The organism is Actinomycetota bacterium (assembly GCA_035540895.1).
Taxonomy (GTDB): Bacteria; Actinomycetota; JAICYB01; order JAICYB01; family JAICYB01; genus DATLFR01.
The window spans coordinates 1-55,620 of record DATLFR010000075.1 but is presented as its reverse complement, the minus strand read 5'-3'; the positions used below and the strand labels follow the sequence as shown (position 1 = coordinate 55,620).

Sequence of the window (55,620 nt, the reverse complement as noted above, 5' to 3'; positions counted from 1 at the left end):
GACATCCACCGCAAGTACATGCTCCAGGCCTCCGAGGAGCAGATCGTCGCCCAGGCGGTGGAGGGGGTGAGGAGGGCGAAGCGCTACACGCCCAACGTCGAGTTCTCGCCCCAGGACGCCACGCGCACCGACGCCGACTTCCTCTGCGAGGTCGTCCAGGCCACGATCGAGGCCGGCGCGACGACGATCAACATCCCCGACACGGTGGGGTACACCCTCCCGCACGAGTTCGAGGAGCTGATCGGCTACCTGTACGAGAGGGTCCCCGCGCTCACAGAGGTCGTGCTGTCCGTTCACTGCCACAACGACCTGGGGCTCGCCGTCGCGAACTCGCTGGCCGCCGTCCGGGCCGGGGCGCGACAGATCGAGGTCGCGGTGAACGGGATCGGCGAACGAGCCGGGAACTGCTCGCTCGAGGAGGTCGTGATGGCCATCCGCACACGCCGCGAGCTGATGTGGGTCGATGTCGAGGTGAACACGCGCGAGATCGCCCGGACCTCCCGGATGGTCTCCCTGCTCACCGGGTACCCGATCCAGCCGAACAAGGCGATCGTGGGCGCCAACGCCTTCGCGCACGAGTCGGGCATCCATCAGCACGGCGTGCTCCAGGACCGCATGACGTACGAGATCATGGACGCCGCCGAGATCGGCCTCGAGGGGGGCCGGATCGTCCTGGGCAAGCACTCCGGACGACACGCCTTCACCGCCCAGCTCGAGGCGATGGGCTACCAGCTCGCGCCGGAGGAGCTGAAGCGGGCCTTCGAGCGTTTCAAGGAGCTGGCGGACCGCAAGATCCAGATCACCGACACCGATATCGAGGCCATCGTGGCCGACGAGATGCGGACGGCGGACGACCACTGGGAGTTCGACAGCCTCGAGGTCGTGGGCGGCTCCCAGATCTCCGCCAAGGCGACCGTCACCCTACGGAGCGCCGATGGACAGACTGTCTCCGAGACCGCGGCGGGAGACGGGATGATCGACGCGGCGTGCGGCGCGGTCCGGAGGGCCACGGGGGCAGAGGCACGGCTGGTCTCGTTCAACGTCGGGGCCGTGACGGCCGGGACGGACGCGCTGGGGGACGTCTCCGTCCAGGTTGAGGTGGAGGGAGACCGGTGGACGGGCCGGGGCGTTTCCACGGACGTGGTCGAGGCTTCCGCGCGGGCGTTCCTGGACGCGATAAACCGGGCCATCCGCGTTGGCCCGCGCGAGCGGGCAGCGGACGCGCCCGGACCGTGAACCGCTGTCCCTAGTTCGACTCCACGAACCGGTCGATCCAGCTCTGCACGACCGCGCTCAGAGCCTGCGGTGTGCCCGCCATCTCCACCGCCTCTTGTGTCTCGGCTATGTCCAGGGTCTGCGTCACGCGGGCCCGGAACCCATCCTCGGCGTTGCCCTCGATCCACAGACGTACGATGAGCAAACCGGTGCGATCGGCTGACTGGGTCTTCATGGATGGAGCGTCGCAGGCGCGCGTCACCGCACCGTCACCGCTCCCGGATCAGTTCAGCTTCAGGCCTTCGACCAGCGCGCGGATCTCGCTCGACGGCTCGCGTCCCAGCTCGTCGTAGAGGAGGGCGCGGAACGCGTCGAACTCCCGCAGCGCGGCCGCCACGTTGCCCGCCGCGATGTGAGCCTCGATCAGCGCCCGCCAGGCGCTCTCACGCAGCGGCTCCCCCGCCACGGCCGCCATCCCAGCCTGGACGGCCTGCCCGAAGCTCCGGGCAGCAGTGAGCCGGCGGCACAGGGCCTCGAGAGCCCGCAGGCGGAGCTGGTGGTAGGCCTCCCGCTCGACCAGGACCCAGTCCTCGGTCCAGTCCGGGAGGAGATCGGCGCTCAGCACCTCGTCGTCCAGCTCCGCCGGGTCGTCGAGCTCCTGAGATGGGTCGAGCACACGCCGGGCGAGAGCCTCTCCCTCCCGGAGATCGACCGTGACCAGCGGAGAGAGCTCGATGTGATCGCTCGTCACCTCGACGAGGGAGTACCTGGGATGACGGAGGCGGGTGAGGGCCGAGCGGAGGCTGCTGCCCGCGCGCTGCTCGTTCGCCTCCGACCACAGGGACCCGCTCACGTAGCTCCGGAGCAGGGGACGCGCCTGCAGGGCGAGGAAGCAGACCAGGCGCTGACAGTTCGTCGGCAGGGGGAAGACCTCTGACTCGATGCTCAACCGGAACCCGCCGAGCAGACCCAGACGCACCGGGGACGGGTCAGACCCCCCCCTCGCCCCGGGCCTCGTATCCATCGTGGTCCTCGGCCCGTCCTGTGGCCGCACACCTCCCAGGCTCACGATACCCGCCCCCCGGGACGGTGACGCTCGGGTGACGGGGGGGTGCGAAGGTGCGCACGAGGAGTCGCTCGTTCGAGCGGCCCGGGAAGGGAAGTCATGGGCATGTCGGGAGCTGAGCAGGGCACGGGAACGGTGTTCCGCCTGGGTCTGAGCGCGGTCCGGACCACGTTCGCGCACTTCACCGTCGAGGTGAGGGCCGTCCCGGGTGAGACCGTGTTGACCCTGCGCGGAGAGCTCGACATGGCGACCGAGCAGACGTTCGAGAACGCGCTCGCAGGGATCGACGGGGGGTCCCCCGCATCGTGCTCGATCTCTCGGGGCTCACCTTCATCGATTGCTCCAACATCGGGCTCATCCACCGGGCGGGCACCGCGGCCGCCCGTCGAGGCGCGCGCCTCGAGGTCAGGGGCGCCTCTCCGCACTTGCGCCGGGTCTTCGATCTGGCGGGGTTCGTCAGCTCCAACGGCAGCGGGCTCGTCCCCGCGTCCTGAGCCGGACCGTCCAGCGCGCTCGAGCCCGAGGAGCTGAAGCGGGCTCTTCGAGCGTTGCGACGGCACGGGCCGCCAGATCCAGATCGCCCGCACCGACCCGAGGCCATCCGTCGCGACGTTGCGGCGGACGACCACTGGGCCTCGAGGTCGTTGGGGGTGCCAGAGTTCGAAGGCCACCGTCGCCCTACGGGGAGCGCGTGCGCCTCGGCCGCCCGCCCGCGACGTAGGGGTCGCTGGCCGCTGAGCGGGAGGAGCAGGAGGGAGGCACGGCTCGCTGGCCGTACCCCCCTCGTACCTCCTATCGACCCGTACCGATCCTGCCCGCGGATCGTGAGATCAGCGTCAGAAGGGCGCCGAGCATGAGTGCCGACACGGCCAGTAGCAGGATCGTCGCCGTATCGGCCCCCGTGGCGGGCAGGGTCGAGCGTTCGTGCGCGCGCGAGAGGGTGAGGTCGGTGCTCGCGGCGCTCAACCGACTGCCCCCGGCCTGCGCCGTCGTCACCTCTGCGGGGGTGACGAACGCGACGGGCGAGCCCGACACCTCTGCGCCGGAGCCGAGACCGTCTGCCGGATCCTGTCCAGGGCGGTTGCCCGGACCGGTTCCCGGACCCGTTCCCGGACCCGTTCCCGGACCGGTACCCGGACCCGTTCCCGGACCGGTACCCGGACCCGTACCCGGACCCGTTCCCGGACCGGTACCCGGACCGGTACCCGGACCCGTTCCCGGACCCGTTCCCGGACCGCCGTATCGGTTCACGACGGTCACAGAGCAGTTGACGGTGCCGCCCCCATCGTTGGCCGAGCCGTTGCACTGGTCGATGTCCAGCGGCACGGCAGACACGTCACCCTCGACCGAGCAGTTCACGCGTCCGGGGGCCCCGCCCCCGTTCGCCGAACCGTTGCACTGGTTCACGGATGCATCCGTCGTGTCTTGCTCGGCCGGCCCCGAGCACGCCAGAGGATCGCCAGCGGGATCGACCCCGCCCTCTCCGGAGCCGTTGCACTGGTTCACGGTTACCGGCACGGTCGGCGTCCCGGCCGGGACATCGTTGATGACCGTGACGTGGCACGTCACGTTGCTGCCGCCCCCGGTGGCCACCCCGTTGCACTGGTCGACCTTGGTCGTCAGTTCGTCCGATTCGGTGACGGAGGTCGTGCAGCCGAACGGAGGTGTCACGCCCGCCGCTGCGAGGCAGCTCCGCGTTGTCACCTTTGAAGATGTCTCCCCCTCGGCCGTCACCGTGTTCTCGATCGTGACCTCGCAGGTGATCTCCCACCCGGCAGTAGCTCCGGGGAACTCGGGAGGGTTGCACTGGTTCACGTCGTGAGACGAAGCAGGAGCCACGTCGGCCGTGCCGATGGGAGCATCTCGGCTCGGCGCCGAACCCGATCCAGAGGTACCGGAGGCGTCCGACGTGGTGCTCGTGGCCGTGGCCGTCGTCCCCTGCGGCGTCGATACGGAGGCCTCCTCGATCGCCGCCGCGATGTCGGAGCGGAACGCCGCCCGCTCCGGCATGGGCCGGGAGGCGGCACGGCTGGTGCCAGAACGGACCGCGGCCACCGCCTCCAGTGCCGACGAACGGGCCTCGGCGACCGACGGTGCACGACCTGCGGGCGAGGAACGGATGGCCCCCGCGGTTTCGGCCGCGTCCGTGGGCCAGGTTCGCTGAGGCATGGTGGTGTCCGCGACCGCGGACCCACCCGTGGCTCCGAGGATCACCGCAACGCAAGCTGACGCCAGCGCGCCGGTGAGTAGTATCCGCGCCGTGGAGCGACTGCTCCTACCCGGCGGCCCTGGGTCAGTGGGTTTCAGGCGTTCGGGTCCCGGGCTCCGGGCGCTTGCAGGCGCATGGTCCATGTGTCTCCCCTCCGTGTTGGACCTCGGCCCCTCGGCTGACGCGGGGGAGACGGGATCTTCGGTGCGGCCCGGTCGGACCGCGTCCCCCACCATACTCTGGAATTCAAGAACCAGCAATTTTTTTCCAATAATGCGTTAGAGTGAACCCATGGGCGAATGGCGGTTCTTCACGAACCACGCGAGGGTGCTCTTCTTCATCGCGGAGCGGCCGGACGCCCGCCTCAAGGACCTGGCGGCCGAACTACACGTCACGGAGCGGACCGCCTACGGGATCGTGGTCGATCTGACCGATGCGGGTTACGTGGTGAAGGAGAAGGATCCGGTGGACGGCCGCCGCAACCGGTATCGGATCCAGGGGCAGTTGCCCTTGCGGGAGTCGTTCGGTCGGGTCAGGACCATCGGCGAGGTGCTCGCCCTGCTCGCTCACCCCCCGCCGCACCGGCGATCCGGCTCTACGGCTGGTTGAGCGGACGAAAGAAGGGGGCCGCTCCGGAGAGCGGCCCCCTATCGGATCTGTGGTAACCCCCGAGCCGTGGTTCCCGGTCGACCAGGCGGGAAGCTCAGGAGCCGGCGGTCTGCTTGGATTCTGCCGACGCCATCTCACCGGCAGAGGTGGTGAGCCGGAGGTGGTCCTCCGGGCCCGGGTGGATCTGCGTCAGCAGACAGCCACCTCACGGGTCGAGTGCGGTTTATGCAACTCTGGACCACCTCCTTTCTCGTGTACGGACAGGATAGCGTCGGTGTCGAGCGTTCGCCGCGGATCTGGAGGACTGGATATGGCCGAAGGGGACCAGGTTCTGGTGGACCACCTCGAGGAGGTCTGGGGCTCGATCTCCGAGCTCTGCGAGGGGCTGTCCGAGCAGGAGTGGAAGACGATGACCGACCTCCCGGGGTGGTCGGTCCAGGACAACGTCTCCCACATCGTCGACATCGAGCAGCGACTGGACGGGCGCCCGGGTCCGGAGCACACCCCGGCCGACCTGTCCCATACGCGCAGCGAGTTCGGCGCGCTCAACGAGGTGGGCGTGGACTGGCGCCGCTCACGCACGGGAGCCGAGGTCCTCGAGGAGTTCCGGACGACCACCTCGGAGCGCCTGGCCAGGTTCCGGGCCTACGGGCCCGACGATTTCGAGGCGGACTCCTGGACCCCGCTCGGCCCGGGGAAGGTCCGGGACCTCCTCCCGATCAGGACGCTCGACTGCTGGGTCCACGAGCAGGACATCCGCCGCGCCCTCGGACGTCCGGGCCACACGTCCGGACCGGCCGCCGAGACGGCGCTGGACAGGCTGTTCGGCGCGTTCGGGTACGTGGTGGGCAAGAAGGCGGGGGTCCCGGAAGGGACGGTCGTGCGGCTGAGCGTGGAGGGCTCCCGAACCGTCACCGTCGGGATGACCGATGGACGGGCGGGTCCGGCCCCCGACGACGCCGAACCCGACGCGGAGATCGTCTGCGACCTCCCCACCTACATCGCCCTGGCCACCGGACGGTGGGACCGCTCGACCGCGCTCCAACGCGGGGTCCTGAAGCTCGGGGGGGACGAGGACATGGCCGGGCGCGTGGCGGACGCGCTCAACGTCATGCCGTGAGGCCGGTCGCCCTCCTCCTCGCGCTGCTGGCGCTGGCCGGCGGGTGCCGGACGAGTCGGCAGTCGGCCTTCGAGGCCTGGCAGGTGCCGACGACGGGGATCCCTCCCTACGACCTGCAGGTCGGGACCGACGAGCGGGAGGACCTGTTCAGCGCGCAGGTCGTCGCGCAGGGGTGGACCGAGGAACAGGCCAAGCAGGTCGCAGCCGACGTGATCGAGCAGCGGCGCGAGAGCTACGCCGCGATCGCGGTGCGGTTCGTATCCGACGCCGGGGAGATGGTGGCCGGGTACGCGCGGGAGCAGAGCGGTGCCAACCACCTCCGGACGTTCGGGTTCGACCCCGGCGAGGTCGAGGCGCACGGTTACCCGTTCCTCGGGTTCCTGCGCGCCGGTCCGCCGCAGCCGGCTCCCGAGGGCTAGGCGCGCCCGGGGATCAGGATGGCGAGCTGCCTGGACTGGGCGAGGAGGAGTCCATCCCGCGTCCACAGCTCCCCGTCCTCCTCGATGAAGCCGTCGTGGGCGGTCCGGGTGCGGAACACGCCGAGCAGGTAGTCGTCCGGGGTCGCCCCCGGGACCGGGAGCGACCGCCGGAAGTGGATCGTGAGGTCGATGGTCGGCACGCCCGCCGGCGGCATGACCTTGCTGAAGACGGCCGGCGCCCAGGCGTCCATCAGCTGGGCGACGAGCAGCGCGTCGGCGACCCGCGGCTCGCTCGGGCGGATCCAGGCTCCCGAGACGGCTTCGCCTCCCTCGCCGAGCGGCGCCACGCCGACCGCCCACCGGAAATCGAAGCGGTCCAGGAACGGGAGGTCGCCCTCGCGCTCCGGACGGAGCGGGAGCGACTCCGGTGGCGGCGCGTCCGGCATCTCGATCTCCGAGAACTCCACGGACCCCCCGAACGGACCCGAGAACGCTCCCAGCGCCAGGGCCACGAGCTTGCCGTCCTGCTCCATCCGGGCGGAGACCGTGGACAGGGTGCGCCCGGTGCGCTCGGCCACCGTCCGGACCGTCACCGGACCCTCCACGGGTGGGCGCACGTAGTGGACGGTCATCGACCGCGGGTGGCGCGTCGGGTCCGCCACGGTCATGGTCATCGCGCGCAGGACGATCGAGGCGATGTAGCCGCCGTTGGGGCCCCGGACGATCCACCAGCCCCCGTCGATGCGTCCCTCGAAGAGGTCCTGGTCGGTGCGCTTCAGCGCCGTGTCGCGGTCGAATCTGTTGTCCACGGCGCGGGAGCCTAACAGACGGCCGATCTAGTCTGTACGCGATGGACCCCGCGATCCTCTTCGTCCTGTTCGCGATAGTCGCCGTAGCCTTCGGGATCTGGTCGTGGATGCGCGAGCAGCAGCGTCGGGAGGCCTGGTTCCTCGCCGCGAACCAGCTCGGCTTCGAGTACTCACGCGAGGACCCGTTCTCCATCGTGCGGATGCCCTTCTCCCTGTTCCGGAAGGGGGACGGCCGTGGCGCCGAGAACGTCGCCTGGGGCCGCTGGAAGGACCTGGACGTCCGGGTCTTCGACTACTGGTACTACACCGAGAGCACCGACTCGAAGGGCAACACGTCGCGAAGCTACTCCAGGTTCACGTGTGCGATGACGCCCGTCCCCGATGCCTGGCCGCACCTCAGCGTGACGCGGGAGACGGTCCTGTCGCGGCTCGGCGACTTCGTCGGGTTCCGCGACATCCAGTTCGAGTCCGACGAGTTCAACCGGTGCTTCCAGGTGAAGTCGTCCGATCCCCGTTTCGCGAGCTACCTGATCGACCCGCGCATGATGCAGTGGCTGCTGGACGGCAACACCCGGTGGTCGTTCGAGATGAACGCCGGCTGGCTGCTCGTCTGGAGCGGCCGCCTGCGGGAGCCGAAGCTGCATGGACACCTGTACGCGCTGGCGGGCTTCCTGCGCCAGGTGCCGAAGGTCGTCCACGAGGTGTTCGGCTCCCGGTAGCGTTGTGCGATGGAGGCGTTCTACGGCGGGCTGGGCGCGCTGCTCGTGCTCGGCGTGGCCGTCCTGATCTCATACAACCGCTTCGTCGAGCAGCGGAACCTGATCCGCAACTCCTGGTCGAACGTGGAGACGGAGCTCCAGCGCCGCTACGACCTGATCCCCAACCTCGTGGAGAGCGTGAAGGGGTACGCGGCCCACGAGCGCCACGTGCTCGAGCGGGTTACGGAGGCGCGGGCGGCCGCCTCCCGAGACCACGGGTCGCCCGGCCACCAGGCCGCCACAGAACGCCGACTGGTGGCCGCGATGCGCCAGCTCCTCGCCGTCGTCGAGAGCTACCCGGCGCTGAAGGCGAGCCATCACTTCCTGCGACTGCAGGACGAGCTCGTGAACACCGAGGACCGGCTCGCCGCGGCCAGGCGCTTCTACAACGCCAACGTCCGCGACCTCAACCGGCGTGTCCAGTCGATACCGTCGAACCTGGTCGCGTCCGCGTTCGGGTTCACCGAGCAGGAGTACTTCGAGGTGGACGAGGTCGTGCGCCGGTCCGGGCCCCCCCGGGTGGACGTGACATCGTGACGGCCGAGATGACCCAGGCCGCCGTCCGGGTGCTCGGCTCCCTGGACGACGCGCAGCGCGCCAAGGCGGTCCGGACCTTCCCCGACGACGAGGACCGACGCGCCTGGTACTACACCCCCGGCCCCCGGACGGGGCTGGCGCTCGGGGAGATGACGCCTGCCCAGGCGACGGACGTCCACCGCCTCCTGGCGACGGCGCTCAGCATGTCCGGGTACGCCAAGGCGACCGCGATCTGCGCGCTCGAGCGGGTCCTCGACCGCGTGGAGGGCTGGGACCGCAACCGCGATCCCTCCCTCTACCACCTGACCGTCTTCGGCTCCCCCGGCGAGCACGCGTGGGGGTGGCGGTTCGAGGGCCATCACGTGTCCGTCAACGTCGCGCTCGTGGGAGACGAGGTGGCGTCGACGCCGCTGTTCCTGGGCGCCAACCCGGCCGTCGTGCCGGGCGCGACCCGTCCCCTGGGGGACGAGGAGGACGCGGCCCGCGACCTCCTGGACACGCTGGGGCCGACGCAGCTCGAGCTGGCGGTCGTGGCCGAGGAGGCTCCCCCGGACATCCTCACGTCCAACCATCCCGCGGTCGACCCCGCGGTCATGACCGGCGGCATCCCGGGCGGCGTGCTGCGTCCGGACCAGCAGTCGCTCCTCGCCCGCCTCGTCCGCGTCTACCTCGACCGGCTCCCCCGCGCGTTGGCCGACGCTCGGTACGAGCGGATGGAGGTCGAGCGGCTCTCGTTCGCGTGGGCCGGGCCGGCCGCGCCTGGGCGCCGTCACTACTACCGCGTCTGGGGGCCCGGTTTCCTCGCCGAGTACGACAACACCCAGGACGACGCCAACCACATCCATGCCGTCATGCGCGACCCCGAAGGGGACTTCGGCGAGGATCTCCTACGCGCGCACCTGCGCGAGGAGCATTAGGTCGCGACCGGTCCGGTCGCGTACCGGATGGGGTTCGCCCCGAGCGCGACGGCGTCGGCCATCCGCTGTATCCCCTCCGGCCCCGCGTGACGCAGGTTGGGCGCCATAGCCCACCGCCGGCGGAGGTCCTGCGGGTACATCAGTCCCGGCGTGACGACCACGCCGCGGCCGGCGCCCGAGGACTGGAACCGGAGGAACGCGTTGTTGAGCTCCTCGTCGGAGACGACGCGCCCCAGCTCCGACTGGACGACGACGATCGCTTCCCGTCCCACCTTGTAGACGTCGTTGGTGACGGTGAAGTCGAGCCCTGCCGCCTCGAGCAGGGCTCGCACCAGGTCTCGGACGTCGTCTGGGCTGCGCAGCCTCGACCGGACGGACTCGGGCAGGTCGAAGCGCTCGGCGAGGGTCCTGGCGCCGGGCTCGTCCCCCGGCTGCAGGTCCGCGGGTCCGCCGCCGGGGGTGCCGCCGGTGGGCTCCGTCCGCCGTGTGCCCACACGCGGATCGGCGATGCCGGCGGGCATCGACGTCTCGGGGCTGTCCATCACCGTCCGGGAGACGGTGCCCAGGGTGGTCCCGGACGCCCCCTGGACCTCGACGTCCTGTACGTCGGCGTGGGCGGTGAACACCTGGACCGCCGCGTCGTGGACCAGCCGCTGGACGACGGGACTGTCGGGGTCGCCGGCGGTGACGTCGAGGCGGACGGTCGCCCTGCCGTCGCGGATCCGGACGTCGGTCTCCTCCGTCTCGGGAGCCTCCGGACGCGGTCCCGGCTTGTTGCGCGAGACGACCACGGCCACGACGGCGAGGACCACGAGCAGCAGCACGATGCCGATGACGATCTCCATGTCCAATACATAACGCACCGCGCCATGCCCGTGTTTGATGGGGGGGTGCGTGTCCTGCATACTTGTCTCCCATGAGCAGCTTCCAGGTAGCCATCGGGTAGGCGGGCGCCGCTCCACGGCGTCCGCAGCGGCCTCTCGCCATCCGGCGGGAGGTCTTCTCTTTAGGAGACGGTTTGGACGAACGCAGTTACCGCATCGCGGTCATCCCGGGGGACGGGACGGCGCCCGAGGTCGTGCGCGAGGGGCTGAAGGTGCTGGACGCCGCGGAGTCGGCCTTCGGGTTCCGCACGGAGCGGGTCTCCTACGACCTGGGAGCCCAGCGCTACATGGACACCGGGGAGACCCTGCCCGACCCCGTCCTCGACGAGCTGCGTCAGATGGACGCCATCTACTTCGGCGCGGTCGGGCTCCCGGGGGCCGTGAAGCCGGGGGTCCTGGAGCGCGGCATCATCCTCCGGCTGCGCTTCGAGCTCGACCTGTACGTCAACCTCCGGCCCGTGAAGCTCTACCGCGGCGTGCCGTGCCCGATCGTCGGCAAGGGACCCGAGGACATCGACTTCGTCGTCGTCCGGGAGAACACGGAGGGCCTGTACGCCGACGCGGGTGGGTTCCATTACAGACACACACCCGACGAGGTGGCGTTGCAGACGAGCGTGAACACGCGCCGGGGGGTCGAGCGGGTGATCCGGTACGCCTACGAGTACACGCGCCGCCGCGACAAGGACCGCAGGCTGCACTTCGCCGGTAAGACGAACGTGCTCACGTACGCCCACGACCTGTGGGACAGGGTGTTCAACGAGGTGGGCGAGGAGTACCCGGACATAGATCGCGAGTACGGACACGTCGACGCCATCTGCTTCTGGTTCGTCCAGAACCCCGAGTGGTTCGACGTGATCGTGACGGACAACCAGCTCGGCGACATCATCACCGACCTGGGGGCGGCGATCCAAGGGGGCATGGGGGTCGCCGCGTCCGCCAACCTCAACCCGGACGGCGTCTCGATGTTCGAGCCGATCGGCGGGACGGCGCCGAGCTTCACGGGACAGGACGTCATCAACCCCATGGCCGCGATCGGGGCGCTGCAGATGATGCTCGACCACCTGGGCGAGCGCGACGCCGCCCAGGGGGTGGAGCGGGCCATGGAGCAGGTCTTCCCGCGTCTGGAGGGGATGGGAGCGGGGCAGATGGGATACTCGACCACGGAGGTCGGCGACATGGTCGCATCCTCCGTCGACCGATAGGGGGCGTCAGATGCCGATCACGAAGACCGAGAAGATCTGGATGGACGGGGAGCTCGTCGCGTGGGACGAGGCGAACATCCACATCCTCACCCACACGCTGCACTACGGGCTGGGCGTGTTCGAGGGCATCCGGGCGTACAAGACCGCGCGCGGACCGGCCGTCTTCCGGCTGACCGACCACATCGTCCGTCTCCACAACAGCGCCAAGATGTTCATGATCGACCTCGAGTACTCCGTGGAGGAGCTGGTCGAGGCGACGAAGGAGACCGTCCGGGTCAACGGGATGAGCGAGGGGTGCTACATCCGCCCCATCGTGTACCTGGGGTACGGCGAGATGGGGCTCAACCCGCTCCCGGCTCCCGTGAACGTGTCCATCGCCGTCTGGCCGTGGGGCGCGTACCTCGGCGACGAGGGGATCACCCACGGCGTGCGGATGAAGATCTCCTCGTGGCGCCGCCACGACCCCAACATCATGCCGCCAGCCGCGAAGGGGACCGGCATGTACATCAACTCGCAGCTCGCCAAGGTCGAGGCACTGAAGGCGGGCTACGACGAGGCGATCATGCTCTCCCCACAGGGCTACGTGAGCGAGTGCACCGGGGAGAACCTGTTCATCGTGCGGGGCGGGAAGCTCCTCACCCCCCCGATCTCCGCAGGGGCTCTCGAGGGCATCACCCAGGACTCGATCGTCCGGATCGCCACCGATCTCGGGTACGAGGTGGAGGCCCGCAACATCCTCCGCAGCGACCTGTACACGTGCGAGGAGGCCTTCTGCACGGGGACGGCCGCCGAGGTGGTTCCGATCCGCTCGGTCGACGACCGGGAGATCGGCGATCCCGGGCCGATCACCAAGAAGATCCAGGAGACCTTCTTCGCCGCCGTCCGGGGTGAGGTCGAGACCTACGGCGATTGGAACGAGTATGTCTGAGCGTCGTGTCGACCTGTTCGACACGACGCTGCGCGACGGCGCGCAGATGGAGGGGCTGACGCTCACCGTCGACGACAAGCTCCGCCTGGCTGCCAAGATCGACGAGCTGGGGGTCCAGTACATCGAGGGCGGCTGGCCGGGCTCCAACCCGAAGGACGAGGAGTTCTTCCGCCGGGCTCCCGACGAGCTGCGGCTGAAGCACGCACGGCTCGTCGCGTTCTCGTCGACCCGCCGGGCGAACGTCACCCCCGGGAAGGACACGAACCTGCGCGCGCTGGTCGCAGCCGGCACCCCGGTCGCGTGCATCGTCGGCAAGTCGTGGGACCTGCAGGTGCGCGAGGCCCTGCGGACGACGCTCGACGAGAACCTGAAGATGGTGTCGGACTCGGTCCGCTACCTCAAGCGACACTTCGACGAGGTCCTGTTCGACGCCGAGCACTTCTTCGATGGGTACAAGCGCAACGAGCGATACGCCCTGCAGGTCCTCGAAGCTGCGGCGGGGTCGGGCGCCGACGTCCTCGTCCTGTGCGACACGAACGGGGGCTGCCTGCCCGACGAGGTGGGACGCATCACGGCGGAGGTCGTGGCACGGTTCGACATGGCGATCGGCATCCATTGCCACAACGACTGCGAGGTCGGAGTGGCGAACTCGCTGGCGGCGGTCGACGCCGGCGCTGTGCACGTGCAGGGCACGATGAACGGGTACGGCGAGCGCTGCGGGAACGCGAACCTGCTCTCGATCGCGGCCAACCTCGCCCTCAAGAAGGGCGTCGAGTGCCTCCCGGACGGCCACGTGGGCAAGCTGACCGAGGTCGCACACTTCGTGGCCGAGGTGTGCAACCGGTCGCTCAGCCCGAACCAGCCGTTCGTGGGGTCCAGCGCGTTCGCGCACAAGGCCGGCCTCCACGCCTCCGCGGTCGCCCGTCGCCGCGACCTCTACGAGCACATCGAGCCCGAGCTCGTCGGCAACGTCCGCCACCTCGTCGTGAGCGAGCTCGCCGGACGTTCGACGATCGTGATCAAGGCGCAGGAGCTGGGGGTCGATATCGGCGGGGAGAGGACGGTCACCGGCGTCCTGCGCCACATAAAGGAGCTCGAGCACGTCGGGTACCACTTCGAGGCGGCCGACGGATCCTTCGAGCTGCTGCTCCGGCGGGCGACCGGCTGGGAGCAGGAGTTCTTCAGGATCGAGTCCTTCCGCACCATCACCGAGTCGGACGGGCGCGGGGGCGTCTCGAGCGAGGCGACCGTGAAGCTCTACGCGCGCGGCGAGCGCATCATCTCCACGGCGGAGGGGAACGGTCCGGTCAACGCGTTGGACGCCGCCCTGCGCAGCGCGCTCGCGGGGCTCTACCCGGAGCTAACCCAGATCCACCTCGCCGACTACAAGGTGCGCATCCTCGACGAGAGCAAAGGCACGGGAGCGGTCACCAGGGTCCTCATCGAGTCGACGGACGGCGAGAAGGAGTGGGGGACGGTGGGGGTCTCGGAGAACATCATCGAGGCGTCCTGGGAGGCGCTCCTCGATGGCTACGTCTACGGCCTGCTCCACCGGTCCGGTCGGTAGCCGATGCGATTCGCTCGCTTCGCCATCGGGTCGACCATCGGCTACGGGATCGTCACGGACGACGGCATCCGGGCCATGACGACGACACCTTTCCTCCCCTGGCAGGAGACGGATGAGGTGTTCGATCCGGTCGACGTCCGGCTCCTCGCGCCGGTCCTGCCGTCGAAGGTCGTGGCGGTCGGGCTCAACTACGCCGACCACGCCGCGGAGCGCAACAAGCCGCTGCCGTCCGAGCCCTTGCTGTTCCTGAAGCCGTCCACCTCGGTGATCGGCCACCGGGAGACGATCCTGCTCCCGCCGCAGTCGGAACGCGTGGACCACGAGGCGGAGCTGGCCGTCGTCATCGGCCGCGCCGCCCGCGACCTCGACCCGGACGAGGCAGGCGAGGCGATCCTGGGCTACACGTGCGCGAACGACGTGACCGCGCGGGACCTGCAGGACCGCGACGTGCAGTTCACGCGCGCGAAGGGGTTCGACACCTTCTGCCCGCTCGGCCCCCACATCGTGACCGACGTCGACCCTTCCTCCCTGGAGATCAGCTGCCTGGTGAACGGGGCGGTCCGGCAGTCCTCGAACACGAAGGAGCTGATCTTCCCGCCCGCGGTCCTCGTGTCCTACGTGTCCTCGGTCATGACGCTGCTCCCGGGGGACGTGATCCTGACCGGCACCCCGGCCGGGATCGGCCCGCTGGGCGACGGCGACACGGTGACGGTCGAGGTCTCGGGCGTCGGAGCCCTCGAGAACCGGGTGGCGTCGAGATGAGCGTACGGGTCCGGTTCGCGCCCAACCCCTCGGGAGAGCTGCACGTCGGCTCCGCCCGGGCCGCCCTGTTCAACTGGCTGTTCGCTCGGCATCACGGCGGCGCGTTCGTCCTGCGGATAGAGGACACCGACCCCGCCACGGCGCGGCCCGAGTTCATCGAGCCGATCCTGGACGGGCTGCGCTGGCTCGGCCTCGACTGGGACGAGGGTCCGGACGTGGGGGGCCCGTACGGACCGTACCGTCAGTCGGAACGACGGGAGCTGCACCTGAAGACGATCGAGCGGCTCGTGGATGCGGGCGCGGTGTACCGCGACTACTGCACGCCCGACGAGGTGAGAGCGCGAGGCACGGCCCGCGGCTACGACCGCCACTGCCGGGACCTCGGGCCGGACCAGGTGGCGGCCTTCGAGGCGGAGGGCCGTCCGTACGCGCTGCGCTTCCGGGTGCCCGAGCGCACGATCGTCCTGAACGACGTCGTACGGGGGGACGTGACGGTGGAGTGGAAGGACGTCCAGGACTTCGTGATAGCGCGCTCGGACGGCACCCCCACCTTCGTGCTGGCCAACGTCTCCGACGACCTGGCGATGGACATCACCCACGCCATCCGCGGCGAGGACCTCCTCTCGGCGGCCGTTCAGAACCTCCTCGTCTACGAGGCGCTCGGAGAGACGCCGCCGGTCTACGTGCACCTGCCGCTGATCCTGGACGAGCAGCGCAAGAAGCTCTCGAAGCGGAAGATGGCCACGGGCATGCACGCGTTCCGCGCGGCCGGCTACCTGTCCGAGGCCCTGGTGAACTTCCTCTCCCTGCTCGGGTGGTCGCCGGGGTCGGGGGAGGAGATCCTCCCTCGCGAACGGATCGTCTCCGAGTTCGACCTCGACCGCGTGCTGCACCACGGAGCGGTCTTCGACCGCGAGAAGCTCGACTGGATGAACCAGGAGTACATGAAGGCGCTGTCGGCCGACGAGTTCGAGGCCCGGGTGCTCGAGCTGCACCCGGAGGTGCCGGCGGAGGTCCTGCGCCGAGCGGTCGAGCTCGACATGGTCCAGACGCGCGTCCGGACCCTGTCCGAGGTTCCGCAGGCGATCCACTACCTGCACACGCGTCCGGCCGTGGACCCGGGTGCGCGGGACAAGGTGCTCGCGACCGAGGATGCGAGAGCCGTGCTCTCCCGAACCGCCGACGCCCTCGAGCGCGTGGAGCCCTGGACCCACGAGGCCATCTGGGAGGCCGTCCAGGCCGTCGCCGAGGAGGTCGGCCTCAACAAGCGCAAGGCGACCGCCCCCATACGCGTCGCCATCTCCGGGTCGCAGGTCTCCCTCCCGCTGCCCGAGTCCATCTTCGTGATCGGGCGCGAGGAGTCGGTCGCGCGCCTGCGCGAGGCCGTCTGACACGACCGGCCGTACGATAGACGGATGACCGGCTGCCCGCGACGGGACCGGGCCTCTGCGGCTCTCCTGCGCGCCGCCGGTGCCGACCAGGGGACGTGGAGCGGGTGAGAGAGCTTCCGAGCGGGACCGTCACCTTCCTGTTCTCCGATATGGAGGGGTCGACCCGGCTCGTCCAGGAGCTGGGGGAGGGCCCCTACGAGCGTGTCCTGCAGGCGTACATCGCCGTGCAGCGGCGGGCCATCGAAGGCAACGGCGGGCACGTGGTGAAGACGGAGGGGGACGGGGTATTCGCGTCCTTCGGCCGCCCCACCGATGCCCTGGCGGCGGCCGTCCAGGCCCAGCGCGAGGTGACGACGACCTCCTGGCCCGAGGGCGTCACGCTGCGCGTCCGGATGGGGATCCACACCGGCGAGGCGATCTCCGTCGACGACGACTACGTGGGTCTGGCCGTCCACGTGGCGGCCCGGATCGCCGCGGCCGCCCACGGAGGACAGGTGTTGGTCTCCCGGGCGACGGTGGAGCTCGCCCCGGGGGCCGATGTCTCCGACCTGGGCTCCCATCGCCTGAAGGACATCCTCGACACCGTCCAGCTCTACCAGCTCCAGCACGCGGACCTGAGGGCCGACTTCCCGCCGCCGCGCACGCTCACCGTCCTGCCGCACAACCTCCCGCTCCTGCCGACCACGTTCGTGGGCCGCGAGAAGCTGGAGCACGAGGTGGCGACGCTCCTCGGGTCCTGTCCCCTCGTGACCCTGCTCGGGCCCGGCGGGGTGGGGAAGACCCGGCTCGCCCTGCACGTGGCCTCGAGCGTTCTGCCGCGCTTCCGCGACGGCGCGTGGTTCAGCGAGCTGGGCAACGTCCGGGAGCCGGCCGCGGTGGCGGATGTCGTCGCCTCGGCCCTGTCGGTCCAGGGCGCGGCGTCGAAGGGTCCGGTGGAGGGGCTCGTGGAAGCGCTGAGGTCCAAGCACCTCCTCCTGGTCCTGGACAACTGCGAGCACGTCGTGGGGGCCGTGGCGGAGCTGGCCGCCCGCATCCTCGCGTCCTGTCCGGACGTGACCGTGCTCGCGACGAGCCGCGAGGCGCTGGCCGTCTCCGGGGAACGCTCCGTCACCGTCCCGCCTCTCGACGTCCCCGAGGAGAACGCTCCGCCTCAGCTGCTCGAGGGGTCGGCCGCCGTCTCCCTGTTCGCCGACCGGGCCCGGGCCGTGCGTCCGGGGTTCGAGCTGAGCGAGGCGAACGCGGCGGCTATCGTCGAGATCTGCAGGCGGCTGGACGGGGTGCCTCTGGCCATCGAGCTCGCCGCGGCGCGGGTGCGGTCCCTCAGCCCGGCCGATATCGCCAAGAGGCTCCGGGAACCCCTCCGACTGCTGGCCGAGGGGGGAGGCCGCGGCCGGGTCGAACGACACCAGACCCTGCGGGCCGCCATCGAATGGTCCTACGGCTTGCTGACCCATGAGGAGAGGGCGCTGTTCGAGAGGCTGTCGGTCTTCGCCGGGAGCTTCACGTTGGAAGCCGCCGAGGCGATCTGCGAGGGGGACGACGCCGTCGATCCCCTCGACGTCGTATCGCTTCTCGGGTCGCTCGTCGACAAATCGATGGTCGTGGTCACAGACGACGAGGAGACCTTCCGCTACAGCCTCCTGACCACACTGAGAGCCTTCGCTGCCGAACGTCTCGCTGCGGGAGACCCGGAGCCGGTCCGGAAGCGGTTCGCGTCGTACTACGCCGAGCTCGCCGAGCGCATCGCCAGCGGGCTGTGGGGTCCGGACGAGGCGCGATGGGCACGGGAGATCGCCGCTGAGATCGACAACCTGCGCGAGGCCCACGGATGGGCTACGACCACGGGACACGCGTCGCTCGCCCTGCGGATCACCACCGCGCTCGCCTGGCACATGCAGCTGAGCCTGAGGTTGGAGATCATCAGGTGGGCGGAGAGAACGATCGGGATGCCCGAGGCGCAGGGGGAGCCGCTACTCGCTCGCGCCTACGCCGTCGCCGCCGCCGGAGCGTCCACCCGTGGGGAGCTCGACCTGAGCCGCCGGTACTTCGAGCGTGGCTACGAGATCGTCCGAGAGGACGACATCGTCACCAGGATCCTGCTCAGGTGGGCCGCGACCGAGTACGACTTCTACCGCGGTGAGCTCGTCCCCCCACGCGAGCTGGACGACGACATAGAGATGGCGGGCCGGTCGAGCGAGACCACCCACCTGAAGCTGGCCCTCATGCAGGGGAAGGCTCTGATGCTGACGTACGCGCACCGCTTCGACGAGGCGAAGGTGCTCCTCGACGCTCTCGAGGAGCAGGTGCGCCACTCAGGGAACCCCTCGTCCCGCGCCTGGGTGCACTACACGCGGGGGGAGTGGCTGTTGGACCGCGACCCCGACGCTGCCATCAGACACCTGGAGTCGGCGGTCGAGCTCGCGACCCCGGTCGGGAACAAGCTGCTGGCGGGGGTGGCCCGGGTGTCGATCACCTCTCTGCGCGCGCGCCACGGCGATCCCGAGGAGGCCCTGAGGCCGTTCGGCGAGATCGTCAGGGACTTCATGAGAGCCGGCAACTGGCAGCACCTGTGGACGACCCTGCGCAACCTCGTCGAGCTCTTCGCCCGGTTGGGTGAGCTGGAGGCGGCGACCACTCTGCTCTCGGCCTCGGAGGCTCCGGACAACGCGCCACCCGTCTACGGCGACCACGCCACCCGGCTCGACGCACTCGCGCGCCGGGCTCGGGATGAGCTGGGGGACGAACGGTACGCGGCCGCGCGGTCGCGTGGTCAGGCGATGTCCCCGGGCGACGCGGTGGCCTTCGCGCTCGCGAGCATCGACGGCGCCGTCGCCCGCAGCGCCGAGCGCTGAGCCTCGGTGCCCCACCCGGCGGCATCCGATACATTGGTCGCGGTCTTGCGACCGATGGGCCGTAGTGCAATCGGCAGCACGCCAGGTTCTGGCCCTGGTAGTCGAGGTTCGAGTCCTCGCGGCCCAGCCATCTCGGCAGGATCCATACGGCCGCCGTGCGAGGGGATGGTGACCGGATGTCCGAGCGCAACGTCCTAGGGACAACCCTCGAGACGTGCAGCACCGACCCTCTCACCGGCTACTTCCGGGACGGGAGCTGCAACACCGGTCCCGACGACATCGGCAGTCACACGATCTGCGCGGTGATGACGGCCGAGTTCCTCGAGCACCAACGCCGCATCGGCAACGACCTCAGTACGCCCATGCCTCAGTACCGCTTCCCGGGGCTCGTTCCCGGCGACCGGTGGTGCGTGACGGCGCGGAACTGGCTGCGCGCGCACCACGACGGGGTGGCGGCGCCCGTCGTGCTCGCGTCGACCAACGAGCGGGTGCTTCAGCTCGTCGGTCTCGACGTCCTGAAGCAGCATGCGATCGACGTACCGGAGGACCCGAGCGACCTCGAGTGAGCTTCACTGGTCCCACGAGCTGTACCCGGCGGTGATGGCCACGGAGCGCACGAGCTCTCCGTCGTAGAGCAGCCAGTCGACCACCTCCACGTCACTGCGACCGAAGACGTGCCTGGCGGTCCTGAGCAGTTCGATGTCCTGCTCGCGGATGTCCGACACGCCCTCCGGCCGCAACGACATGAGGACGAGGCGGGCGACGTCCGGGTCGCTGTTGGTGACGCCGTTCGCCCAGTCCAGCGCGTCGTCGATCGTGTGGTGCTCCAGCGTGAAGACCGTCAGGTCGAGCACGCGCCCGTCGGCAGCCAGGGACGCGGCGGCGTGGGCGCGGTCGAACCGGCGGTGGATCGAGAACAGGGCCGAGCAGGCGTCGGAGAAACCCTGGATACGGAGTTCGTCGAGGCGCATGGCCTCCCCCTCTCATCCATGGGGAAGGCCGATGCGGGAAGTGGCGGGATGGTAGCGCGGGGCGACGACACGGCAGGGAGGAGCCTCCCGTCGGCGAGGTGATGCACATGGTCAGGTTGCGAGCGGTCGCGGTCGTCTGCGCGCTGGTGGCGGTCTCCCTCGCCGCCGGCCCGGCCCGCGCCCAGGTCACGGGACAGGACGCCGTCGACTCCTGCGTCTCCCACGCGGGAGCGCACGCCCCACGTCTGTGCCGCAGCGCTCAGTCCCTCGTCTGGATCTCGGCCGCCCTCTGCCGTTACGGCGGGGCCCCCCAGGACACGTGCCGGGCGGGCGACGGCCGGGACGTCTCCCCAGCCGCGGTCGAGGCGTACGAGGCTTCGTGGACGCACCGGGCCCTGACCCTGCAGCGGGCGCTGGACGACGAGATCCCGCTCCGGCATGCGCTCATCCCCGCCACCCACAACTCGTACAACTCCTTCGCGTACCCGCCGACGCTCTCCGGGTACGACGCGAACCACGTGCTCTCGATGACGGACCAGCTCCGCCTGGACATGCGCAGCCTCGAGCTGGACGTCCACTGGGCTCCCAGCGTGGAGGGGGACCCGGCGCAGGGCGGACGCGCACCGATCCTGTGTCACGGGCGCTCGGAGTCGGGACAGCACCCCGGCTGCACCGCCGAGCGTCACCTGCGCCACGGGCTCGCCGAGATCCGCGCGTGGCTCGACGCGAACCCCCACGAGTTCCTGCTCCTCTACATGGAGAACCACCTCGATGGGAGCCCCGCTGCGCACGCCGCGGCGGCGGCCGCCATCACGCACGAGCTCGGAGGGCTGGTGCGCCCGCCCGCGCAGCGGTGCGCTCCGCTCCCGATGGACATGTCGCGCGCGGAGATCGTCGCGGCCGGGCACCGCGTCGTGATGGTCGGCAACTGCGACCCGGCCGTGGCCGGGGAGTGGGGCTCCTTCGTGCACCTGCGCGGGCCGACCTGGCTCGAGGGGAACAGCGGGCCGGGAGACGGTTTCGACTGCGAGGCCGACCGTGCCCGCCGCGACTACGCGTCGAGCTTCATCCGGTACTACGACGGTGGCACCTGGCTGCAGGCGATGACCGGTGACGTCGGCGAGACGCCGCCTGCCGAGACCGCTCGCATGGTCGCGTGCGGCGTGAACCTCCTCGGCTTCGACCACCTCACCCCCGACGACCCGAGGCTGGACGCGGTCGTCTGGTCGTGGGCTCCCGGGGACCCTGCCGCGAGCGGTTGTGCCTACCGCGGGGGAGACGGGCGGTTCCGCAGCGACGGATGCGAGGAGCCGCGTCCGTACGTGTGCTTCGACGGGACGCATTGGTCCGTCACCGGTCCGGCGGGGTCCTGGGATCAGGGCGCGGAGGCCTGCGCGGCGGCCGGGACGGCGTTCTCGGTGCCTCGGACCGGATGGCAGAACGCACAGGTGCCGGCCGGTGAGGCGTGGGTGGCGTACCGGGAGACGGCCGGGAGCTGGACCGCGCACTGAGCCTGTCAGCCCGAAGCGTTACCATGGAACGCATGTTCTGTTCCATCCCGGCGTGCGACCGGGCCGTGTACTCCCGCGACCTGTGCCAGATGCACTACAAGAGATGGCTGCGGCACGGGGAGGCGGAGAGGGTGCTCCGGAACCGGCGGGGTCGGGGGGCCTGCCTCGTCCACGGGTGTTCGAAGAAGGTTGACGCGCGCGGCCTGTGTCACGGGCATCACCAACGGCTCATCCGCGGCAGCCAGCGCGGCCACGACGAGCCATTGAGGACCCATGGCCGCGAACGCATCTGCTCGGTCGCGACGTGCGGACGTCCCACCCACGGTCGCGGCCTCTGCAAGACGCACCACTCGCGTCTCTTGCGGTACGGCGACGTCATGGCCCACAAGCCCATCAGGGCGGTTGGAGGCACCGGGCACATCCATCACGGGTACCGGGAGGTGCCGGTCCCGCCGGAGCTGCGGCATCTCACGAACGGTCGGACCCCCTACCCCGAGCATCGCCTCGTCATGGCGGCCGCGCTCGGTCGTCCACTGACCGCTCGTGAGTCGGTCCATCATCGCAACGGCATCCGGACGGACAACCGCCTCGAGAACCTCGAGTTGTGGTGCCGGTGGCAACCGTCGGGTCAGAGGGTGGAGGACCTGATCGAGTCCGCCCATAGGCTCATCGAGCGCTACGGGCGGCTACGCGAGGAGGAGGACTCCGACCTCACGTAGTCGCACCTGGAGGCCCCGAGGGGATTCGAACCCCCGCCGCTGCCTTGAGAGGGCAGTGTCCTAGGCCGCTAGACGACGGGGCCGCCGTTCGCGGTAAAGGGTACCGCATCCCGTCGCGACCGAGGCGTGAGAGGCTCGCATCGGCGGCTCCCATGCGGTTATCGTTTGCCGTCGACGGCACAGCCCAACGCAAGGAGGGATCTTGAACAAGAGCGATCTCATCTCCCGCGTCTCGATGGACGCGAACCTGAGCCGACGCGACGCGACCTCCGCGGTCGAGTCGCTGCTCAACGCGATCCAGGGCGCGGTCGCCCGCGGGGACAGGGTCTCCATCCCCGGCTTCGGCACGTTCGAGCGCCGCAACCGCGCGGCCCGGACGGCGCGCAACCCTCAGACGGGCGAGACGATCAAGGTGAAGGCCTCGAAGGTCCCGGCGTTCAAGGCGGGTCAGGGCTTCAAGGACACGGTCAGCGGCACCAAGAAGAGCGCCGGCGGCAAGGCGGCCCCGAAGAAGGCGGCGAAGCCGAAGGCCAAGGCGAAGGCGAAGCGCTAGCACGGACCCGGATCGCCGCGCCGGGCCCCCTGGAGGGGCCCGGCGCTCTCATGTCCGGCGCGGGGTCACGCAAGGGGCGAAGGCGGCCGCGCGCCCCCGTCGAGCGACCATCCCCGTAGGGCGGGCGCTCGAGCGATGGCGCTCGTGAGGGCCGCGCGATCGTCGAGGTCGCGGTCGAGCCCGTCCACCTCGACGACGCGGGTGCGTAGGCGCTCCTGGTGCGCCAGCCACGCGTGGGCGAGGGCGGAGCGGGGTCCGAACGCGGTCCGGACCGGCCTCCGCATGAGCAGGGCTCCCGTGCCGCCGTCGGCGGTCCGGGCGACGACGACGTCGCCTTGCTCGGCCAAGACCTCCTCCACCGACCGGGCCGTCGCGTAGGGGAGGTCGGCCGCCACGACGAGGACGGGCCGGCCCAGGCTCGCGATCAACCGGTCCAGCGCGCCGTTGATGGTGGGTCCCTCGTCGCGCACGACCTCGATCCTGTGACCGATGTCCAGCTCGCCGAGGCACAGCACCAGCGTCTCGAGTCCGGCCTCGAGGAGGCACCCCACGACGTGCGATGCGAGCACGACGGTGAGCCGTCCGCGATCGGCCGCGGATAGGACGGACGCCAGCCGCTGCTTGGGCGCGACCGTCCGGACGGGGACCACGGCCACGGGGTCGGACATGTGGGAAGGATAGGCGCCCGGGCGGTGCTCCGAGGACCCCCGCCGACCGGACTACCCGGACCACCCGCGGGGACCATCGAACGCGGCCACCCTGCGGACCTACGGTGGCGAGGTGACGACGGATGCGGCGGCCCCCCTCGATCCCGCGGTGCGAGATGCTCTCGCGGCGTTGGTGCGCGAGCTCGCGCACGAGCTCCGGAACCCGCTCGCTTCCATGCAGGGATGCGCTCAGACCCTCGCCGACCGCGGGGACGATCTGCCCGCTTCGACGAGGACCGGGCTCGCCCACGTGGTCGTCAGGCATGCCCACCGCCTGGACTGGCTGATGGGCGCCCTGCTGGCGCTCGCCCGGCTCCCGGACGGCCTAGAGCGCGAGGTCGATCTCGCGGCGATAGCCGAGGCGGCCGGCGAGCTGGCCGGTGTTCCCGTGCACGTCCACCGCTCGCAGACGGTCGCGGGTGTCGAGGGACGGATCAGGCTGGCCGTCGAGGCGGTCGTGCTCGCGCTCGCCTCGGACGGGTGCGCGGCGTGGGTGGACGGAGAGGAGGTCACCGTCCGTGCACCCGGATCCGACGCGTACGGAGGCGGGCGCGCGTGGAAGCTCGCCCTCGCCGAGACGATCGTTCGGCACGACGGAGGATCGCTGCACGTGGAGGGTTCGCCCGGGAACGTGGAGGTGGTTCTGCGGTTCGCGCCCGACGGGGACCCCCGATGCGGGTGATGATCGTCGACGACCACGAGATCGTCCGCGAGGGGATGCGGCTCATGGTCGGGCAGGTGCCGTGGGCGGTGATCGTGGGCGAGGCCGCGACGGGGGCGGAGGCGGTGGCCGCGGCGCCGGAGCTTGATCCGGACGTGATCCTCATGGACGTCGAGATGCCCGGGATGAGCGGGATAGACGCGATCCGTAGGCTCCGCGACGAGATGCCCGAGGTGCGGGCGCTCGTGCTCACCGTGCACGACGGCGAGGAGGTCATCTACGACGCGGTCGACGCGGGGGCCGCCGGGTACCTCCCCAAGTCATCGAGCGCGGATCAGATCCGTGAGGCCCTCGAGGCGCTGCACGCGGGCGGGTCGTACCTCCCGCCCGACGCGGCCGCCAAGGCCATGCGCACGATCGTGCGTCGCGCCCGATCGATCGTCGACGCGTCCCGCGGCGCGGCGTCGGCCACGCCCCGTGAACGCGAGATCATCGACCTGCTCTGCCGCGGGTGGTCCGCCCGGCGGATCGCCGGACGGCTCGGGATAAGCGAGAGGACGGTGCACACCCACATCCGCCGCATCTACCGACGCCTGAAGGTGAAGAACCGCGCCGAGGCGGTGCGCGAGTCCATCCGGCTCGGACTCGTCGCTCCCTAGCGCCGTGCGGGGCGGCGCGGGAGCCGCCATGCTGTTGGGGTGCGGGTCGTCGTTGTCTCCCACGATCTCGAAGCGGCGGAGTGGCTGGGGTCGGTGCTCAGGTCGGCCGGACTCTCCGTCGTCATCCTCCCTACCCCCGACCCGCGGTCACCCGAGCTCGAGATCTCGGAGCTCCTGGTCGCGGACCGCGATGCCGCGGCCGCGCTCGGTTCCGCCGGTCCGGCCAAGCGGATCCTGCTCGTCCCTCGGGGCCAGACGGTCGACCTGGCCACGGCGATGGGCGGAGGGTTCGGCGACCTGATCGTGGTCCCCAGCCCAGAGGACGACGTGCTGGCGAAGGTAGCGCGCGTGCTCGACCACTTCCTCAAGCCGGCTCCGGCGTCCGGACCGTCCGAGTCGCAGATCGCCGAGCTCACGGATGTCGTGGAGCGGGTGGTGGAGGCGCTTCGATCGGCGGGGGACGGGCAGCGGTCCGACGCGCTCCGCCTCGCCGAGGGGATGCTGTCCGTGTTCAGCCTCCTGATCGACTCCCACGAGACGGGCGCACGCCGCACGCCCGGTCACTCGCGACGGACCGGCGCGATCGTTCGGGAGGCGGCGAAGAAGCTGAGCCTGCCCGACGTAGAGGTCGGGTGGCTCGAGCTGGCCGGGCGGCTCCAGGACCTCGGCCTGGTCGTCCTCGACCTGCCGCTGGGTACCTCGGCTCCGCTTGAGCTAGAGATCCGCCGCGCGATGATGCGCCACCCGCGGATCTCGTCGGACATCCTGGCTCCCCTGGGCCCCTGGGGTCTGCCGGTGGCGGCGATCGCCGGGCACCACGAGCGACCCGATGGTTCGGGCTACCCCGCCGGGCTCAAGGGGGACGAGGTCTCCCTGGAGACCCAGATCCTCGGGGCGAGCGACGTTTACGAGGCTCTCGTCTCGGACAGGCCCTGGCGGCGGGCCGAAGAACCGTCCGCCGCGATCGAGGCACTCGGGAGGATGGGGTTCGCGCCGGATGTCGTCGACGCGGTGAGGGCGTCGGGCAACGCGATCGGACCGGGCGGGAGGCTCGTCCTGCCCCCGGAGACCGCTTGAGATGCGGGTCCTGGTCCTGTTCGGAGGCCGGTCCGGCGAGCACGAGGTGTCCGTGGTGTCCGCCCGCGCCGTCCTGGACGCGGTCCGGTCGCTCGGTCACGAGGGCGTACCGGTCGGGATCACCCGCGACGGGGCCTGGGTCCGGTGCGACCCAGCCGAGATCGATCGCGTGCCGCCGGGAGGGGAGCCTTTCGATCTCGTGCCGGACCCGACCCGGGACCACGGGGTCGACGTGGCCTGGCCGGTGATGCACGGTCCGTACGGGGAGGACGGGTGCGTGCAGGGTCTGTTCGAGCTGGCCGACGTCCCCTACGTGGGGGCGGGCGTCCAGGGCTCGGCCGCCGGTATGGACAAGGTGACCCAGAAGGTGATGTTCCGCGCCGCCGGGCTCCCCGTCGTCGACCACGTGGCGTTCCGCGACACGCAGTGGCGCAGGGACCGGGATGGCGTACGCGGGCAGATCGCCGCGCTCGGGCTCCCGGTCTTCGTGAAACCCTCGCGCTTGGGGTCGAGCGTCGGGATATCGAAGGTGGCACAACCCGGCGAGCTCGACGACGCCGTCGCACGCGCGCTCACCCACGACGCGCTCGTGATCGTCGAGGCGGCGGGTGGACCCCGCGAGCTAGAGATCGGACTGATCGAGTCGGGGAGCGAGCTGATGGCGTCGGTGGTGGGCGAGGTCGTGCCGGACGGGGAGTTCTACGACTACCGAGCCAAGTACCGCGGCACTTGGACGCAGATCAGCATCCCGGCCGATATCCCCTCTCCTGTGGCGGACCGCATCGCCGACCTCGCAGCGCGCGCCTTCCGGACGATCGACTGCGCCGGGATGGCGCGGGTCGACTTCTTCTGGGACCCCGCCTCCGAGCGGCTCCTGCTGAACGAGATCAACACGCTCCCGGGGATAACCCCGTCGAGCATGTTCCCGATGCTGTGGGAGGCGACCGGGCGGCCCTTCACCGAGGTCGTCGCCCTCCTGCTCGACCACGCCCTCGAGCGGCACCTGCGCAAGCAGGAGCTGGAGGCCGCCCGAGCGGCCGCGCACGACGACGAGGTCGGCGTCTGAGGGCCTACAGGTGGACGATCGGACAGGTCAGGGTGCGGGTGATGCCCTCGACCTTCTGGATCTCCGAGACGACGAGCTTGCCGAGGTCGTCGACGGTCTCCGCCTGAGCGCGCACGATCACGTCGTACGGCCCGGTGACATCCTCGGCCGACGTCACCCCGGCGAGCCTGGACGCCGCCTCGGCCACCGAGGCCGCCTTGCCCACCTCGGTCTGGATCAGGATGTAGGCTTCCACCGCCACGGCCCAGCTCCTTTCGTCGTCTCCCGGTGCAGTGGAGGCTAGCCGTAGCGGGAGACGCGCCGCAACCGCGGTAGGGTCGACCGATGGAGGGTGAGCTCCCCTTCCGGGACCGTGCGCAGGCCGGGACCGCCTTGATCGCTCCGTTGATAGCGCTCGGACCGCGCGACCCACTCGTCCTCGCGGTCCCGCGCGGGGGGATACCGGTGGCCCGCATCCTCGCCGACCACCTGGACGCCCCCCTCGACGTCATCGTCGTCCGGAAGGTCGGCGCGCCGTCCAACCCCGAGCTCGCGATCGGCGCCGTCGGGACGGTGGGGGAGCCGGTGGTCGATGCGGACCTGGTGGCCAGGCTTCATATCGGTCGGGACTACCTCGAGCGGGAGATCGCGGACCAGCGCGCGGAGGCGCTCCGCCGGCAGGCCGCCCTCCGGGGCGACGGGCCCCCGACCCCGCGATGGGACGGGGACGTCGTGGTAGTCGACGACGGGATCGCGACGGGCCGGACCGCGGAGGCGGCCGCGCGCCTGCTGAGACCGGGGACGGGCGGGCGCCTCCTCCTAGCCGTCCCCGTCGCGCCGCGCGCGGGCGTCGAACGGATGCAGACGGTCTTCGACGAGGTGGCCTGTCCGTACACGCCCGAGCCCTACTACGCGGTAGGGCAGTGGTACGAGGACTTCCGGCAGGTCGAGGAGGATGAAGCTAGGAGCCTGCTGACCCGCGGCTAGTCCGTACGCGGATCCTCGGTCGCCTCCGTCTTCGACGGGGCCTCCACGGCCTCCTCCGCCGCCGAAGGGGCCTCGGTGTCCGTGGCCGCGGGCATCTGGTCGACGGCGGTCTCGCCCGATCGGTGGGCGTCGTGGTCGTGATGGTCGTCGGGGGCCTGTCCCAGACGTGGGCGGGGCCCGACGCCGCGTCCGGTCACCGCCGTGAAGAAGATGACGAGCACGAGGACGGCCACCAGCGAGACGAACGTGACCCACGCCGCGCGAGCCGGGGGCGCGGGCTGCGTCTGTGCAGCGGCGGGCGTTTGAGCCAGCAGGGACAAGCCCGTAGTGACGAGGGCCAGGATCAGCGATCGCATCGCGAACAGCCTGCGGGCGGCGGCCTCCTGCGGTCAAACCGGCCGACTGGTCGCCCCCTCGACCGTTGGATACCCTTATCGCGTTCGCACCCGGGGGCGCGTGCGGACCCGACCGATAGGAGGTTCTCCGTTGAACGCATCCCGGGCCCTGCGCAGCCGGTACGGGTTGGAGCTGCAGGGGCTCGCCGACGGCCCTCCGACGCATTGGAACCTGCCGCCGGCCGCGCTCATCGAGAGGGCGGTCGCGCGCGGAGAGGGCGTGCTCACCTCGGAGGGCGCGTTCTGCGCGGTCACCGCCCCCTACACGGGGCGCTCCCCCGGGGACAAGTTCGTCGTCCGGGAGCCCTCGAGCGAGGAGCGGGTCTGGTGGGGGAAGGTCAACCAGGAGATCGACGAGGCCTCCTACGAGCGGCTGCGTCAGAAGGTGGTCGACCGACTGAACTCCGCGGAGCGGTTCGTGCTCGACTGCCACGTGGGCGCCGACCCCCGGTACCGGGTACCCCTGCGCGTCGTCTCCGAGTTCGCCTGGGCGACGCTGTTCGCGCGCAACATGTTCATCCCGCCTCCCGCCTCCGAGCTGGAGGACCACAGCCCGAGCTTCACGGTCCTGCACGCCCCCTCGGCCAAGGCCGACCCGGCCGTGGACGGCACCAACTCCGAGGTCTTCGTCATCCTGAACCTCGGACGGCGCGAGGTGATCATCGGCGGCACGTCGTACGCGGGCGAGATCAAGAAGTCGATGTTCACGGTGATGAACTACCTCCTCCCGCTGCAGGACGTGTTCCCGATGCACTGCTCGGCCAACATGGCACCGGACGGCACGACGGCTGTGTTCTTCGGGCTGTCCGGGACGGGCAAGACGACCCTCTCCTCCGATCCCACGCGCACGCTGATCGGAGACGACGAGCACGGGTGGTCCGACCATGGGGTGTTCAACTTCGAGGGCGGGTGCTACGCGAAGGTGATCCGGCTCTCCGAGAGCGGGGAGCCGGAGATCTATGCCACCACGCGCAGGTTCGGCACCATCCTCGAGAACGTGGTCGTCGACCCGGTCACCCGGTCGATCGACCTCGACGACGCCTCGATCACCGAGAACACGCGCGGGTCGTACCCGATCGCTTTCATACCCAACGTCACCCTCGAGGGGGTCGGGGCGCACCCTGCCGACGTGGTCTTCCTGACCGCCGACGCGTTCGGCGTGCTGCCGCCCATCTCGAGGCTCACCGTCGAGCAGGCGCGCTACTGGTTCCTGTCCGGATACACGGCGAAGGTCGCGGGCACGGAGAGGGGAGTGACTGAGCCCGAGGCCACGTTCTCCGTCTGCTTCGGGGCTCCCTTCCTCCCGCTCCCTCCCCACGTCTACTCGAAGATGCTGGGGGAGAAGCTGACGAAGCACGGCTCCCGCGTCTGGCTCGTCAACACGGGCTGGACGGGGGGTCCGTACGGGGTGGGTCACCGCATGTCGCTCCCACACACACGCGCGCTGCTGCGCGCAGCGCTGGAGGGCAAGCTCGACGAGGTGCAGACCACCACCGACCCGGTCTTCGGCCTCGAGGTCCCGATGACGTGTCCGCATGTCCCGTCGGAGGTGCTCGTCCCGCGCGAGGCATGGGCGGATCGAGCGGCCTACGACGAGCAGGCTTCGAAGCTGGCCGGGATGTTCAAGGAGAACTTCGAGCGGTACGCGGACGGCGTGGCGGAGGAGGTCCGGAGCGCCGGACCCGCCTGATCAGCGGATCCGGCCCATCCTGAGCCTTCGGACCCGGTCGTCGATCACCCGGTAGACCGGTACGACGCCTAACAGGACCGGGAATATCTCGAGCCGGCCGATCAGCATCAGCAACGCGAGCGTCACCCGCGCCACCGGGTCGAGGACGGCGAAGGTCTGCGTCGGTCCGACCGCGCCCAACCCCGGGCCCACGTTGCCGATCGACGAGGCGGCTGCGGAGATCGAGGTGACCATGTCCTCCCCGGTGGCGGCGACCACGAAGGTGGCCGCGGCGCCGGCCGCCATGAACAGCCCGAAGAACCCGATCGTCCGCGCGACGACGTCCTCGCGCACCACCTCGTTCCCCATCCGCACGACGTTCACGCTGCGCGGGTGGAGCTGGTGAACGATCTGCCGGCGGGCGTACGCGAGGATGGCCAGCAGTCGGTACACCTTGAACCCGCCCGCGGTCGACCCCGTCATCCCCCCCAGCCCCATCCCGAACAGCAGCATGAGCTGCAACGGGGGAGCCCAGATCGCGAAGTCGTCGGTCCCGTACCCGGTAGTGGAGATGACGGTGAGGACGGAGAAGATCGAGCCGCGCACCAGATCGTGCGCCCACCCTTCGGTGACTGCCCGCCAACCGACGGCGATCGCGATGAAGGTGAGGACGATGGCCACGTAGGCCGCGGCCTCCATCGACCTCAGGAACGCGGCAGGGCGCCCGCGCAGCATCCGCCAGTACAACGCGAAGCTCCCGGCGGCCAGGAACATGCCGACGATCGCGACCCATTCGACGGCCGCCGACCCGAAGTGGGCCAGGGAGGCGTCGTGGGTGGAGAACCCCCCTGTGGACACGGTGGTGAAGGAGTGATTGACCGCGTCGAGGGGGGACATCCCCGCCGCGAGGTACGCGGCGATCATGACGAACGTGAGCCCGAGGTAGAGCAGCCAGAGCCGCCGCGCGGTCTCCCGGACCCGAGGCACGAGCCGTTCCGAGGATGGACCCGGAGCCTCTGCCTCCATGAGCGAGAGCCCACCGACCCCGAGGAACGGCAGGACGGCAACGGCGAGGACGATGACCCCCATCCCCCCGAACCACTGCGTCATCGACCTCCAGAACAAGATCCCCGACGGCAGCTCATCGAGGCCGGAGAGGGTGGTGGCCCCCGTGGTCGTGAACCCGGCTATCGACTCGAACAGCGCGTCGTGCCACGCGCTGAGGGTGCCCGTCACGATGTAAGGGATGGCGCCCGCGATCGAGAGGACCACCCAAGCGGTCAGCACCGCCGCGTAGATGGAGGCGATGGGGAGACGGGCGGGCGGCCGGGTGAACCTCCAGACCGCGAACCCAGGGAGCGCCAGGCCGAGCCCGGTCAAGCCCAGCCGCACTGCGTGCGGTCCACCGGTCACCGCGTCCACGACGGCGCTCACCACGATCCCCACGCCAACGACCCCGAGGACGAGTCCCGACACGTGGGCGACGGCTCGCTCCCGCTTCTCGAAGCGCGCGTCGGGCGCGAAGCCCCCCGAAGGACGCCTCGAGAGCAGTCTCACGACGCGCCGAAGATGCGGTGGACCTGGGGAACGGCCTTCGGGAGGGCGAAGACGATCACCCGGTCCTGGTCGTGCAGCCGGGTCCGTCCCCGGGCGATCTCGGCGTTGCCGCCGCGTATCACCATCCCGATGAGGACGTCCTTCGGGAGGGGGAGCTCGGCCACGAGCGCGCCGTCCGCCATGCTGCCCTCCCGTACGTCGACCTCGAGCACCTCGGCCTCACCCTCGAGGAAGGTCATCACCGACGAGACCTCGCCGCCGCGCACGTACCGCAGCACGGCGTTCGCGATCGCGGTGCGCGGAGAGAGGGCGGCGTCGATGCCTATCGACCGCAGCAAAGGAAGCAGGGACAGGCGGTGGGCGACCGCGATCGTCTCCTTCGCCCCCGCCGCCTTCGCGAACAGGCAGGCCAGGATGTTGGCGTCGTCCTCACCCGTGAGGGCGACGACGACGTCCGCCTTGGAGACGCCCTCGTCGGTGAGCAGGTCCGAGTCGGTGATCTCGCCCTGCAGCACCAGCGTCCGCTCGAGGCGCCTCGCGAGCTCCTCCGCTCGGGCCGGCTTGCGCTCGATGATCACCGGCGCGACACCGCGCCGCTCCAGCCGCTCGGCGAGGATGCGCCCGGTGTGGCCCCCACCGAGCAGCATGACGTGCCTGGGCAGGTCCCGGGCCAGCCCCAGCAGTCGCAGGAGCTGACGGCGGCCGCGCTGGTTGCACACGACGCGGAGGTGGTCGTCCGCCTCGAGCCGCACGTCCTCGCGGGCGATGATCGTCTGTCCGCGGCGCGTCACTACACCGATCAGGAAGTCCCAATGGGGCTCGTGCTCACGGGCGAGGTCGTGCAGCGTCCGGCCGACCGCCGGCGCGTCGGGCGGGAGCCGGGCGCCGAGGACCATCACCTCGCCACCGACCATCCGGAAGATCTCGCTCGCACCGGGGAACTGCAACAGCTCGAAGATCTCCTCGGCGGTCTCCTGGTCGGGGTCGATGACGCGGTCGACCCCCATGGCCTTCCGCAGACGGCTGGCGTCGGTCCCGCGCAGGTCGTCGCTCTCGAGGCGGACGATCGTCGTAGCCGAGCTGAGCTGCTTCGCGATCATCGAGGCCACGAGGTTGGTCTCGTCGTCGTCGCTAACCGCGACCAGCAGCGAGGCCCGGTCTATCCCGGCGGCCGCCAGCGTCACGGGGCTCGAGCCCGACCCCTGGACGGTGAGAGCGTCGAGCACCTCGTCGGCCTCGGCTATCCGGTCGCGGTCGAGGTCGATGAGGGCGACGTCGTGCCCCTCCCGGCTCAACCGGTCGGCCACGTACATCCCGACCTCGCCCGCTCCCACGATCACCACATGCATGACCTCAGTATCGGTCACGCGCGGCCCGACGACAGGGCGGTCGGGCCGGTTAGCGTGGCCGGGTGGAGGCTGAGTTCGACTTCCTCAGGCGCCTGCGCGCGCGGCCGGGGTTCGAGGCCCTCGGGGACGACGCCGCGGTCCTGGCGGTGGCGGCGGGCGAGTCGGTCGTGGCGACCGTGGACGTCCTCGTCGAGGGCGTCCACTTCAGACCGGACTGGTCGTCCCCCGCCGATATCGGTTGGAAGGCGGCCGTCGTCAACGTCTCGGACATCGCCGCCATGGGGGCCGAGCCGCGTTGGCTGCTCGTGGGTCTCGGCCTCCCGACCGAGACGCCCCCCGGGGTGGTCGACGAGCTCTACGAGGGTCTGCGGGAAGCATGCGATGCGTACGGGTGCCGCATCGTGGGAGGGGACACGGTCGCGGCGGCGGTCCTGACGCTGGCCGTCACCGCCCTCGGAACGGTCGAGGGAGAGCCGCTCGTGCGGTCGGCGGCGCGCGTGGGTGACGTCCTCGCGGTCACCGGCCCGCTGGGAGCCGCGGGAGCCGGGGTGCGGGTCCTGCAGGCGGACGGCGCCGGGTCGCCCGAGGAGGACGAGTGCGTGGCGGCTCACAGACGTCCGAGGGCCCGGGTGGACGCCGGACGCGCGCTCCGGGCGTCCGGGTGCGTGACCGCGGCGATGGACCTGTCCGACGGCCTGCTCTCCGATCTGCGCCGGCTCGCCGAGGCATCGAGGGTCGGGCTAGAGGTGGAAGCCGCCCGGGTGCCCGTGTCCGAGGCGGCCGCGCGAACGGCCGCGACCCGGGGGTGGGACCCGCTCGAGCTCGCGTTGGGGGGCGGTGAGGACTTCGAGCTCCTGGTGGCGGCGCGTCCGGACCGCCCGCTCCCGTCCGGGCTGCACCCCATCGGGCGCGTGGTGGACGAGGGGCTCTGGCTGGTGCGCGAGGAGCGTGAGCCGCTCCCGTCCGGAGGGTGGGACCACTTCGCTCCCCGCCGATAGGCTGGACGCATGACGCCGCGCGCGATGACCGTCGCCGGGTCGGACTCCGGCGGGGGCGCCGGCATACAGGCCGACCTGAAGACATTCACTGCCCTGGGCGTCCACGGGACCTCGGCGATCACCGCCCTGACCGCACAGAACACGATCGGGGTGAGCGGGGTCCTCGACGTGGAGCCGGGGTTCGTGGCCGAGCAGATCCGGGCGATCGTGACCGATATCGGGTGCGACGCCGCCAAGACCGGGATGCTCTCGTCAGAGGAGATCGTGAGGGTCGTGGCCGAGGCCTTCCGCGAGCACGCCGTCCCGAACCTCGTCTGCGACCCCGTCTTCGTGTCCAAGCACGGGGATCCGCTGCTGAGGTCGTCGGCCGTCGACGCCCTGCGCGAAGAGATCCTGCCGCTCGCCACCGTCCTGACCCCTAACGTGCCCGAGGCGGAGGGGCTGCTGGGTCGGGCGGTCGACGACCGGGAGCCGGACGTGGACGCGGCTCGCGAGCTCGTCGCGCTGGGACCGCGCTGGGTGCTTCTGAAGGGCGGACACCTGGGTTCGGAGGCGGCGACCGACGTGCTCACCGACGGGCGCACGGTGACGCTGCTGGATGCCCCCCGGCTCCCTACGAAGCACACGCACGGGACGGGGTGCGTGCTCTCCGCCGCGCTCGCCGCCGGCCTCGCGAAGGGTCTGGCGGTGCCGGACGCCGCTGCCGCCGCGAAGGCCTTCGTGACCCGGGCGATCGAGGCTCACCTGGAGATCGGGTCCGGCATCGGACCCGTCAACCCCGCGTTCGACCTCGGAACGTGAAGCGGGCCCGCCCGAGGGCGAGCCCGCGTCGTGGGTCAGCTAGAGCTACTGGGGGACGACGTTGGAGGCCTGCGGCCCCTTCTGCCCCTGCACGACGTCGTAGGACACCTTCTGGCCCTCGTGCAGCGACTTGTAACCCTCCGACTGGATCGCGGAGTAGTGGACGAACACGTCCTGGCCGTCCTCACCCGTGATGAAGCCGTAGCCCTTCTCGTTCTTGAACCACTTCACGGTTCCTTCGGGCATCCCGCGCCCCTCCTCTCTGCCTACACGTGCTCCGCCCCAGGGGGGCGGGGAGGGAACTGCAATGGGGTACAGGTGCCCGGTGCAAAACCCTCGCGGTGAGTATAGCCAGGGGTTCGGCGAGGGGGAAGGTCGAGGGACGCGCGCGCGACCCGCCGGTGGAGCGGGATGGTGGGGACGCCGGAGGCGCTCAGACGACCTTGGTTACCTTGCCCGCGGACAGGCAGGACGAGCACACCTTCACCCGCTGCACGCTGCCCTTGATGCTCGCGCGCATCGAGTGCAGGTTCGGCTTCCACCGACGCTTCGTGTGGCGGTTGGAGTGGCTCACGTTGAACCCGGTCGACGGGCCCTTGCCGCAGATGTCGCACTTCGCTGCCATGACGAACAACGGTAGCATGGCTTCCCCATGGGTGCGGACACGACCCTGCCCGTCTCCGAGCTGCGCCGCCTCGTCGAGGTGTACGCCGACGCGCTCACCGCGTTCCAGGAGGAGATCAACGCGCTGAACGTGTTCCCCGTCCCCGACGGCGACACGGGCACGAACATGAGGCTCACGGTCGAGGCGGTCCGCAGGGAGCTCGAGGGGGCGGACGACGTCCCGGCCGCGATAGTGCGCGGATCGTTGATGGGGGCGCGCGGGAACTCCGGGGTGATCCTGTCCCAGGTGCTGCGGGGCCTGTGCGAGCGGATAGCCGAAGCGGATGAGATGAGCGGTAGGTCGATCGCCGAAGGCTTGCGCGCCGCGGCCGACCGGGCCTACGGCGCGGTGCTCCGACCCCAGGAGGGGACGATCCTCACGGTGGCGCGCGAGGCGGCCGACGCGGCGGGGTCCGTGTCGGGCTCGGACGCCGTCGAGGTGGTGAGGCACTCCCTCGAACGCGCCCGAGAAGCGCTCGCCCGCACCCCGGAGCTCCTGCCCGTGCTGGCCCAGGCCGGGGTGGTCGACGCGGGAGGGCGGGGGCTCGTCCTCCTGCTCGAGTCGCTCCTCAACACGCTCGACGGGACGCCGCTCCCCGAGCCACGGGTCGACCTGCCGAGATCGGAGGCAGGAGCCGCGGCCGCCGACGGCGGTTCGCTGGAGTACCCGTTCGAGGTCCAGATGCTGCTGTACGCCGACGACGACACGGGAGTGGAGTCCTACCGGCGGACGCTCGACCGTCTGGGCGACTGCGTCCTGGTCGTCGGGGGGTCCGGCGTGTTCAACGTTCACGTCCACACCGACGACGTCGGCGCGGTGATCGAGGAGGCGCTCGAGGTCGGCCGGCCCCGCCAGATCGAGGTCACCTACATGCAGGATCAGGTGGCCGAGGTGCACACGGAGGCCGTGCTCGCCCGGATGCGGGGCGAGGGAGAGCCGGAGGAGGAGGGCCCCCTGACCCCGTTGGGGGTGGTGGCCGTCGCGGCGGGCGATGGCATCCTGGCCGTCTTCAGGTCGCTAGGTGTGAGAGGTCTCGTCCCCGGCGGACAGACGTTCAACCCCTCGGCGGAGGAGATCATCCGCGCGGTGCGCGCGGCCCGGGCCGAACAGGTCATCGTGCTGCCCAACAACAAGAACGTGATCGCGAGCGCGCGCACGGCCGCGCAGGTCGCGGTCGAGGAGGGGATCGCGAAGCGGGTCGAGGTGATCCCCACCGAGTCGCCGCTCCAGGCGTTCACGGCTCTGCTCTCGTTCGACCAGGAGGGAGATCTCGACGCCGTCGTCGAAGCGATGTCGGCCGAGACCGAGCGGACCCGCCACGGGGAGGTGGCTTACGCGGTCCGGTCCGCGGACACCCCGGTCGGACACGTCGAGCGCGGCCAGTGCCTGGGCATGCGCGACGGACAGGTGGTCACGATCGGCGACGACCCGGCCCAGACCGTCATGCAGGTGCTCGAGGAGATGGTCCAGGGCGACGGCTCACTGGTGACGCTCGTGTACGGGGAGGGCATCGACGAGTGGTCGGCGCACGAGCTCGGCAAGCGGGTCGCCGATGCGTTCGGGGGGGAGGTGGAGGTACACCGTGGCGGGCAGCCGCACTACCCCTACCTCATCGGCGTCGAGTAGCGGCGCGTGGCCGTGGGTCCGACGCGTCGGTCTGTTCGGCGTCGCCTACTCGCTCACCGCCCTCGTGCTCGTGGCCGCGTGGGTGCTGGACGCGATCACCCGTCCGGAGTTCGGTCTCGCCGCGGCCGCCGGTCTCGCCCTCTTCGTTTGGGTGTGGCGTCCGTCGCTGCGGGCGGTCGCGGCGGGCATCCTCCTGGGGGCGCTGACCTACGTCGCCTTCATGTACTGGATGTTCGAGCAGCTCCGCCGGGCCGTTTGACAGGTCCGGCAGCCCCTGTAGGATAGGCGGCTCGTCTCGGCTCCCGTCCGCGGGAGCCCGCGCGCCTGGAGGGGGCCATGGACGGAGAGCTGGTCGAGGACCGAACGCGCGCCGGGCGCGAGCCGCGCCCGGCCGGACCCCTGCGCAGGCTCGCTCCCGTCATCCGGCCCTACCGCGGTCACCTGCTCTTCGCGGCCGCCGTCTCGTCGGTGATGATCGTCGCGCAGGTCCTCCTACCCAAGGTGTTCGAGCGCTTCGTCAACGACGTGGTGGAGGCCGGGCGGGCGGATCTGGTCGGACGCTACGCCGCAGCGGCCCTCGCTCTCGGCGCGATCGCCACCGCTTGCGGGTTCCTACGCCGCAACGCGACCGGGACCGTCTCGCTCGGGGTCGAGCGGGATCTGCGCAGCGGGCTGTACGCGCACCTGCAGAGCCTGCACGTGGGCTTCCACGACGGGTGGCAGTCCGGACAGCTCGTCTCCCGCGCGGTGAGCGACATCGGCCGGATCCGGCGGTTCCTCGGCTTCGGGCTCCTCTGGTTGTTCATCCTCGGCCAGACCTTCCTGTGGGTGATGTTCTGGCTCTTCCGTCTCGACGCGTGGCTGGCCCTGGCCACGCTGGGCTTCTGCACGCCCGTCATCTTCATCAGCCACCGTTTCGCCCGCCGGTACCGTGAGGTCTCGCGCCGCTCGCAGGATCAGCTCGGCGACCTGACCAACGTGGTCGAGGAGTCGGCGGGAGGCGTGCGGGTCATCAAGTCGTACGGCCGGGAGGCCCAGCGGTCGGCCCTGTACGAGCGGCACGCGCGAACGCTCGTCGACATCAACCTCGAGCAGGTCTACTCGCGGGCGGGGTTCTGGTCGCTCGACAACGCGCTGCTCGGCCTCAACGTGGTCGTCATCCTGCTCGTCGGCGGGCTGCGCGTCATGGACGGCGGGATGAGCCTGGGCGCCCTCGTCGCCTTCATCACCTACCAGGGGATGCTCGTGTGGCCGGTGCGCGACATCGGCTGGATCATCGCGGGCGGGCAGGAGGCCCACGCCGCCGCCGAGCGCATCTGGGAGATCCTGGACACCGAACCCGAGATCGCGGACGCCCCCGGGGCGGTCGAGCTGACCTCGACGGAGGGACGGCTGCGCTTCGAGGACGTGTCGTTCACCTACCCGGGCACCTCGCGGGAGGTGCTGTCCCGGCTCGAGCTCGAGGTCACACCGGGGGAGACGCTGGCCGTCGTCGGGATGACCGGGTCCGGGAAGTCGACGCTCACCTCGCTGATCGCGCGCTTCTACGACCCCACGGCGGGCCGGGTGACGCTGGACGGCATCGACCTCCGGGAGTTGTCCGTGCGCCCGCTGCGAGGACACGTCGGGGTGGCGTTCGAGGATCCGATCCTGTTCTCCCTGTCCGTGCGCGAGAACCTGCTCATGGGGAACCCGGAGGCCGACGACGCCACGGTGTGGGAGGCGCTCGAGCTCGCCCAGGCTGCCGCCTTCGTGCGCGACCTGCCCTGGGGTCTGGACACCCGCGTCGGTGAGCAGGGGTACTCGCTGTCCGGCGGGCAGCGCCAGCGGCTCGCGCTGGCGAGGGCGGTGGTGGGGCGTCCGCGTCTGCTCGTCCTGGACAACCCGATGTCGTCGGTGGACGTGCACACGGAAGCGGCCATAGAGGCGTCGCTGCGCTCGATCCTGCAGGGCCGGACCGCCGTCCTGGTGGCGCACCGTCCGTCGACGCTGCTGTTGGCCGACCGAGTGGCGCTCCTCCACGAGGGACGGATCGTGGCGACCGGTACGCACCACGACCTGCTGCGCGACGTCCCCTTGTACAGAGAGGTGCTGGCGGCAGATGTGAGCGGGGTGCACGCATGAGCGCCGATGTCCAGAGCTGGAGGGGGGTGGCGTCCGAGACCGTCTCCGAGGAGGAGCGCACCGGGAGGCTGTCCGGTCTGCTGCGCCGGCGCAGCCGTGCCCTGCTCGGCTCCCTGCTGCGACCTCACCTGAAGCAGATCGTCCTGGGAGCCGTGCTCGTGGTGACGAACGCCGCCGCGCTGCTGTCGGGCCCGTACCTGGTGAAGATCGCGATCGACGACGGGCTCCGGGCCCGCTCCCTGCGCGTGCTCGTGACCGTCGTCGTGGTCTACGCCGTCATCCAGACGTTCGAGGCTCTCACGCTGCGGGGGTACCTGCGCGTCACCGGGCGGAACGGCGAGCTGATCCTGTTCGATCTGCGCCGGCGCGTCTTCGACCACTTCCAGAGGCTCTCCATCGGGTTCCACGAGCGGTACACGACGGGGCGGATCATGTCCCGGCTCACCTCCGACGTCGACGCGCTGGCGGAGCTGCTCAACACCGGCCTCGTGACGATGCCGACGGCGGTCCTTTCGCTCGTGGGGATCGGGGTGGCGCTCTTCACGCTCGACCCGCCGCTCGCCCTCGTCACGCTCTCGGTCTTCCCGTTCGTCGTCGGGCTCACCTGGTGGTTCCGGCACACCTCGGAGAGGATCTACGGCCGGGTCCGCGAGGCGATCGCCCTCGTCATCATCCACTTCGTGGAGTCGCTGGGCGGGATCCGCGCCGTGCACGCCTACCGGCGGGAGCCGCGCAACCAGGAGATCTTCGACGACGTCAACGGGCGATACCGCGACGCCTCGATGGAGTCGGTCCGAGCGTCCTCGGTCTTCGGGCCGGGGATATCGCTGCTCGGCGACATCGCCACCGCGGCCGTCCTGTTCTTCGGGGGACGGCGCGTCCTGGGAGGCGCGATGGAGGTGGGCGTCCTGGTCGCTTTCCTTCTGTACGTGCGCCAGTTCTTCCAGCCCGTCCAGGAGCTCTCGCAGGTCTACAACATCTTCCAGGCCGCAGCGGCCGCGCTCGAGAAGCTGTCCGGCGTGCTCGACGAGGAGCCGGACGTCCCCGATCCCGCGCCGGATCGCGCCGTATCGCGGACCTGGACCGGCCGCGTCGGCTTCGAGGGGGTGACGTTCAGGTACCGCGAGGTGGACGTCCTCCGCGACCTCACCATCGAGGTCCCGGCCGGACAGACCGTCGCGCTCGTGGGGCCCACGGGAGCCGGGAAGTCCACGATCGCGAAGCTGGTCGCGCGCTTCTACGACCCCCAGCAGGGCCGGGTGACGCTCGACGGGGTCTCGCTGCGCGACGTCCCGATCGCCGAGCTGCGCCGGGCGGTCGTCCTCGTCACCCAGGAGGGGTTCCTGTTCGGCGGGACCGTGGCCGAGAACATCGCGTTCGGACGTCCGGACGCCACGCGAGAGCAGGTCGTGGAGGCCGCCCGGGTCGTGGGGGCCGACACGTTCATCGATCTGATGCCGGAGGGGTACGACACGGACGTCCGCAAGAGGGGCGGGAGGCTCTCGGCCGGACAGAAGCAGCTCGTCGCGCTCGCCCGCGCCTTCCTCGCCGATCCGCAGGTGATCATCTTCGACGAGGCGACCTCGTCGATCGACATGCCATCGGAGCGGCTGATCCAGCGCGCGCTCGAGGTGGTGCTGCGCGACCGGACCGCGTTCATCATCGCCCACCGTCTGGCCACCGTGGAGGTCGCGGACCGGGTGCTGGTGGTCGAGGACGGGCGCATCGTCGAGGACGGGACCCCTCAGGACCTGGCCCTCGAACCCGGCCGCTGGGCCGCGCTCTCGCGGGCCTGGGAGGAGTCGCTCGCCTGACAGGTGCGACGGCCATGAGGCTCCCGCGCGTTTCACTGGTCGAGCGCACCCCCTCAGCAGCGTAGGAGCCGGGCCTCCCCAGGGCCCGGCTCTCCTACGTCCGGGGGCCTGGGCTAGGCTCTGCTCCCGAGCGATAGGGAGCCGTCGTGGAGACGCTGAGGACGGAGACGCGGTCCGGCGTGAGGCACGTGGTGCTGACGCGGGCCGCCGAGTACAACACGATCACCCCGGCCCTGCGTGACGAGCTCGCGTCGGCCGTCGACGAGGCGGACCGCGACCCGTCCGTCCACGTCATCCTCCTCCGGGCCGAGGGTCCCGCCTTCTGCGCCGGCTACGGACTGGACTGGTCGACCGAGGCGCAGTCCCACGAGCAGGGGTGGGACTCGGTCCGCGACATGGAGGGGATCGGGAGCTTCGTCCAGACGTACATGAAGCTCTGGTACGCGCGTAAGCCGACGATCGCTGCCGTGCAGGGCTGGTGCATCGCCGGGGGCACCGACATGGTCCTGTGCTGCGACCTCATCGTGGCGGGGGAGGGCGCGGTCTTCGGGTACCCCCCGGCCCGCGTGTGGGGGACGCCGACGACGGCGATGTGGGTGTACCGGATGGGCCTCGAGCGGGCGAAGCGCTACCTGCTCACGGGAGACGAGATCCCGGCTCCCCTGGCCGCCGAGATCGGCCTGATCCTCGAGGCGGTCCCCGACGGGGAGTTGCTGGACCGCGCGGTCGGCCTGGCCGAGCGCATGGCCCGCCTGCCCGTCTCTCAGCTCGTGATGCTGAAGCTCTTGTGCAACCAGACGGTGGAGAACATGGGGTTCGCATCGTCCCGCACGCTGGGAACCCTGTTCGACGGCATCGCCCGGCACACGCGGGAGGGCCTGGGGTTCGTCGAGCGGGCCCAGGAGATCGGCTTCCGGGAGGCGGTCCGGGAGCGGGACGACCCCTTCGGCGATTACGGGTCGCGTCCGCGCTAGACAGCCGTCTTCATCTGACGCGGAATACGCGCCAGGCGCCTGGGACGCCCTTCAACTCGTGCTCCCCGCGCTCCTCGAACTCGATCTCCGAGCCGAGGACGAGGTCCTTCACCGTGCTCGACACGAGGACCTCGCCCGCCCCGGCCAGGGCGGCCACCCGGGCGCCGATGTGCACGGCCATCCCGGCCACCCGGTCGCCGTCGAACTCGACCTCGCCCGTGTGCAGCCCGGCCCTCACCTCGAGGCCCATGCCGGACAGGTCGTCCCGGAGAGCCGCTGCGCACCGGATCGCGCGCCCCGGTCCATCGAAGACGGACAGTGACTCCTCACCCTTCACCTCGACGAGGGAGCCCTCGGACCGGGAGACCCGCTCCCGGACCACGTGCTCGTGGTCGGCGAGGACATCGGTCCACGCGCGGTCCCCGATGGCGGCGAGCCTCGCGGTGGACGCCACCACGTCGGTGAACAGCACGGTGGCGAGCCGACGAGAGGAGGCCGTTCGTCCGCGCGTACCGGTCAGGAACTCCTGGAGCTCCTCCGCCATCTCATCGGCATCCCCCAGCCCCCAGCTGAACCCAGGGGTCCGCAGCTCGACCCGGCGCGCATCAGGGATGGCCTCCTGCAGCAGGCGTGCGTCCGCCGCCGCGTGCGCCTCGCCCGTGTGACCCTTCATGTCGCCGTGGTGCAGGACCAGGGTCGGCACCCGGATGGCCGGGAGCAGATCGCGCACGTCCATGTGCTGCAGCGCTCTGAACAGCGCCTGGGCGGCGCCGGGACCCATCGACATCCGGCGGTAGTACGCGAAGAAGGCGTTCGCGCGATCGTCCATGCTTTCGAAGTCCCTGGTCCCGGTCCAGGGCGCTCCCCACGTCTCCGGGATGCTCTCGATGAAGGCGTCGGTCTCGGCGGCCTCCTCTGGGGACTCAGGCGAGACGAAGGCATCCAGCAGGACGATCGCTCTCGTCCGGTCGCTGTGGGTGGCGGCGAAGAAACAGGCCAGAGGCGCGGTCAGCGTGGCGGAGAGGATCACCGCCCGCTCGACCCCGACCGAGTCGAGAACGGCGATCAGGTCGCGCGCCCGCTCCTCCAGTGGGATCAAGCTCGTGAGGGCGACGGGGTCGGACAGGCCGCTGCCCCGCTGGTCGAGCAGTATCAGCCGGGAGAACGACGAGATCGCTCGCAGCCACCGTCCTATCTGGGGGAACTGCCAGACGACCTCGATGTTGCTGAACCAGTTGGGCATGAAGACGATGTCGATCGGACCGTCGCCCACGGCCTGGTACGCGATGTACACGTCGTCACCCGCCTTCGCGTAGCGCGTCTGCGGGTGATCCGCGTCTCTCTGGTCACGGATCGGTCGGCTCTCGCTCATCGGCGGAGCAATGCTGGCAGCAGCCGCGCGGTGTGTCTACGAGCCGCGGCGGCCTGCACCCCCGCCCCCGTGGCTGGGAGGACGTCCCCGACCGTTTCAGCCGCAGCTCTGCGGTGCGGTGATGGCGAACGAGTTGTCGTCGGTGCCGTCCCGGGGCTCCACGTGGATGGCCAGCCCGGGTCCAAGGGGAGACCCCCCCGACGAGGCCATCCCCGTCCCCGGAACGAAGTTGGCCGCCTGCGTGTAGTTGATGTCCATGAGGCGGACCGCGCCGCCCTCCGACGTGAAGAGCCTGATCAGGCCCGGCGTGATCATCGAGCCGTCCCTCGTGCCGGGTATGGTCGTCCGGAAGTCGAGCGACCCATGCGGGCCCGTCGCCGTGACGTGCCCGGTCCGCAAAGCAGGGGTGAGCGTCTCGGTCTGGGAGACATCGGCCGCCTTGAAGACCTCCCCGAAGCACCAGGACGCGTACCTGGCCGCGGAGTCCGAACTCGAGGTGAACCCCTGTCGCACGAGGAAGTGCTGGGCGCCTTCGACCGCGTAGGCGTCGGGTGGGACGACGAGCACCCCCTCGATCGCTTCGCGCACCTGCGTGCCGCCGGACCCGCATGTCCAGGCGGCCAGGACGACGGCACCGGTCGTCCCGGCGGGGTCGAGGGTGAGGGGCGTGAACCCCTCTGGGAGCTCGGACGCGAGCTGCGATGCCGGCCGGGGGAGGAGCGTCGCGTGTTCGAGGCATCGCTCGTAGGACAGCGCGCCGGTCTCGGCCCCCGCGGGGACGCCGCCCAGCGAGACGACGACGCCCAGCGCGAACAGGATCGCACTCACCCTCAGTCGCACCATCGTTCCCCCCCCTCGGGTCACGGGCCTGTCTCGTCGATGCCCTCCCCGTCCTGATTCGTCCTCCTCCTCCCGATCCCTCCCCCTTGCGGCCCTCCAGGCTCCCGCGTCGGGGGCGACCGATAGGCTTCCGGGATGCGGGAAGGCGTGTGGGCCGAGCAGGCACTCGGGTGTCCGGATCGGGGCCTGCTGGGCGGCTTCTCGGCCTCCGTGCTCCGGCAGCTGCAGGCCGAGCCCTCGACCGCCCGCGACTCCCGATCCTGGGCGATGGCTGCGCTCACCTCCTACCGGCTGAAGAACCGGTCCGATCGGGAGGACGTGTGCGTCAGGTTGGCCGGGATCCTCCCCGGCTCCCAGCCTCGCGGCGAGGCGGAGGGGAGCCTGGGCCTCCAAGATCCTGTGGACGTGCTCCCCGGGGTCGGGCCGAAGGTGGCGGCGAGGCTGCACGCGTTCGGTCTGCGGACGATCGGTGAGCTCCTCGAGCACCTGCCGAGGTCGTACATCGACCGGCGGACGACGCTGCCCGTACGCGACCTCCGGGTCGGACAGCAGGCCACGGTCGTCGCGACCGTGAAACGGTCAACGGTGGACCGAACCCGCTCCGGCCGACGCCTGCTCCGCGTGTCGGTGTCCGACGGGACCGGCTACCTGGAGTGCGTCTGGTGGAACCAGGACTGGCGGGCGCGGCAGCTGACCGAGGGTACGGAGGCGGCATTCTCGGGGGTCGCGGAGCGCCGGGGCGGGAAGCTGCAGATGACCAACCCGGCCTACGACCTCCTCTCGGCCGAGGGCGAGGCCATCCAGACGGGACGCGTCGTCCCGGTGTACCCGGCCTCCGAGCAGGTGTCCGCGCCGCTGCTGCTGAAGCTGCTCGCGGCCGCGTTCGAGCGTCTGGGTCCGGTGCCCGACCCCCTCCCGGCGCGGATCAGGGCTGCGCACAACCTGCTGCCCCGCGGTCTCGCCCTCCGGTCGATGCACTTCCCCGACGACCCGGACCAGGTCGCCGACGCCCGACGACGTCTCGTCTTCGACGAGCTCTTCGTGCTCGAGGTCGCGCTCGCGCTGCGCAAGCGGCACCTCGAGCAGGAGGTCCGGGGCATCTCGCACGCGAACCCCGACGGGGGCCCGGCCGAGAGGTTCCTGGACACCCTGCCGTTCCGTCCGACCGCCGCCCAGACGAGGGCGATGCGTGAGATCGCCGCCGATATGGCGCGTCCCAGGCCGATGCACCGGCTCCTGCAGGGGGAGGTCGGGTCCGGGAAGACGCTCGTCGCGGTGTACGCGGCCCTCGTGGCCGTCGGGTCGGGGACGCAGGCGGCGATCATGGCTCCCACCGAGGTGCTGGCCGAGCAGCACGCCCGCAAGATCCGCGAGATGCTCGAGCCGCTCGGGATAGAGGTGGCGCTGCTCACTTCGTCCGTCCCGAAGGCGCAGCGCGCCAACATCGTCATGCGGATCGCGTCGGGTGACGTGGGTGTGGTCTGCGGGACGCATGCGCTGATCAGTGAGGACGTCGGTTTCGACCGGCTTGGCATCGCCGTGATCGACGAGCAGCACAGGTTCGGGCTCGGACAGCGGATCCAGCTTCGGGCGAAGGGCGAGGACCCCGACGTCCTGATCATGACCGCGACCCCGATCCCCCGGACGCTCGCCCTCACCCTCTACGGTGACCTGGACGTCTCCGTCCTCGACGAGCTCCCGTCCGGACGCCAGCCCATCCGCACGAAGATCGTCCAGACGGAGCAGGAGCGCGACGCGGCCTACGAGCTGATCCGACGAGAGGTCGGGGAGGGACGCCGAGCCTTCGTCGTGTGCGCTCTGGTGGACGAGTCGGACTCCCTGCAGGCCAGGGCCGCGGTCGCGGAGGCAGAGCGTCTCGCCACCGAGGTCTTCCCCGACCTCGAGGTCGGTCTCCTGCACGGACAGATGCGGCCCTCCGAGAAGGACCGCGTCATGGACCGGTTCCGCCGGGGGGAGATCTCCGTGCTCATCTCCACGACCGTCATCGAGGTGGGCGTGGACGTTCCCGAGGCCACCGTCATGCTGATCGAGAACGCGGAGCGGTTCGGTCTCGCCCAGCTGCATCAGCTCCGGGGCCGGGTCGGGCGAGGGGCATGGGGGGGATGGTGCCTGCTGATGTCGGAGGCCACGACCCCCGACTCCCGCCGGCGGCTGGAGGTGGTCGAGGCGTCCACCGACGGGTTCGTGCTCGCCGAGGAGGACCTGAAGATCCGAGGGGAGGGCACGATCTTCGGCACCCGACAGGCGGGGATGGTCGACCTGAAGGTGGCGCGCCTGGTCGAGGACTTCCCGGTGGTGGTGGAGGCGCGGGAAGCCGCCTTCGCCCTCGTGGACACGGACCCGCGGCTGCAGGCCGCCGACCACCGGCGCCTCCGCGACGAGGTCGCGGCCCGTTTCGCCGGGGAGATCGACTGGCTGTTCAAGGGGTGACCTGGCCCGGTCGCCGTTAGGCTGGTCGGCATGTCCGAGGCGACGTACGACACCGACACCGCAGCCACCCGCTGCCCCGTGTGCAGCGCGATGCTCGAGGCCTACCGGGTAACGCGGTACGCAGCCGCCGGTGGCTCGTGGCGCGCCTCGGACCGCGAGGCCTGGACGGCCAAGTGCGCCAACGGCCACGAGGCGACGAAGGAGACCCTCCCCGCGGCGGTGGCCGCTATCTCCCAGCGCAGGGGCCGTTGAGGTTGGGACGCCTCGCGGCTGCCTACTCGGTCGGGGTCCTCGGCTGGATCGCCGGTCGCCGGACGAGGCTGCAGAACTGGCCCCCGTTCGAGCTGCTCGACCTGTTCGGTTGGGCGCTCTACCTACCGCTGCCCCTGCTCGCGACCTCGGCCGCCGTGAAGCGCGACCGACGAGCGGTGGCTCCCCTCGCGCTCGTCGCAGCGGCCTTCGCCGCCGAGTACGGGCACCGCTACATCCCACGGTCCGCGCCGCAGGCCCCGCCGGGAGCCGAGGTCCTACGGGTGGCCGGGGCCAACCTCTGGCTACGCAACCGCCAGCCGGACGCCGTGGCCGAGATGGTCGAGGCTCTCGCACCGGACGTGATCGCGTTCCACGAGCTGCAGTCGTGGATGGAGGAGTGGTTGGTGGCCCGGATCGGCCACCTCTACCCCCACCGCGTCTCCCACGCCGGACCCGGCTCGTGGGGGCACGGGGTGTTCAGCAAGCACCCCCTCACCCCCCGTGAACACGCGGTCGGGCCGGACCTCTCCTACCAGGAGGTGGACATCCACCTCCCGGACGCCGACCTGTCCCTGCTGTCCGTCCATCCGGACACCCCCGGCACCGGACCCTCCGACTTCGACACGTCGAAGCAGGAGCGCGCGCTCGACGAGATCCTGGACCGGATCCGCGCGGCGCCCCACCCCGTCGTCGCCGTGGGCGACTTCAACATCTCCGACCGCCACCGGTTCCACCGGCGTCTCACCGAACCCCTGGGCGACGCCTTCGCCGCTGGGGGTCGCGGCGTCGGGTTCACCTGGCGGGACCCGGTCCCCGTCATCCGGATCGACCACGTGCTGCACGACCGGCGGCTCACCCCTCTGACCGCCTGGACCGGGCGGATCCCCGGCTCGGACCACCGATACGTCTGCGCGGAGATCGCCGTGCCTCCCGGCGCCCGGACCGTCACACTGAACCCGTGAGGATCTCCGGCGGGGACGCCCGCGGCATCAGGCTTCGGGTCCCCCCGGGGGCGCGGCCGGCCAGCGAGCGCGTCCGCCAAGCGGTGTTCTCCTCGCTCGCCGCTCATGTGGTGGATGCCTCGGTCCTGGACCTTTACTGCGGGTCGGGTGCCTACGGCCTGGAGGCCCTCTCGCGGGGGGCGCGTCACGCGACCTTCGTCGACCGGGACCCGGCCGCCCTGCAAGCCGCTCGCGAGAACGCGAAGGCCGCCGGCCTCGAGCAGCACGCGACCTTCGTCAGATCGGAGGCCTTGGGGTACCTGCTGAAACGCGCCCGACGGCGCGACCCGGTCGATGTCGCGTTCGTCGACCCGCCGTACGCCGACGCCGATGCGACCCGGACGGTCCTGGACGGCCTAGGGAAGGCGGTCCGTCGCGGGGGCCGGGTCGTCATCGAGTCGCGATGGGGGCCAGGGGAGCCGCCCGAACCCCGGGGATACGTCCTGGAAGCGGACCGCAGATACGGGGATACTCGGGTCCTGGTCTACAGCCGCGAGGAACCGCTGAGATGACGAAGGCCTGCTGCCCCGGGTCGTTCGACCCGGTCACGAACGGACATCTGGACATCATCTCCAGGGCGCGCCGTCAGTTCGCGGAGGTCGTCGTGGCCGTGCTCGAGAACCCGTCGAAGCAGGCCCTGTTCACCGTCGACGAGCGGGTCGAGATCCTGAACGAGGTGCTGGGCGGCGCCGACGACGTCAAGGTGATGTCCTTCTCCGGGCTGACCGTCGACTTCTGCAAGCAGATCGGGGCCACCGTGATCGTGCGGGGCCTGCGGACCGTGTCCGACTATGACTTCGAAGAGCAGATGGCCCAGATGAACGCCCGCATGGGAGTGGAGACCGCGTTCATGGCCACCAACCCCGCCTACTCGTTCCTATCTGCGAGCCTCATGAAGGAGGTCGTCCGCTACGGGGGGTCCGTCGATGGACTCGTCCCGGAGGCCGTCGCCCGCAGGCTCGAGGCGAAGCTGGGCGGGCCGAAGGGAGACACATGAGCGAGAACTTCAAGACCGCGTTGGACGCGCTGGACGAGATGATCCGCAACGCCAAGTCCGTGCCCCTGTCCTCCTCCGTCGTGATCCCCCAGAGCGACGCGCTGAGCCTCGTCGACCAGCTCCGGGAAGCGCTCCCGAAGGAGACCGAGCACGCGCGGGAGGTCCTCGCCGAGCGGGACTCGCTGCTCGCGACCGCGCGTCAGGAGGCCCAGGAGCTCGTCGAGCAGGGCAAGGCCGAGCGCAGCCGCCTCCTCTCCAAGACCGAGCTCGTACAGGGCGCGAACGCGGAGGCGCACCGGATCGTCTCCCGGGCCGAGGCGGACGCCGAGGACCTGCGCCGCAAGGCCGACGACTACGTCGACGCGAAGCTCGCTCGCTTCGAGATCCTCCTGAACAAGACCCTCAAGACCGTCCACAAGGGACGGGAGCAGCTGCGGCAGCGATTGGAGCGGGCCGAGGACCTGGAGCCGTTCAACCTCGAGGACTCGGGGGAGATCTCGGCTCCCGTGCCGCCGCCTACGTCCTGAGGTGGGTGCGAGGTCGGGGGTCGCGGGGGACGCTCCGCTCCCTCGGGCCCGGGGCCGCAGGTTCCGGGTCCAGGCGGCCAGGGTCGGCGCGGGTCCGATCCAGGGCTAGCGGAGGGAGCGGCGTAGGGCGGCTTGGGCGGCGTGGTGGCCGCACATCCCGTGGACCCCTCCTCCCGGGGGGGTCGAGGACGAGCAGAGGTAGATGGAGGGGTCCGGTGTCGCGTAGGGGGTCCAGCGCGGGAGGGGACGGGCGAAGTGCTGGCGCAGGTCCTGCACGCCTCCGTTGATGTCCCCGCCTATGTAGTTGGGGTTGTGCTGCTCCATGGCGCGGGAGTCCATCGTGCTGCGCGCCGCCACCACGTCGCGGAACCCGGGAGCGAACCGCTCGATCTGTGACTCGATCGCGTCGGTCATGTCGACGTCCGAGCCGTGCGGCACGTGGCAGTAGGCCCAGGCGGTGTGCTTCCCCGCGGGAGCGCGGGACGGGTCGAACAGCGTCTGCTGGACGACGAGCGTGTAGGGACGTTCGGGCACCCGGCCCGCCACCACCTCCGACTCGCTGCGGGCGATCTCGTCCAGGGTCCCGCCCAGGTGGACGGTGGCTGCCCGGTGGCACCCGTTCGCCTTCCACGGGATCGGCTCGTCGAGGGCCCAGTCCACCTTGAAGACGCCGGGTCCGTACCGGTACCTCAGCAGCGCGCGGCGGTACCGGTCCGGGAGCCGGTCCCCGGCGATCGAGACGAGCTGCCGGGGGGTGACGTCGAACAGGTAGGCGCGCGCGTCCGGCAGCTCGTCGATGCTGCGCACCCAGCGGCCGCACTCGATCTCGCCGCCGAGCGAGCGGAGGTACGAGATCATCGCCTCACCGATCTTCTCCGACCCCCCGGCGACCATCGGCCATCCGACGGCGTGGGCGAAGGTCCCCAGCATCAGACCGACCCCCGCCGTGACGGGTTCGTCCAGGCGCAGCATGGAGTGCGCGGCGACGCCCGCGAACGCGGCCTGGGCTCTCTCCCCGTCCAGCCTCGACCGCGCGAAGGCACGGGCAGAGCGGATGGCCTGCAACCCGAAGCGGGCCATCTTGAACGGGTGCCGCGGCGGTCGGAACGGCCCCAGGAGCTCCGACGCCAGCACGTGCGCGTCGCGCGTCAGCGGGCCGAAGACCTTCCGCCACCCGGCTCCCTGGGAGCCGAGCTCCGACGCGGTCGCCTCCACCGACCGCTCCACCACGACCGCGGACCCGTCGTCGAGCGGGTGGGCGTACGGCGCGTCGGGTTGCACGACCTGCAGGCCGTGCGCAGCCAGCGGGAGCCGTCTGAAGAAGGGAGACGCTAGGAGGAGCGGATGGATCGCCGAGCAGACGTCGTGGCGGAACCCGGGCAGCGTCAGCTCCTGCGTCCGCATCCCTCCGCCCGGAGTCGCTGCGCCCTCGTAGACGCGGACGGACCGTCCGGCCTCCGCGATCGCGATCGCCGCGGCGAGCCCGTTGGGCCCGGACCCGACGACGACGGCGTCAGGCATGCGGGGCGCGGCGGAAGGGCTTGGCGAACCAGCGGACCGGTGCCCCGAACATGTAGATCGTGGACCGGATACCGGCGTTGTGCCAGATGTTGCTGGCGTTGCGCCACTGCCGGCGTCGGTCGACGCAGTTCACGACCGTCTCGACCTCGGCTCCCTCGACGCCGAAGTGGGAGGCGAGGTTGCGCATCGTCTCCACCCAGAAGGCGTCCTCCTTGCGCCGTATGACCGGCCACCCGAGCTCGTAGATGGGGTCGTTCGTGCGCAGGAGCGGTTCGATGGTGACGAGCGTGTCATCGCCTTCCGTACGGGCCGAGAACGTGATCATCGCGGCGAACATGTGGCCCTGCGGGGTCATGAACGTGAACGCCTCCTCGTCGGCGAACACGACCATCACCCCCGTGGAGAGGGTCATGCCGCCGCCCGCCTTCACGTTGAGGACCGCGACGTCCCCGGGTTCGAGCGACGTGAGCGGACCGTAGAAGCGGTTGCCGGTCGGCCAGAAGCTGCCGAAGTTGCGCTTCCATTCCGCCACCAGATCGGACGCGGACACGACCGACGCCGGCAGCCGCATGCGGTACGCCTTCTGCCACAGCCGGCCGAAGCCCTGCACCGGTCCGGACAGGCGCTTCCCGGCCACGTTGAGGTTGATGGCTCCCTCGGGCATCTCGCCCACCTCGAGGCGAGAGACCGGCTTGGCCCACGACTCCGCGTCGCTGCGGTGCGTCCTGCCGTTCTCGGGGTCCGTGGCCATGGGGTGCCTCCTCTCGGGCGTCCCGCCGTCACCCGGCGGCCGCGACGGCGTCCTGCTCGGTGTCGAAGATGCCGACGGCCTCGTCCAGGCGCGTCAGCTCGAAGATCTGCTTGTAGTGGTCGGTGAGGCCGAAGGCCATGAGCCGCTGCTTCTGCCTGTTCGCCCGGACCAGGAGGGTCACGAGCAGCCCGATGCCGCCGCTGTTCATGTACTCCAGGTCGGAGAAGTTCAGGATGACCGACCTCGTGTGATCTCCCGTCGCGCGCTGGTACGCGTCCATCAGCGGGCCCTCGGAGTTCGCGGTTATCTCGCCGGTGATGTCCACGATGCTCGTGGTGCTGTCGACGTGCCTGACGTCCAGCTGTGCCGTCTCCTGCGTCATCTCGTCCCTCCCTCGCCAGCGGGGTCAGACCCCGGCGGCCATCGCGCTCGTCTCGTCGCTGTGGATCGGCATGAAGTCCGCGAGCCTCGTGATCTCGAAGATCTCACGGTAGTGATCGCTGAGCCCGCAGGCGCGTACGGTGTTGCGCGAGCGCCGTGCCTGGGCGAGCAGCCCCACCACCAGAGCGATCCCCGTGCTGTTGATGTAACCCACGTCCGCGAAGTTCAGCACGACCAGATCGGTGGCCGCGGCCGCCTGAGCATACGCGTTGTTCAGGGCAGCCTCCGCCTGGCCGTCGATCAACCCGAGGAGGTCGATCACCGTGCCCGGGCCCTCGGTGCGCACCCGAGCCTCGAACCCATCATCAGTCATCGACGCTCTCCTTCAGGTGTACGACGAGCTCCACCGTGTTGTGGGTCTCGTCGCCGAAGACGTTCATCTCGTCGACCATGTTGCGGATCAGGAAGAGCCCCCACCCGCGCGGCGTCTGCATGCCGGCCAGCTTGGCATCGAGATCGGGGACCTCGGGGTCCTGGTCGATGGGGGTGTACCGCCCCCGGTCGGTGATCCGGACCGTCAACGCGCGCGGCGAGACGTAGGCTTCCACCTTCACCGGCACCTCCGGCTGGTTGTGGTTGCCGTGCTCGATCGCGTTCATGGCCGCCTCCCCGACGGCCGTCTTGATGCGATCGACCTTCGCCTTGGGCAGACCGAGGCTCCCGACCTCCTCCTCGAGCTGCTGTATCACCAGCCGCTCGTTCCCCTCCGAGCTGGGGACCTCGAACGACGCGACGAGCGCGCCCTCCGGTGTGGAGGAGGGGTCCGCGGGGGCCGCCGACCCCACGCCCGCACCCCTGATGGGCGCGACCTCGACGTCCGGACGGTCGGCGATCATCGCCGCTGCGGCGGTTCGCCGGACGGAGACGAGCGTGATGTCGTCCTCCTGCTCCCAGACCGCGGTCACGAACCGGTGCAGCTCGTCGAGCAGCTCGTCGATCACCCGGTCGCGGTTGGCCCGGCAGACGGTCCTGTTGACGCTCGGGAACCCGAACATCTCGCCTTCCGGGCTGTGGGCCTCGGTCAGTCCGTCGCTGTATAGGAGGATGACCTCCCCCGGGCCGATCGTCGTCTCCGACTCCTCGTAGGTCATGCCGGGCATGAGCCCGAGCGGCATCCCGCGCGCCCTGATCTCTTCGACGCCGCTGTCCCGTCCGATGGTGGGCAGGTTGTGTCCCGCGTTGGCGAAGACGAACCGGCCCGTGCGCGGCTCGAGGATCCCGTAGAGGCACGTCACGAACATCTTGGACGGCATGTCCGGGCAGAGCTCGTTGTTCGTCTGCTCCAGGACCGCGCCCGGCTCGATCAGCTGCTGGGCAGCTATCCGCAGCACCTTGCGCGTCGACGCCATCACGATCGCCGCCGGGACCCCCTTGTCGGTCACGTCGCCCACCACGAACCCCATCCGGCCGTCCGGGAGTGGGATGAAGTCGTAGAAGTCGCCCCCCACCTCGCGGGCCGGTTGGTAATACGGGACGAGGTCCCACCCGGACAGCTCCGGGAGCTCCTTGGGCAGCAGGTTCTGCTGGACGAGCTGCGCGACCCGCATCTCCTGCTCGTAACGCTCACGGCTGCGGACGACCGCCGCGTTCTCGCGGACGAGCTGCGCGACGCGCAGGGACGGCGCCGCCTGCCCGGCCAGGTTCTCCAGGAGCTTGCGGTCGTCGGCGGAGTACTCCTGCTCGGAGAGCCGCGGCCCCAGGTTGAGGAGCCCGATCAGCTCGCCCTGCGACACGAGGGGAACGATGAGCTTGACCCCCCCTTCCCGCAGCGCGCGAACGGCCGGGGAGTCGAGCTTGAGACGGTCGACCTCGACCGGTCCCGGGTCCTGCTGGAGGAAAGCGAGCAGGGGGTCGTGGGGCGCGATATCGATCTGCGGGCCTTCGAGCGCCGCGGCCGAGGCGACCTCGCTACGGGCACGTCGCGACCTGCGGTCGCTCCTCCAGCTGGCGAACCGCCTCGTCCTCGTGGGTGTCTCCATGTCTCTCACGCCTCCGTGATACCCGAAGGGTGTCGCTCGACCGTTACGGAACCCGTTACGGCCCCTTCGAACCCTCCGTCGTTCGTCTCCGGCCGGGGTGGCGGGCGGAGCCAGAGCATCGCGTGCGCCGGTTGCATCGTCTGCAGCACGACCGAACGTAGCTGATCCGTCATCGACTCGAGGTCTATCTCGTCGCGGAGCCGGTGCCCGAACTCCTCGATCGTTCGGGCCGCGTCGTAGCGCGACCGGTTGTATCGCCGGTCCACGAAGGTCTGGACGCGCCGGCGGAGGGGTCCGAACCCGGCCGCGACCGCCAGGGTCGAGATGGCGATCGCGAGGCCGTTCTCCCGGGTGAAGGGTCGCAGCGTCCACTGGGCGGCCACGACCGTCCCCCAGTACCCGGCGGCGAGGATGGCCGTGAGCATGAAGTAGACGAGCGTCCGGTTGATGACCCGGTCTACGTCCCAGAGCCGGAACCGCAGGAGGCCCACCAGCAGGGCGACCGGGATCAGGGCGAAGACGGGTTGGAAGACCCTGAACGCGACCACGGGGAGCTCCCGTGTCGGCCGCCCGGCCAGCGCCGTGAACGTCTGCGGGCCGACCTGCTGAGTGAGCACGAAGAACAGGCTGATGGCGAGCGCAGGCAGGAGCGCCCAGAACAGCAGGCGCGCCTGCTGATGGGACCCGGCATCGGCGGAGCGGCCGAACCGATACGCCTGCGACAGGACGCCCGTCACCGGAACGAGCAGTCCGAAGAACAGCATCAGGACGGTCGGGCGGGACGTGCCCTCGACGCTGAGGATGTCGCCCGCTCCGGTGACCCGGAGCATCACGAAGGTGGCCAGGGCGGCCAGCGGAACGTACAACGCGACCAGCCACGGCCATGGCCACCGCGGGACGGGACGTCCGTCCGGGAACAGCAGCAGCGCCGCGATGTAAGCGAAACCGGCTATGAGGTGGTTCACGGCGGAGATGGCCGACTCGCTCGGTGTCAGCGCGACCGCTTCGTACGTCCCCTGCGCCTCGAGGTTGAAGGCACCGGCCGTCCCCACCATCGCGACCGCGAGCAGCCGGGCCGTCCAGTCCCGCGGCCTCAGCCAGAGGAGCAGACCTGCCATCCCCATGTTGAGGAGGCTGAAGGCGTAGTCGACGACCACCTGCACGGGGGGCTGGACGAGGTGAGCCCCGTCCGCCACCCGCAGCGCAAGCCGCCCCACCAGGTCGTCGCTCAACGCCCGGACGTGCATCGCCTCGTGGAAGACGGGGTTGACCGAGGCCACCACGGCGGCCACGCCGCTGATCAGCAGCAGCAGGGCACCGGCGACGAACGCGGCGAACAGGACGAAGTACACGACGTCGCCCGGCCTCACCCGCCCGCCGCC

The 55,620-nt window shown here is 70.6% G+C and carries 59 protein-coding genes and 2 tRNA genes (1 of these 61 only partly in view); 39 read left to right on the top strand and 22 right to left on the bottom strand.

The window, feature by feature from the left end; all coding sequences use genetic code 11:
* Window positions 1-1,236, top strand: partial view of a 2-isopropylmalate synthase gene (locus VM840_04585; protein HVL80853.1) — the 3' portion only. Its footprint begins 306 nt before the window's first position; the window shows 1,236 of its 1,542 coding nt (coding positions 307-1,542); its start codon lies beyond the left edge, outside the window; the stop codon is at window positions 1,234-1,236.
* Between the two features lie 10 nt (window positions 1,237-1,246).
* Here the strand turns inward: VM840_04585 and VM840_04580 are convergent, their stop codons facing one another.
* Window positions 1,247-1,450, bottom strand: coding sequence for a hypothetical protein (locus VM840_04580; protein HVL80852.1), 204 nt, complete (start codon window positions 1,448-1,450; stop codon window positions 1,247-1,249).
* A 48-nt stretch (window positions 1,451-1,498) separates the two neighbouring features.
* A complete protein-coding gene (locus VM840_04575; protein ID HVL80851.1) occupies window positions 1,499-2,164 on the bottom strand; it encodes a BTAD domain-containing putative transcriptional regulator in 666 nt (221 codons plus the stop codon).
* Between the two features lie 422 nt (window positions 2,165-2,586).
* On the opposite strand from VM840_04575, the gene VM840_04570 reads away from it, so the two are divergent.
* Window positions 2,587-2,775: an STAS domain-containing protein gene (locus tag VM840_04570; protein HVL80850.1), complete on the top strand. Its 189-nt coding sequence runs from the start codon at window positions 2,587-2,589 to the stop codon at window positions 2,773-2,775.
* 298 nt (window positions 2,776-3,073) lie between these two features.
* Here VM840_04570 and VM840_04565 read toward each other — a convergent pair whose 3' ends face one another.
* Entirely contained in the window at window positions 3,074-4,096 is a 1,023-nt protein-coding gene (locus tag VM840_04565; GenBank protein ID HVL80849.1) for a hypothetical protein, read from the bottom strand.
* 94 nt (window positions 4,097-4,190) lie between these two features.
* Here VM840_04565 and VM840_04560 point away from each other — a divergent pair, with 94 nt between their 5' ends.
* The 4 genes from VM840_04560 to VM840_04545 all read left to right on the top strand — a co-directional run bounded on the left by VM840_04560 (window position 4,191) and on the right by VM840_04545 (window position 6,638).
* On the top strand, window positions 4,191-4,445 hold the full coding sequence (locus tag VM840_04560) for a hypothetical protein (protein ID HVL80848.1): 255 nt from the start codon (window positions 4,191-4,193) through the stop codon (window positions 4,443-4,445).
* A 336-nt stretch (window positions 4,446-4,781) separates the two neighbouring features.
* Window positions 4,782-5,099, top strand: a complete 318-nt coding sequence (locus VM840_04555; GenBank protein HVL80847.1) for a MarR family winged helix-turn-helix transcriptional regulator — start codon at window positions 4,782-4,784, stop codon at window positions 5,097-5,099.
* A gap of 310 nt (window positions 5,100-5,409) precedes the next feature.
* Entirely contained in the window at window positions 5,410-6,219 is an 810-nt protein-coding gene (locus tag VM840_04550; GenBank protein ID HVL80846.1) for a maleylpyruvate isomerase family mycothiol-dependent enzyme, read from the top strand.
* Complete coding sequence (locus VM840_04545; GenBank protein HVL80845.1) at window positions 6,216-6,638, top strand: hypothetical protein; 423 nt, start codon at window positions 6,216-6,218, stop codon at window positions 6,636-6,638. The genes VM840_04550 and VM840_04545 overlap by 4 nt, the downstream gene beginning before the upstream one ends.
* Here the strand turns inward: VM840_04545 and VM840_04540 are convergent.
* Window positions 6,635-7,447, bottom strand: coding sequence for a thioesterase family protein (locus tag VM840_04540; GenBank protein ID HVL80844.1), 813 nt, complete (start codon window positions 7,445-7,447; stop codon window positions 6,635-6,637). The genes VM840_04545 and VM840_04540 overlap by 4 nt on opposite strands.
* A gap of 41 nt (window positions 7,448-7,488) precedes the next feature.
* On the opposite strand from VM840_04540, the gene VM840_04535 reads away from it, so the two are divergent.
* The 3 genes from VM840_04535 to VM840_04525 are packed head-to-tail and all read left to right on the top strand — an operon-like array spanning window position 7,489 to window position 9,659.
* Window positions 7,489-8,166, top strand: coding sequence for a DUF3137 domain-containing protein (locus tag VM840_04535; GenBank protein HVL80843.1), 678 nt, complete (start codon window positions 7,489-7,491; stop codon window positions 8,164-8,166).
* Between the two features lie 9 nt (window positions 8,167-8,175).
* On the top strand, window positions 8,176-8,742 hold the full coding sequence (locus VM840_04530; protein ID HVL80842.1) for a LemA family protein: 567 nt from the start codon (window positions 8,176-8,178) through the stop codon (window positions 8,740-8,742).
* Window positions 8,739-9,659, top strand: a complete 921-nt coding sequence (locus tag VM840_04525; GenBank protein HVL80841.1) for a DUF3500 domain-containing protein — start codon at window positions 8,739-8,741, stop codon at window positions 9,657-9,659. Before VM840_04530 ends, VM840_04525 begins: the two co-directional genes overlap by 4 nt.
* On the opposite strand, the gene VM840_04520 is transcribed toward VM840_04525, so the two are convergent.
* Entirely contained in the window at window positions 9,656-10,504 is an 849-nt protein-coding gene (locus VM840_04520; protein HVL80840.1) for a hypothetical protein, read from the bottom strand. The genes VM840_04525 and VM840_04520 overlap by 4 nt on opposite strands.
* 173 nt (window positions 10,505-10,677) lie before the next feature.
* On the opposite strand from VM840_04520, the gene VM840_04515 reads away from it, so the two are divergent.
* The 8 genes from VM840_04515 (at window position 10,678) to VM840_04480 (ending at window position 19,811) form a co-directional block, all read left to right on the top strand.
* The gene (locus tag VM840_04515) at window positions 10,678-11,745 is read left to right on the top strand and encodes a 3-isopropylmalate dehydrogenase (GenBank protein HVL80839.1); all 1,068 of its coding nucleotides are present in this window, start codon (window positions 10,678-10,680) and stop codon (window positions 11,743-11,745) included.
* Between the two features lie 10 nt (window positions 11,746-11,755).
* A complete protein-coding gene (locus VM840_04510; GenBank protein HVL80838.1) occupies window positions 11,756-12,673 on the top strand; it encodes a branched-chain amino acid transaminase in 918 nt (305 codons plus the stop codon).
* Window positions 12,666-14,240: a citramalate synthase gene (gene cimA, locus VM840_04505; GenBank protein HVL80837.1), complete on the top strand. Its 1,575-nt coding sequence runs from the start codon at window positions 12,666-12,668 to the stop codon at window positions 14,238-14,240. Before VM840_04510 ends, cimA begins: the two co-directional genes overlap by 8 nt.
* Window positions 14,241-14,243: 3 nt before the next feature.
* Window positions 14,244-15,002 (top strand): fumarylacetoacetate hydrolase family protein, encoded by a 759-nt coding sequence (locus VM840_04500; GenBank protein ID HVL80836.1) that lies wholly within the window; start codon window positions 14,244-14,246, stop codon window positions 15,000-15,002.
* Window positions 14,999-16,393, top strand: coding sequence for a glutamate--tRNA ligase (gene gltX, locus VM840_04495; GenBank protein ID HVL80835.1), 1,395 nt, complete (start codon window positions 14,999-15,001; stop codon window positions 16,391-16,393). Before VM840_04500 ends, gltX begins: the two co-directional genes overlap by 4 nt.
* 104 nt (window positions 16,394-16,497) lie before the next feature.
* Window positions 16,498-19,245 (top strand): adenylate/guanylate cyclase domain-containing protein, encoded by a 2,748-nt coding sequence (locus VM840_04490; GenBank protein ID HVL80834.1) that lies wholly within the window; start codon window positions 16,498-16,500, stop codon window positions 19,243-19,245.
* Window positions 19,246-19,300: 55 nt separating this feature from the next.
* Window positions 19,301-19,375, top strand: a tRNA-Gln gene (locus tag VM840_04485).
* A gap of 46 nt (window positions 19,376-19,421) precedes the next feature.
* A complete protein-coding gene (locus VM840_04480; protein ID HVL80833.1) occupies window positions 19,422-19,811 on the top strand; it encodes a DUF2237 domain-containing protein in 390 nt (129 codons plus the stop codon).
* A 3-nt stretch (window positions 19,812-19,814) separates the two neighbouring features.
* On the opposite strand, the gene VM840_04475 is transcribed toward VM840_04480, so the two are convergent.
* On the bottom strand, window positions 19,815-20,216 hold the full coding sequence (locus tag VM840_04475) for a hypothetical protein (protein HVL80832.1): 402 nt from the start codon (window positions 20,214-20,216) through the stop codon (window positions 19,815-19,817).
* A 107-nt stretch (window positions 20,217-20,323) separates the two neighbouring features.
* Between VM840_04475 and VM840_04470 the strand changes: the two genes are divergently transcribed.
* Window positions 20,324-21,727, top strand: a complete 1,404-nt coding sequence (locus VM840_04470; GenBank protein HVL80831.1) for a hypothetical protein — start codon at window positions 20,324-20,326, stop codon at window positions 21,725-21,727.
* Between the two features lie 32 nt (window positions 21,728-21,759).
* Window positions 21,760-22,446, top strand: a complete 687-nt coding sequence (locus VM840_04465; GenBank protein ID HVL80830.1) for an HNH endonuclease — start codon at window positions 21,760-21,762, stop codon at window positions 22,444-22,446.
* Between the two features lie 7 nt (window positions 22,447-22,453).
* Here the strand turns inward: VM840_04465 and VM840_04460 are convergent.
* A tRNA-Glu gene (locus VM840_04460) sits at window positions 22,454-22,529 on the bottom strand.
* 119 nt (window positions 22,530-22,648) lie between these two features.
* Here VM840_04460 and VM840_04455 point away from each other — a divergent pair.
* Window positions 22,649-22,999, top strand: a complete 351-nt coding sequence (locus VM840_04455) for an HU family DNA-binding protein (GenBank protein HVL80829.1) — start codon at window positions 22,649-22,651, stop codon at window positions 22,997-22,999.
* 65 nt (window positions 23,000-23,064) lie between these two features.
* Here the strand turns inward: VM840_04455 and VM840_04450 are convergent, their stop codons facing one another.
* Entirely contained in the window at window positions 23,065-23,667 is a 603-nt protein-coding gene (locus VM840_04450) for a hypothetical protein (protein HVL80828.1), read from the bottom strand.
* A gap of 112 nt (window positions 23,668-23,779) precedes the next feature.
* On the opposite strand from VM840_04450, the gene VM840_04445 reads away from it, so the two are divergent.
* The 4 genes from VM840_04445 to VM840_04430 are packed head-to-tail and all read left to right on the top strand — an operon-like array spanning window position 23,780 to window position 27,169.
* Window positions 23,780-24,388, top strand: coding sequence for a histidine kinase dimerization/phospho-acceptor domain-containing protein (locus VM840_04445; GenBank protein ID HVL80827.1), 609 nt, complete (start codon window positions 23,780-23,782; stop codon window positions 24,386-24,388).
* Window positions 24,379-25,026 carry a response regulator transcription factor gene (locus VM840_04440; protein ID HVL80826.1) on the top strand — a complete coding sequence of 216 codons (648 nt, stop codon included), beginning with the start codon at window positions 24,379-24,381 and terminating at the stop codon, window positions 25,024-25,026. The genes VM840_04445 and VM840_04440 overlap by 10 nt, the downstream gene beginning before the upstream one ends.
* A 39-nt stretch (window positions 25,027-25,065) precedes the next feature.
* Window positions 25,066-26,103: an HD domain-containing phosphohydrolase gene (locus VM840_04435; protein HVL80825.1), complete on the top strand. Its 1,038-nt coding sequence runs from the start codon at window positions 25,066-25,068 to the stop codon at window positions 26,101-26,103.
* A gap of 1 nt (window position 26,104) precedes the next feature.
* Window positions 26,105-27,169 (top strand): D-alanine--D-alanine ligase family protein, encoded by a 1,065-nt coding sequence (locus VM840_04430; GenBank protein HVL80824.1) that lies wholly within the window; start codon window positions 26,105-26,107, stop codon window positions 27,167-27,169.
* Window positions 27,170-27,173: 4 nt separating this feature from the next.
* On the opposite strand, the gene VM840_04425 is transcribed toward VM840_04430, so the two are convergent.
* Window positions 27,174-27,404, bottom strand: coding sequence for an Lrp/AsnC ligand binding domain-containing protein (locus tag VM840_04425; GenBank protein ID HVL80823.1), 231 nt, complete (start codon window positions 27,402-27,404; stop codon window positions 27,174-27,176).
* A gap of 89 nt (window positions 27,405-27,493) precedes the next feature.
* Here VM840_04425 and VM840_04420 point away from each other — a divergent pair, with 89 nt between their 5' ends.
* Entirely contained in the window at window positions 27,494-28,135 is a 642-nt protein-coding gene (locus tag VM840_04420) for a phosphoribosyltransferase family protein (protein HVL80822.1), read from the top strand.
* Here VM840_04420 and VM840_04415 read toward each other — a convergent pair.
* Window positions 28,132-28,491 (bottom strand): hypothetical protein, encoded by a 360-nt coding sequence (locus tag VM840_04415; protein HVL80821.1) that lies wholly within the window; start codon window positions 28,489-28,491, stop codon window positions 28,132-28,134. The genes VM840_04420 and VM840_04415 overlap by 4 nt on opposite strands.
* A 148-nt stretch (window positions 28,492-28,639) precedes the next feature.
* Between VM840_04415 and pckA the strand changes: the two genes are divergently transcribed.
* On the top strand, window positions 28,640-30,220 hold the full coding sequence (pckA, locus tag VM840_04410) for a phosphoenolpyruvate carboxykinase (ATP) (protein HVL80820.1): 1,581 nt from the start codon (window positions 28,640-28,642) through the stop codon (window positions 30,218-30,220).
* Here pckA and VM840_04405 read toward each other — a convergent pair whose 3' ends face one another.
* Both VM840_04405 and trkA read right to left on the bottom strand, forming a co-directional pair.
* The gene (locus tag VM840_04405) at window positions 30,221-31,756 is read right to left on the bottom strand and encodes a TrkH family potassium uptake protein (protein ID HVL80819.1); all 1,536 of its coding nucleotides are present in this window, start codon (window positions 31,754-31,756) and stop codon (window positions 30,221-30,223) included. It lies immediately after the preceding gene.
* Window positions 31,753-33,123: a Trk system potassium transporter TrkA gene (gene trkA, locus VM840_04400; protein ID HVL80818.1), complete on the bottom strand. Its 1,371-nt coding sequence runs from the start codon at window positions 33,121-33,123 to the stop codon at window positions 31,753-31,755. Before trkA ends, VM840_04405 begins: the two co-directional genes overlap by 4 nt.
* A 44-nt stretch (window positions 33,124-33,167) precedes the next feature.
* On the opposite strand from trkA, the gene thiL reads away from it, so the two are divergent.
* On the top strand, window positions 33,168-34,103 hold the full coding sequence (gene thiL / locus VM840_04395) for a thiamine-phosphate kinase (protein HVL80817.1): 936 nt from the start codon (window positions 33,168-33,170) through the stop codon (window positions 34,101-34,103).
* A gap of 9 nt (window positions 34,104-34,112) precedes the next feature.
* Window positions 34,113-34,904, top strand: coding sequence for a bifunctional hydroxymethylpyrimidine kinase/phosphomethylpyrimidine kinase (gene thiD, locus VM840_04390; GenBank protein HVL80816.1), 792 nt, complete (start codon window positions 34,113-34,115; stop codon window positions 34,902-34,904).
* Between the two features lie 45 nt (window positions 34,905-34,949).
* Here the strand turns inward: thiD and VM840_04385 are convergent, their stop codons facing one another.
* Window positions 34,950-35,150, bottom strand: coding sequence for a cold-shock protein (locus VM840_04385; GenBank protein HVL80815.1), 201 nt, complete (start codon window positions 35,148-35,150; stop codon window positions 34,950-34,952).
* A 187-nt stretch (window positions 35,151-35,337) separates the two neighbouring features.
* Entirely contained in the window at window positions 35,338-35,529 is a 192-nt protein-coding gene (gene rpmB / locus VM840_04380; protein HVL80814.1) for a 50S ribosomal protein L28, read from the bottom strand.
* Between the two features lie 27 nt (window positions 35,530-35,556).
* Between rpmB and VM840_04375 the strand changes: the two genes are divergently transcribed.
* From VM840_04375 to VM840_04355, 5 genes are all read left to right on the top strand, one after another.
* Window positions 35,557-37,194, top strand: coding sequence for a DAK2 domain-containing protein (locus VM840_04375; GenBank protein ID HVL80813.1), 1,638 nt, complete (start codon window positions 35,557-35,559; stop codon window positions 37,192-37,194).
* Window positions 37,151-37,453 carry a hypothetical protein gene (locus VM840_04370; GenBank protein HVL80812.1) on the top strand — a complete coding sequence of 101 codons (303 nt, stop codon included), beginning with the start codon at window positions 37,151-37,153 and terminating at the stop codon, window positions 37,451-37,453. The genes VM840_04375 and VM840_04370 overlap by 44 nt, the downstream gene beginning before the upstream one ends.
* 77 nt (window positions 37,454-37,530) lie before the next feature.
* Window positions 37,531-39,318, top strand: a complete 1,788-nt coding sequence (locus VM840_04365; GenBank protein HVL80811.1) for an ABC transporter ATP-binding protein — start codon at window positions 37,531-37,533, stop codon at window positions 39,316-39,318.
* Window positions 39,315-41,132 carry an ABC transporter ATP-binding protein gene (locus tag VM840_04360; GenBank protein ID HVL80810.1) on the top strand — a complete coding sequence of 606 codons (1,818 nt, stop codon included), beginning with the start codon at window positions 39,315-39,317 and terminating at the stop codon, window positions 41,130-41,132. Before VM840_04365 ends, VM840_04360 begins: the two co-directional genes overlap by 4 nt.
* Window positions 41,133-41,278: 146 nt before the next feature.
* On the top strand, window positions 41,279-42,106 hold the full coding sequence (locus VM840_04355) for a crotonase/enoyl-CoA hydratase family protein (GenBank protein HVL80809.1): 828 nt from the start codon (window positions 41,279-41,281) through the stop codon (window positions 42,104-42,106).
* Window positions 42,107-42,116: 10 nt separating this feature from the next.
* Here the strand turns inward: VM840_04355 and VM840_04350 are convergent, their stop codons facing one another.
* Both VM840_04350 and VM840_04345 read right to left on the bottom strand, forming a co-directional pair.
* Window positions 42,117-43,478, bottom strand: coding sequence for an adenylate/guanylate cyclase domain-containing protein (locus VM840_04350; protein HVL80808.1), 1,362 nt, complete (start codon window positions 43,476-43,478; stop codon window positions 42,117-42,119).
* A gap of 96 nt (window positions 43,479-43,574) precedes the next feature.
* On the bottom strand, window positions 43,575-44,321 hold the full coding sequence (locus tag VM840_04345; protein ID HVL80807.1) for a hypothetical protein: 747 nt from the start codon (window positions 44,319-44,321) through the stop codon (window positions 43,575-43,577).
* Window positions 44,322-44,453: 132 nt separating this feature from the next.
* Between VM840_04345 and recG the strand changes: the two genes are divergently transcribed.
* Genes recG through VM840_04315 form a run of 6 tightly spaced genes read left to right on the top strand, consistent with a single transcriptional unit; the run spans window position 44,454 to window position 49,546 of the window.
* A complete protein-coding gene (gene recG, locus VM840_04340; protein ID HVL80806.1) occupies window positions 44,454-46,769 on the top strand; it encodes an ATP-dependent DNA helicase RecG in 2,316 nt (771 codons plus the stop codon).
* Window positions 46,770-46,799: 30 nt separating this feature from the next.
* Window positions 46,800-47,021 carry a hypothetical protein gene (locus VM840_04335; protein HVL80805.1) on the top strand — a complete coding sequence of 74 codons (222 nt, stop codon included), beginning with the start codon at window positions 46,800-46,802 and terminating at the stop codon, window positions 47,019-47,021.
* Window positions 47,018-47,983, top strand: a complete 966-nt coding sequence (locus VM840_04330) for an endonuclease/exonuclease/phosphatase family protein (GenBank protein HVL80804.1) — start codon at window positions 47,018-47,020, stop codon at window positions 47,981-47,983. The genes VM840_04335 and VM840_04330 overlap by 4 nt, the downstream gene beginning before the upstream one ends.
* The gene (locus tag VM840_04325) at window positions 47,980-48,534 is read left to right on the top strand and encodes an RsmD family RNA methyltransferase (GenBank protein ID HVL80803.1); all 555 of its coding nucleotides are present in this window, start codon (window positions 47,980-47,982) and stop codon (window positions 48,532-48,534) included. The genes VM840_04330 and VM840_04325 overlap by 4 nt, the downstream gene beginning before the upstream one ends.
* On the top strand, window positions 48,531-49,019 hold the full coding sequence (coaD, locus tag VM840_04320; protein HVL80802.1) for a pantetheine-phosphate adenylyltransferase: 489 nt from the start codon (window positions 48,531-48,533) through the stop codon (window positions 49,017-49,019). The genes VM840_04325 and coaD overlap by 4 nt, the downstream gene beginning before the upstream one ends.
* The gene (locus VM840_04315) at window positions 49,016-49,546 is read left to right on the top strand and encodes a hypothetical protein (GenBank protein ID HVL80801.1); all 531 of its coding nucleotides are present in this window, start codon (window positions 49,016-49,018) and stop codon (window positions 49,544-49,546) included. The genes coaD and VM840_04315 overlap by 4 nt, the downstream gene beginning before the upstream one ends.
* A gap of 105 nt (window positions 49,547-49,651) precedes the next feature.
* Here VM840_04315 and VM840_04310 read toward each other — a convergent pair whose 3' ends face one another.
* From VM840_04310 to VM840_04285, 6 genes are all read right to left on the bottom strand, one after another.
* Complete coding sequence (locus tag VM840_04310; protein HVL80800.1) at window positions 49,652-51,067, bottom strand: NAD(P)/FAD-dependent oxidoreductase; 1,416 nt, start codon at window positions 51,065-51,067, stop codon at window positions 49,652-49,654.
* Complete coding sequence (locus tag VM840_04305; protein ID HVL80799.1) at window positions 51,060-51,818, bottom strand: hypothetical protein; 759 nt, start codon at window positions 51,816-51,818, stop codon at window positions 51,060-51,062. Before VM840_04305 ends, VM840_04310 begins: the two co-directional genes overlap by 8 nt.
* Before the next feature lie 28 nt (window positions 51,819-51,846).
* On the bottom strand, window positions 51,847-52,200 hold the full coding sequence (locus VM840_04300) for an STAS domain-containing protein (GenBank protein ID HVL80798.1): 354 nt from the start codon (window positions 52,198-52,200) through the stop codon (window positions 51,847-51,849).
* A 24-nt stretch (window positions 52,201-52,224) separates the two neighbouring features.
* The gene (locus tag VM840_04295; protein ID HVL80797.1) at window positions 52,225-52,572 is read right to left on the bottom strand and encodes an STAS domain-containing protein; all 348 of its coding nucleotides are present in this window, start codon (window positions 52,570-52,572) and stop codon (window positions 52,225-52,227) included.
* Window positions 52,565-54,238, bottom strand: coding sequence for a SpoIIE family protein phosphatase (locus VM840_04290; GenBank protein ID HVL80796.1), 1,674 nt, complete (start codon window positions 54,236-54,238; stop codon window positions 52,565-52,567). Before VM840_04290 ends, VM840_04295 begins: the two co-directional genes overlap by 8 nt.
* A gap of 5 nt (window positions 54,239-54,243) precedes the next feature.
* The coding region (locus tag VM840_04285; protein HVL80795.1) for a hypothetical protein at window positions 54,244-55,620 on the bottom strand (1,377 nt) is incomplete at its 5' end.

What these genes read in the sequence shown, in the direction of transcription:
- recG (HVL80806.1), top strand. Translation starts at nt 44,454, where the DNA reads ATGCGGGAAGGCGTGTGGGCCGAGCAGGCACTCGGGTGTCCGGATCGG.
- VM840_04440 (HVL80826.1), top strand. Translation starts at nt 24,379, where the DNA reads ATGCGGGTGATGATCGTCGACGACCACGAGATCGTCCGCGAGGGGATG.
- VM840_04415 (HVL80821.1), bottom strand. Translation starts at nt 28,491, where the DNA reads ATGCGATCGCTGATCCTGGCCCTCGTCACTACGGGCTTGTCCCTGCTG.
- VM840_04535 (HVL80843.1), top strand. Translation starts at nt 7,489, where the DNA reads ATGGACCCCGCGATCCTCTTCGTCCTGTTCGCGATAGTCGCCGTAGCC.
- VM840_04305 (HVL80799.1), bottom strand. Translation starts at nt 51,818, where the DNA reads ATGGCCACGGACCCCGAGAACGGCAGGACGCACCGCAGCGACGCGGAG.
- rpmB (HVL80814.1), bottom strand. Translation starts at nt 35,529, where the DNA reads ATGGCAGCGAAGTGCGACATCTGCGGCAAGGGCCCGTCGACCGGGTTC.
- VM840_04345 (HVL80807.1), bottom strand. Translation starts at nt 44,321, where the DNA reads ATGGTGCGACTGAGGGTGAGTGCGATCCTGTTCGCGCTGGGCGTCGTC.
- VM840_04465 (HVL80830.1), top strand. Translation starts at nt 21,760, where the DNA reads ATGTTCTGTTCCATCCCGGCGTGCGACCGGGCCGTGTACTCCCGCGAC.
- VM840_04530 (HVL80842.1), top strand. Translation starts at nt 8,176, where the DNA reads ATGGAGGCGTTCTACGGCGGGCTGGGCGCGCTGCTCGTGCTCGGCGTG.
- VM840_04385 (HVL80815.1), bottom strand. Translation starts at nt 35,150, where the DNA reads ATGCCCGAAGGAACCGTGAAGTGGTTCAAGAACGAGAAGGGCTACGGC.
- VM840_04475 (HVL80832.1), bottom strand. Translation starts at nt 20,216, where the DNA reads ATGCGCCTCGACGAACTCCGTATCCAGGGTTTCTCCGACGCCTGCTCG.
- VM840_04510 (HVL80838.1), top strand. Translation starts at nt 11,756, where the DNA reads ATGCCGATCACGAAGACCGAGAAGATCTGGATGGACGGGGAGCTCGTC.
- VM840_04500 (HVL80836.1), top strand. Translation starts at nt 14,244, where the DNA reads ATGCGATTCGCTCGCTTCGCCATCGGGTCGACCATCGGCTACGGGATC.
- VM840_04310 (HVL80800.1), bottom strand. Translation starts at nt 51,067, where the DNA reads ATGCCTGACGCCGTCGTCGTCGGGTCCGGGCCCAACGGGCTCGCCGCG.
- VM840_04480 (HVL80833.1), top strand. Translation starts at nt 19,422, where the DNA reads ATGTCCGAGCGCAACGTCCTAGGGACAACCCTCGAGACGTGCAGCACC.
- VM840_04290 (HVL80796.1), bottom strand. Translation starts at nt 54,238, where the DNA reads ATGGAGACACCCACGAGGACGAGGCGGTTCGCCAGCTGGAGGAGCGAC.
- coaD (HVL80802.1), top strand. Translation starts at nt 48,531, where the DNA reads ATGACGAAGGCCTGCTGCCCCGGGTCGTTCGACCCGGTCACGAACGGA.
- VM840_04300 (HVL80798.1), bottom strand. Translation starts at nt 52,200, where the DNA reads ATGACGCAGGAGACGGCACAGCTGGACGTCAGGCACGTCGACAGCACC.
- VM840_04450 (HVL80828.1), bottom strand. Translation starts at nt 23,667, where the DNA reads ATGTCCGACCCCGTGGCCGTGGTCCCCGTCCGGACGGTCGCGCCCAAG.
- VM840_04550 (HVL80846.1), top strand. Translation starts at nt 5,410, where the DNA reads ATGGCCGAAGGGGACCAGGTTCTGGTGGACCACCTCGAGGAGGTCTGG.
- VM840_04555 (HVL80847.1), top strand. Translation starts at nt 4,782, where the DNA reads ATGGGCGAATGGCGGTTCTTCACGAACCACGCGAGGGTGCTCTTCTTC.
- VM840_04580 (HVL80852.1), bottom strand. Translation starts at nt 1,450, where the DNA reads ATGAAGACCCAGTCAGCCGATCGCACCGGTTTGCTCATCGTACGTCTG.
- VM840_04365 (HVL80811.1), top strand. Translation starts at nt 37,531, where the DNA reads ATGGACGGAGAGCTGGTCGAGGACCGAACGCGCGCCGGGCGCGAGCCG.
- VM840_04420 (HVL80822.1), top strand. Translation starts at nt 27,494, where the DNA reads ATGGAGGGTGAGCTCCCCTTCCGGGACCGTGCGCAGGCCGGGACCGCC.
- VM840_04350 (HVL80808.1), bottom strand. Translation starts at nt 43,478, where the DNA reads ATGAGCGAGAGCCGACCGATCCGTGACCAGAGAGACGCGGATCACCCG.
- VM840_04520 (HVL80840.1), bottom strand. Translation starts at nt 10,504, where the DNA reads ATGGAGATCGTCATCGGCATCGTGCTGCTGCTCGTGGTCCTCGCCGTC.
- VM840_04430 (HVL80824.1), top strand. Translation starts at nt 26,105, where the DNA reads ATGCGGGTCCTGGTCCTGTTCGGAGGCCGGTCCGGCGAGCACGAGGTG.
- VM840_04295 (HVL80797.1), bottom strand. Translation starts at nt 52,572, where the DNA reads ATGACTGATGATGGGTTCGAGGCTCGGGTGCGCACCGAGGGCCCGGGC.
- cimA (HVL80837.1), top strand. Translation starts at nt 12,666, where the DNA reads ATGTCTGAGCGTCGTGTCGACCTGTTCGACACGACGCTGCGCGACGGC.
- VM840_04470 (HVL80831.1), top strand. Translation starts at nt 20,324, where the DNA reads ATGGTCAGGTTGCGAGCGGTCGCGGTCGTCTGCGCGCTGGTGGCGGTC.
- VM840_04315 (HVL80801.1), top strand. Translation starts at nt 49,016, where the DNA reads ATGAGCGAGAACTTCAAGACCGCGTTGGACGCGCTGGACGAGATGATC.
- VM840_04360 (HVL80810.1), top strand. Translation starts at nt 39,315, where the DNA reads ATGAGCGCCGATGTCCAGAGCTGGAGGGGGGTGGCGTCCGAGACCGTC.
- thiD (HVL80816.1), top strand. Translation starts at nt 34,113, where the DNA reads ATGACGCCGCGCGCGATGACCGTCGCCGGGTCGGACTCCGGCGGGGGC.
- VM840_04375 (HVL80813.1), top strand. Translation starts at nt 35,557, where the DNA reads ATGGGTGCGGACACGACCCTGCCCGTCTCCGAGCTGCGCCGCCTCGTC.
- VM840_04335 (HVL80805.1), top strand. Translation starts at nt 46,800, where the DNA reads ATGTCCGAGGCGACGTACGACACCGACACCGCAGCCACCCGCTGCCCC.
- gltX (HVL80835.1), top strand. Translation starts at nt 14,999, where the DNA reads ATGAGCGTACGGGTCCGGTTCGCGCCCAACCCCTCGGGAGAGCTGCAC.